Here is a 57,671-nt window from a genome sequence, read left to right on the forward strand (position 1 = left end):
GGGAATTGCTGGTCACGGCCGCCCGGCACCGACCAGCCCGGACACGAAGCGGTAGACCGAGGAGTTGAGCTGACCAGCGCCGAACGGGAGGACGTGCGGCGGCTGCGCAATGAGAACCGCGAACAGCAGCAGACCATCGAGATCCTAAAAAAGGTGTGCCACGAACGCAGGGGCCGCTTGCGGTAGTTGAGCAGCTGAACGCGGTGCTGCACGAGAGATGAAGGGCATCAGACAGGCGGAGCGCAGTCCCCCTACAGGGGATGGCTGTTGACGCGCCGTCATTTCGTGCGGAACGCGGGAAGACGCACTTCGATGCCTCAACTCTGTGTTTTCAACGCAGCGTTGTGAAAGGAAGCCTTCCGAGCGGACAACCCGATCCCGGACGGCGTCCAGGGCCGGTGTCCGCGACGCCAGGATGCCGGCCGGGCTCGGCCCCGCGGCGCCGGAGAGGAAGCGGTCGAGCGCGGCCGGATACAAATTCCTTCCTCCGTGCCATACGGGCACGCTTACCCTTTGAGATCGATCGGTCAATGACATGGTGGGCGCTGCCCGGGGGCAGCGCCCACCATCAGCGCCTCGCCCGGCGGGCGCTCCTCTGCCGGACCCGCGGGCGCATCGCCTTGCGGGCGTCGATGGCCACTACCTCGAAGTTGTCCACAGTACGGTTCACCCGGCCGAAGAGATTGTCCGGACCCGCGATGCAGACCTTGGTGATGCCTTGCTCCCGCATCGTTTCCACCATGTCCGGCCAGCGGATCGGGCGGTCGAAGGTGTCGAGCAGCATGGTGCGCACACCGTCCGCGCCGGTCAGCAGTTCGCCGTTCTGGTCGGCGACGACCGGCAGCTTGGGGTCGGCCACCTCGAAGGTGCCGAGGACCTCCTCCTCCGCCTTGCGGCGCAGGGCGCCGAACGCCGGGGCGTGCACGGGCGGCCACATGGTGTACATGTTGTATCCCCCGAGCTCGCCGATCCGCTTCTTGAACCGGTCAAGCACGGGCTCGCGCAGGGACACGAGGTAGAAGCCCTGGTCGATGTAGCCGGAGACGTCGTGCCACTCCCCCTCGGCGTCCAGTTCGGCCAGCGCCTCCTGAAGCCGCTCCTCGGGGGTGTGGATCACGCAGTGCGTGACCGCCTCACGGTGCTCCTGCCGGAAGTACTCCTCCTCGCAGCGCGCCAGTTCGGCGGTGAGCCGCACGGTCTCCTCGAACGGCAGGGACCCCGCGTAGGTCACCGCGGCCCGCTGGCCGAAGCTCGGTCCGGCGCACAGCTCGGGCCGCTCTCCCAGCGTCTCCTCCGCCCAGTCGGCGAGGGAGAGACAGACGGTCAGGAAGGCGATCTGGGTGTGCGCGGCGTACTGCGCCTCCTCGTCGGCGTCCGACTGGCGGTACCGGTCGAACACGGAGTACCCCACCACCTCGTCGGCGATCGCGAGCCGGCGCCGGGCATGGGGGTTGGTCAGCAGGAACTCGCCCACATCGGTGAAGCGGAAGGGCCCCATCCCGGGGAAGACCATCGCCGTACGGCTGGTCTCCGGATCGGATGTCTGCGGCTCTGTGGCCTGCGGCTCGGTGGTCTGCTGCTCCGTCATGCCTTCGCTCGCGTCGCCAGGTCGAGAGCCAGCTGCTCGAGCTGTCGTTTGTCGGGCTTGCCGTTTCGGTTCAGGGGAAATCGCTCCAGGACGTGAATGCGGTTGGGGTGCTCGACGTCGGGCAGCAGGGAGGTGATCGGCTCTCGCCAGTGCCGCGGCTCGCGCCGCTGCTCGTCCTCCACGAAGAAGAAGAGCTGGCAGCCGCGCTGTTCGTCGGGGACCGGGACGACCTTGACCAGGCAGCCGGCCGCGGCCAGCTTGTGCTCGATGATCTCGGGATAGAGCGTGTGGCCGTTGCGGTGCGCCGCGGCCTTCCTGCCGAGGACGAAGAGGTTGTCCGCGCCGTCCAGATAGCCGAAGTCGCCGGTGGGGTACCAGTCGGTCCTGGCGGGGTCGACGGGGGTGACCGTGCCGTCCTCCGCCAGATAGCCCTCCATCAGGTCGGGCGAGTGGATCTGGATCTCCCCGACCTCGCCGGAGGTGAGGACGGCGCCCTCGTCGTCGACGATTCGCAGCTTCAGGCCCTCGACGGCCCGCCCGCAGGCGACCGCGTTGTCCTCGGTCGCGAAGGCCACGTTCCCGGCCTCGGTGCTGCCGTAGCTGTCCAGCAGGGGCAGTCCGAATCGCTTGACGTAGTCGGCGACCAGGCCGGGGTCCAGCGGGGCCGCCCCGCTGCAGAACATCCGGACACCGGACAGCTCGTCCGCCAGGGCGGGCTTGCGGCCGATCATGTTGAGCATGCTGCGGTAGCTGGCCGGGGTGGCGTCGACCACCGTGGCCCCGCAGGTGCCCGCCATGGTCATCGCCCGGTCAAGGCGTCGGTAGGGCGCGATGACCAGCGAGCACTTGACCAGCCAGGCGATGAGCACCATGGACAGCCCGTACTGGTGGGAGAAGGGCAGCAGCGGCAGCAGGACGTCATCGGGGCGATGGCCCACCTGCTGGGCGTTGCGCTCCAGGTTCTTCAGGAACTTCGCCCCGGTCTTGACGATGCCCTTGGGCTCCCCGGTGGATCCGGAGGACCACATGATCAGGCCGTCGGGCAGCTCGCACCAGGCGTCGAGGGACAGCCGCGGCTCGGCGGCGGTCTGCTCCATGGACGCCGCGAGCAGCTGGTAGACGGTGACCTGGGCCGGGCTGTTCGCGGGCATCGGCGTGTCGTCGTCGACCACGCAGATCTTGACCCCGGCCAGGTCGCAGATGCGCTGGGTGGCCTCCGCCCGTTCCTGGTGGTCGACCATGACGATCGACGCGCCGGTGTGCATCAGGGCGAGGAGGACCCCGACAAAGCCGGCGGAGTTGCCGGCCTTCAGCATGACCCGGGTGCCGTCGCCGACCCCGCGCTCGCGGAGCGCTTCGGCGATGGTCAGGGCCCTCTGTTCGAACTCGGGAAGCGAATGCACCGCTTCCGTCGCAAAGACCTTTGCGGTCATCGGGTTTCACTGAGCCTTTCTTCTTCTTGAAGTCTCTTGGGGTGGGAGCCACCCACGACGCCGACGCTCCGCGAGCCGTGGGCCGGTACCGCGAGTCCCCCCGGAGGTCTCCGGGGGGACTCGCGGGGCGTCAGGTGTCGAGGTCGCCGAGCATCATGTCGATCAGGTCGTCGTCGTCCATCGCGTCGATGGAGTCCGTCTCCTTCTCCTCGGTGTCCTTCTCGGCCTGGTCCTTGCCGCTCGCCAGCTCGGTGAGCGTGTCGAGCAGACCCGCGCGGCGCAGCCGCTCCAGCGGGATCGACGTCAGAAGGGCACGGATCCTGGCCTCTTCCGGATCGACGTCCGGCTCGGCCGGGCCGTCCGTCGCCACCCGGCCGCGCAGATACTCGGCGAGCACCGCGGGCGTGGGGTTGTCGAAGATCAGCGTGGAGGGGAGGCGGAGCCCGGTGGCCGAGTTCAGCCGGTTACGGAACTCCACGCCCGCCAGCGAGTCGAAGCCGAGGTTCTGGAAGGAGCGGTCGGGCTCGATGGACTGGGCGCCGCTGTGCCCCAGCACCATCGCCGCGCTGCCGCGCACCAGATCGAGCAGCGCCCGCTCGAGTTCGGCTCCGGCCAGACCGGCCAGCCGTACCTTGGCCGATTCGGGAGCGGTCGCCTTCCCGCCGGCCGCCGCCTTGCTCCGCGCCCGGACCACACCGCGCAGCAGAGTGGGGATGTCGGTCTGGCCGCTGAGCGCGGAGGTCTCCAGCCGCATCGGCACGAGCAGGGCGTCCTCGCTCATGGCGCCGGCGTCCAGCAGACGCAGACCGCCCGCCATGGACAGGGGCGCCATGCCCTCGCGCGCCATGCGCACCATGTCCGCCTGGCTGAGGGTGCCGGTCATGCCGCCGGCCTGGTCCCACGGGCCCCAGGCCAGTGAGACCGCCGGGAGGCCGAGGCCGCGCCGGTGTGCGGCGAGCGCGTCCAGGAACGAGTTGGCGGCGGCGTAGTTGCCCTGTCCCGGGCTGCCGAACACACCGGCGACGGAGGAGAACATCACGAACTCCGCCAGGTCCGTCTCCCGGGTCAGCTCGTGCAGGTTCCACGCCGCGTCGACCTTCGGCTCGAAGACCGCGTCGATCCGCTTCGGCGACAGGGTGTCGATGACACCGTCGTCGAGTACGCCCGCCGCGTGCACGACCGCGGCCAGCGGGTGGTCGGCGGGTATGCCGGACAGCACCCGCTCCAGCGAGGCACGGTCGGCCACGTCACAGGCCGCCAGTGTCACCGACGCGCCCGCCTCGGTCAGTTCGGCCGCGAGGTCGGCGGCGCCCTCCGCGTCCGGCCCGCGCCGGGAGACCAGCACCAGGTTGCGCACCCCGCGCTCGGCCACCAGATGGCGTGCCACCTCGCGGCCCAGGCCGCCGGTGCCGCCGGTCACCAGTACCGAGCCCTCGGGGTCGAGGGTCCGGGGCATGGTGAACACGTTCTTGCCGATGTGCCGGGCCTGGCTGATGTACCGCACCGCGTCCGGGGCCCGCCGCACGTCCCACGCCGTCACCGGGATGGGGTGCAGCGCACCGCTGTCGAAGAGCTCGACCAGCTCGACCAGCATCCGCTGGACCCAGTCGTAGTCGGCCGCGACCAGGTCGTACGCCGTGTACGTCACCCCGGGGTGGTCCTGGGCGACGACCTCGGGGTCGCGCACGTCGATCTTGCCCATCTCCAGGAACCGCCCGCCCCTGGGCATCAGCCGCAGGGAGGCGTCGACGAACTCGCGGGCGAGCGAGTCCAGCACCATGTCCATGCCCCGGCCGCCGGTCGCCTCCATGAAGCGCGGCTCGAAGTCCAGGTCACGGGAGGAGGAGATGTGTTTCTCGTCGAATCCCATCGCCCGCAGGGTGTCCCACTTGCCGGGGCTGGCCGTGGCGTACACCTCGGCGCCGAGGTGGCGTGCGAGCTGCACGGCCGCCATGCCCACACCGCCGGTGGCGGTGTGCACCAGGATGGACTCGCCCGCCTGCAGCTTGCCGAGTTCCACCAGGCCGATGTAGGCGGTCAGGAAGACCACCGGCACGGAGGCACCCTGCGCAAACGTCCAGCCGCGCGGCATGTGGACGATCTGCCGCCGGTCGGCGATCGCGATGGGTCCGAACGAGGCGTTGATCATGCCCATGACCCGGTCTCCGGGGGCCAGGTCGGTCACGCCCGGGCCGACCTCCAGGACCACACCGGCGCCCTCGCCGCCCATGGTGGCGTCGTCCTCGGGGTACATGCCGATGGCGATCAGCGCGTCACGGAAGTTCAGACCGGCGGCACGCACCGCGATCCGGACGTATCCGGGGGCCAGCGGCGCCTCCGCCGCGGGGTCGGGCAGCAGCGAGAGGTTGTCCAGGGTGCCGCCGCCCGTGGTGCCGAGCTTCCACGCCGAGGTGCCGGCGGGGGCTTCGAGCACCCGCCCGGAGGCGTTCCTGGCGAGCCGGGGGACCAGCCCCTGGCCGGTGCGGACCGCCACCTCGCGCTCGCCCGCCGCCATCGCGGTCGTCACCACACCGGCGGCCGCGGTGGCCGATTCGGCGTGGCGGTCGAGGTCCACCAGCAGGAGCCGGCCCGGGTTCTCCGTGGCCGCCGAGCGCACCAGTCCCCACACGGCGGCGTTGGACAGTCCGGCGACGCCCTCGCCCGGTCCCGCGGCAACCGCGTCGCGGGTCACCACGACCAGCCGGGATCCGTCGAACCGGTCCTCGGCGAGCCAGGACTGCACCAGGGCCAGCGCCCGGTGGGTGGCCTTCCGGGCGGCGTCGGCGAGATTGTCGACGTCCGGCCCCGCGCCGCACCAGGCCCAGACCACGTCGGGCACCGCGGCACCCTCGTCGAGGGCGGTGACGAGCGCGTCCACTCCGGTGTACTCGGCGTGCTCGACACCGGAGGCGGCGAGCAGTTCGCTCACCCGCGCCCGGTCGGCGCCGACCACCGCCGTGGACACACCGACCGCGGTCCGGTCGCCGCCGCGGGCGGCGGCGAGCACATCCCAGTTGGCCCGGAAGAGCGTTCCGTCGCCGCCGGTGGAGCGCGGCCCGGACGCGAACCGCTCGGCCGCCACCTCCCGCACCACCAGCGACTCCACCGAGGCGACGGGCGCACCCGTGGCGTCGGTCACCAGCAGCGCGACCGTGTCCTTGCCCTGCGGGCGCAGCCGCACTCGCACCCGTCCGGCGCCCACCGCGTGCAGGGTCACCCCGGTGAAGGAGAACGGCAGGGTCACACGTCCGCTCTCGCCGCCGAAGTCGCCCATCTCCATGGCGTGCAGAGCGGCGTCGAGCAGGGCGGGGTGCAGACCGAACCGTCCGGCTTCCTGGGCGGCCGAGTCCGGCAGCGCCACCTCGGCGTAGACGTCGCCGTCCAGCCGCCAGACCGACTCCAGGCCCTGGAAGACCGGCCCGTATCCGTAACCGACCTGGGCCAGGCCCTCGTAGAAGCCCTCCATCGGCACCTGCTCGGCGCCCGGGACGGGCCACTGCAGCAGGCTGTCGGTGACCGCGGCGCCGCTGTCCGCCTCGAGGACGCCCTGGGCGTGCCGCACCCACTCCTCCCCCGGCTCGTCGCTGTCGGAGCGCGAGTACACGCCCAGCGGCCGTGAGCCGGACTCGTCGGCGGGGCCGACCACGAGCTGGACGCGGACGCCGCCCTGCTCCGGCAGGAGGAGCGGGGTCTCGAGGGTGAGTTCGCCGAGCCGTCCCGCCCCGGTCTCGGTGCCCGCGAGCAGGCCGAGCTCCACGAATCCGGTGCCGGGGAAGAGCACTCCGCCGGCCACGGCGTGGTCGGCGAGCCACGGGTGGGTCTGCAGCGACAGGCGTCCGGTCAGCACCGTACGGTCGCCCTCGGCCAGTTCGGTGAGGCCGCCGAGCAGCGGGTGGTCCACCCTACCGAGGCCGACGCTCCGGGCGTCGCCGGTCACGGCGCCGCCCGACTCGAGCCAGTACCGCTTGTGCTGGAAGGCGTAGGTCGGCAGGGCGACGCGGTGTGCGCCGCGCCCGGAGTACACCGCGTCCCAGTCCACGCCGACGCCGTTCGCGTACAGGGTGGCGACCGCCTCCGCCAGCGTCTGGGCCTCGGCGCGCCCGGAGCGGGCCAGGGGCACGAAGGCCGCGTCGGCGCCGACGGCGTCCAGGCAGTCCTGGCCCATCGCGGTCAGCACGGCGTCGGGGCCGAGCTCCACGCACGTCGTCACGCCCTGGTCGGCGAGGCGGCGCATACCGTCGTCGAAGCGGACCGCTTCCCGCACATGGCGGACCCAGTACTCCGGGGTGGCCAGTTCGGCGCCCGCGACATCGCCGGTGACGTTGGAGATGACCGGGATGGCCGGGGTCGAGTACGCCAGGCAGGCGGCGATCTGGCCGAACTCCTCCAGCATGGCGTCCATCCGGGGGGAGTGGAACGCGTGGCTGACCCGCAGCCGCTTGGTCTTGCGGCCCTGGGCCTCCCAGTGGCCGGCGAGTTCGAGCACCGCGTCCTCGTCGCCGGAGAGCACCACCGAGGTGGGGCCGTTGAGCGCCGCCAGCGACACCTGGTCCTCGCGGCCCTCCAGGCTCTCGGCCACCTCTTGCTCCGATGCCTGGACGGCCACCATGGCGCCGCCCTCGGGCAGTTCCTGCATCAGCCGTCCGCGGGCCGCCACCAGGGCGCACGCGTCCTCCAGGGACAGCACCCCGGCGACGTGGGCCGCGGCGATCTCGCCCACCGAGTGCCCCATCAGGAAGTCGGGGCGCACACCCCAGGACTCCAGCAGGCGGAACAGGGCCACCTCGAAGGCGAACAGCCCGGCCTGGGTGAACATCGTCTGGTTGAGCTCGTCACCGGTCGCGGCGTCATCGTCCTCGGGGCCGAAGACCACGTCGAGCACGGAGGTCCCGAGGCGCACCTCCAGGTAATCGCACGCCTCGTCGAACACGTCGGCGAAGAGCGGGTAGGTCTCGTAGAGTTCACGGCCCATGCCCAGCCGCTGGGCGCCCTGGCCGGTGAACAGGAACGCCACCCGCTGCGCCGTGGACCTGCCAAGCACCAGGCCCGGCGCGTCGGTCTCCTCGGCGAGCGCCGCGAGGCCGCGCAGCAGCCCCTCACGGTCGGACGCCACCACCACGCCACGGTGTTCGAGCGCGGCTCGTGTCACGGCGGACGACCATCCGACGTCGACCGGCCGCGCGTCGGGGTGGCGCACCACGTGCTCGCGCAGCCGCGCGGCCTGCGCCCGCAGCGCCTCCTCGCTCCTGGCGGACATCAGCCAGGACACGGGCTGGGAGGCCGTGTCTGCGTCGGCGTCCGTGGTGGGGGCCGGCTCCTGCGGCGGGGCCTGTTCGATGATGGCGTGCGCGTTGGTGCCGCTCATGCCGAACGAGGAGATACCGGCCCGGCGTGGCCGCCCGGTCTCCGGCCAGGCGCGCTGCTCGGCGAGCAGCGCCACACCGCCCGACGACCAGTCCACGTGCGGGGTCGGTACCTCCACGTGCAGCGTCTTGGGCAGGATGCCGTGGCGCATGGCCATCACCATCTTGATGACGGCGCCCACACCGGCCGCCGCCTGGGTGTGGCCGATGTTCGACTTGAGGGAGCCCAGCCATACCGGCTGCCCCTCCGGGCGGCTCTCGCCGTAGGTGGCGAGCAGCGCCTGCGCCTCGATGGGGTCGCCGAGCGAGGTTCCGGTGCCGTGCGCCTCGATCACGTCGATCTGGTCCGCGGTCAGCTCGGCGTTGGCCAGCGCCTGTCGGATGACGCGCTGCTGGGAGCGCCCGTTGGGGGCCGTCAGACCGTTGCTGGCGCCATCCTGGTTGACGGCGGAGCCGCGCACGATGGCCAGCACCTCGTGGCCGTTGCGCCGGGCGTCGGAGAGCCGCTCCACCAGGAGGACGCCGACGCCCTCGGCCCATGACGTGCCGTCGGCCTCGGCACCGAACGCCTTGCAGCGCCCGTTGGAGGAGAGCCCGCGCTGGCGGCTGAAGAGGATGAAGTCACCCGGGGTCGGCATGGTGGCGACGCCGGTGGCGAGCGCCAGATCGCACTCCCCCTGGCGCAGCGAGTGCGCCGCCTGGTGCAGGGAGACCAGCGACGAGGAGCACGCGGTGTCCACGGTCCACGCCGGGCCCTCGAAGCCGAAGGTGTAGGAGATGCGCCCGGAGGCGACGCTGCCCGCGATGCCGGTCAGCGCATAGCCCTCGAGGCCGCTCTTGGTGCTCTGGAGGTGGGGCCCGTAGTCGTGGTGCTCTGCGCCGGTGAAGACGGCGGTGCGGCTCCCCCGCAGCTTGGTCACGTCGATTCCGGCCCGCTCGAAGACCTCCCAGCTGGTCTCAAGCAGCAGCCGCTGCTGCGGGTCCATGGCGAGCGCCTCACGCGGCGATATGCCGAAGAACTCCGCGTCGAACTCGGGCGCGTCGTGGATGAACCCGCCCTCGGTCGCGTAGCTGGTGCCGGGGCGGTCCGGGTCCGGGCTGTAGAGCGCCTCCAGGTCCCAGCCGCGGTCGGTGGGGAACGGCGTGATGGCGTCCACGCCCTCGGAGACGACCTTCCACAGGTCCTCGGGGCTGTTGACGCCACCGGGGAAACGGCAGCTCATCCCGACGATCGCGATGGGGTCGTCCGAGCCCACGACGGCACGCGCGGGAGCGGTGTCGTCCGTGGCCACGGGGAAGATCTGCCGGTGGAGGTGGTCCACGAGCTGGCTGGGCGTCGGATACTCGAAGGCGAGTGACACTTCGAGAGTGAGCCCGGTGGCGGCGACCAGCCCTCGGTGCAGGTTGACCGCCGCGAGCGAGTCCAGTCCCAGGTCGAGAAACGAGCTCTCCGCGTCGAGCGTGCGCGGTGACTCGGACCGCAGCGCCGCGGCGACGTGTGCGCGTACCAGGTCGAACAGGGCCCTGCGCTGTTCGCGGTCCGGCAGTTCGTGGAAGTCCGGACCGAGTGAGGGCAGTTCAGGGCTCTCGTCCGGTCCAGCCTGCGCGATGGAATCTCCCGAGTCACTGGACCCGTTCAACATGGTGCTCACCTAACTCCTGCCTTGGGTAAAACCGTGCGTCAAAGCTGTGTGCCGCGCCGGCGTCGGCTGCGGCGTGGGGCGCCCGCCCGCGGGCCGTCGATGCGGGCGGGCGCGTGCTGCGCTAGAGGCTGGCCACCCAGTCCTCGATGGCCTGTGCGGTGGTACCCGCCTGCTTCTCCACCATCGTGAAGTGGGTTCCGGGTACGTCGATCACGGATTCGGCCGGCCAGTCCGACTGCCAGCCCGCCGCGTCCGGGTCCACCTCTCCCATCGGTTCCGCCGCACGGACGAGAAGGCTGGGAACCGCGCTCTCCGGCGGCTTCCACCCCTCGAACAGATGCAGATACCACCCCATGGCGGACATCCGGACACCCTCCATGGAGACGAGGGCGTCCCGCTCGTACATCTCGTCGAGCATGGTGTTCTCGAACTGGCCGATGCTCGCGCTGTCCGGAAGGTAGGTGTCCAGCAGGACGACTCCCGCGGGCGGTGTGCCCTGGCTCTCCAGAGCGGCGGCCACCGAGTGGGCAACCATTCCGCCGGCCGACGAACCGACCAGGACGACCGGGGCGCCGTCGGCATACTCCGAGACGATCCGCGCCTGGAGGCGGAACAGCGCCTCCGGGGTGGCCGGAAGGCTCTCGCCCTGGACGAACCCCACGGCGGGCAGGGCCGCGACGTCCCGGCTGCCCCGGAAGGAGGCGGCGAGCTGCGCGTACTGGTGGACGCCGCCCAGCGCCATGTAGGAGGAGCAGCACATCAGCCGGGGGTGCTCGGCACCCCGGGAGAGCCGCACGGGCCTGATGGTCCCCTCGAAGTCGGCCGGGTCCTCGAAGGTGGGACGCAGCCGCGCGGCGTTCACCAGCAGATCCATGCCGATCTTGGTCTTGCCCTGCGCCGCCGCCTCCCGGAACAGGGAGCCGAGGGTGTCGGGCGCGTCCGCCTGCGACGCCGGAGGCGCGGTCGCGGGCGTCGGCGTGGCGGCCTGGGCCGACGGCGGCTGGGTCTGGCGGCCGGCGGGAGCGGACGCGATCCCGGCCGCGAGCCGGGGCCGCAGATAGGACACCAGCTCCAGGGGGCGCGGATGGTCGAAGACCACCGTGGTGTCCAGCCGGAGGCCGGTGACCGCGGCGAGCTGGTTCCGGAACTCCACCGCCGTAAGGGAGTTGAAGCCCATCTCCATGAACTCGTGGCTGGTGTCGACCTCGTCGGGTGATGTGTACCCGAGCACCGCGGCGGCGAGCGTACGCACCAGTTCGAGCAGCGCCTCCTCGGTCTCGGTCTCCGACAGCCCGGCCAGTCGCCGGCGCAACTGGGCGGACTGGTCGCCGGCCTCGGACTCGACCGCCCGGGCCGTACGCCGGACCGCGGGCTCCGGGACGATGGCACGGAACACGGCGGGCATCGCGGCCCCCTGGGCGCGCAGCGCACCCAGGTCCAGCCGGGTGGGGATCACCACGGCCTGGCCGGAGGTGACGCCCTCGTCGAACAGCTCCAGGCCCTCCTTGGAGGAGAGCGGCACCAGACCCGAACGCGACACCCGGCGCAGGTCCCCCTGCCCGAGGTGCCCGGTCATGCCGCCGGCCTGTTCCCACAGGCCCCATGCCAGCGAGACGCCCGGCAGCCCCTGGGTGCGCCGCCATGACGCGAGGCCGTCCAGGAACACGTTGGCCGCGGCGTAGTTGCTCTGTCCGGCCGCGCCGAGCACACCGGCGGCCGAGGAGAAGAGGACGAACGCCGACAGGTCCATGTCCGCGGTCAGTTCATGCAGGTTCCAGGCCGCGTCCACCTTCGCCCGCAGCACCGCGCTCACCCGCTCGCGCGTCAGGGACGCGAACAGCCCGTCGTCGAGCACCCCGGCCGCGTGCACCACAGCGCTCGGCGCGAACCCTTCGGGCAGCCCCGACAGCACCGCGGCGAGCGCCTCGCGGTCCGCGGCGTCGCACGCCTCGATCACCGCTTCGGCGCCCGCGGCCTCCAGCTCGGTCCGCAACCCGGCGGCACCATCCGCCTCCGCCCCACGGCGGGACAACAGCACCAGCTTCCGGACGCCGTGCCGGGTGACCAGATGCCGGGCCACCAAGCCGCCCAGCAGCCCTGTGCCCCCCGTCACCAGCACCGAGCCGGAACCGAACACCTCCGGCTCCTGAGCCTCGCCCGAGAGCGGCGCCCGGCCCAGGCGTGGCACGCGGACCTCGCCGGAGCGCACCACCACCTGCTCCTCGCCGGAAGCCACCACGCCCGCGAGAAGCCCAGCCGACCGTTCGACGTCATCGATGTCGACCAGCACCACCTGGCCCGGGTTCTCCGACTGCGCCGAGCGCACCAGTCCCCACACGGCCGCGCCCGCCAGATCCGTCACACCGTCACCGGTGTCCACGGCGCCCCGGGTCACGAGCACCAGCCGGCTCCCCGCGAACCGCTCGTCCGCCACCCAGGACTGGACGGTCTCCAGTACCTCGGCGACCCGCGCATGCACCTCGCCCGCCACGGCCGAGCCGTCCGAAGCCACCGGCAGCACCACAGTGCCGGGCATGAGCGTGCCCGACGCCACGGCGTCACCGAGCGCCACCGGGTCCGTGTACACGTCGGTGGTGACGCCCGACGCCTCCAGAGCGGCGCCCACGCCGAGGCGGTCGTCGCCCAGCACCACCGACCAGCCCGACGCCACGCCCTCGGCGGGCTCGGCCGCGCCCGCCGTCCACTCCATGAGGAACAGCGCGTCACCGGTCTTCCGGCTCGCGTTCCTCAACGCGTCCGCCTGCATGGGCCGCAGAACGAGTGAGTCGACCGACGCCACCGGGCGGCCCGACGTGTCGGCTATCGCCAGGGACACCGCCTGGCGCCCGTCCGGGACCACCCGGACGCGCAGCGCTCCCGCGCCGACGGCGTCCAGGGAGAAGCCTCGCCACGAGAACGGCAGCAGAGTGCCCGCGCTCGGCGCGTCGTCGCCGCCGCGTACTTCCTTGCCCACGCCGATGGCGTGGAGGGCCGCGTCGAACAGCGCCGGGTGCAAGCCGAAGTACTTCGCGGTGCCGAGCTGGTCCTCGGGCAGTTCGACATCGGCGAACACCGCGTCGCCGCGCCGCCAGGCACGCCGCAGCCCTTGGAACGCGGGGCCGTAGCGCAGCCCGTGTTCGGCGGCGTGCTCGTATCCGCCCGCGATGTCGACGGGCTTGGACCCGGAGGGCGGCCACTTCACGAAGTCGAAGGAGGCGGCCGGGCCGGGCGGGGTGAGCACACCGTGTGCATGCCGTACCCACGGCTCCCCGAGGTCGGCCCGGTCATCGGCCGACTCCAGTCGTGAGTACACGCTCACCTCACGATGTCCCGCGGCATCGACCTCCCCCACCTCGACCTGGATCTGCACCCCGCCGCGCTCGGGCATCACCAGGGGCGCCTCGATCACCAGCTCATCGACCCGGGGGCACCCCACCTGGTCACCCGCTCGGGCGGCCATCTCCATGAAGGCCGTCCCGGGCACCAGCGCCATGCCCTGCACCGTGTGATCGGCGAGCCAGGCGTGCGTGGCCATCGACAACCGCCCGCTGATCAGCACCCCGCCGCCGCCCGCCAGGGAGAGCACGGCGCCCAGCAGCGGGTGCCATACCGGTCCGAGGCCCACCGAGCCGACGTCGCCGACGGCCGCCATGGAGTCGAGCCAGTAGCGCTGACGCTGGAAGGCGTACGTGGGAAGGGCCACCCGCCGCGCGCCGCGCCCGGAGAACACCCGCTCCCAGTCGACTGCGGCGCCGTGGACGTGGAGTTCGGCGACGGCGGCCGTCAGCGCCTGGACCTCCGTCCGGTCCTTGCGCAGCATCGGCACCGTCACCGGGCCGACCGCGGCCCGCTCGGACCGCTCGCTCAGACAGTTCTGGGCCATCGCCGACAGCACGGCGTCCGGGCCGACCTCCAGGAAGGTGTTCACCCCCTGCGCCTCAAGGCCGCGTACACCGTCGGCGAAGCGCACGGCCGCGCGCACATGCCGCACCCAGTACTCCGGCGAACACACCTCGGCGTCCGAAGCCGGTTCTCCGGTGACATTGGAGACGAAGGGGATGGCCGACGGGGCGAGCACGAGCCCCTCGACGACCTTGCGGAAGTCGTCCAGCATGGCGTCCATGCGCGGGGAGTGGAAGGCGTGGCTGACCCGCAGCCGACGGGTCTTACGGCCCTGCTCCACCCACTGTCCGGCGATCTCCAGTACGGCGGCCTCGTCACCCGCGATGACCACGGCCGTCGGGCCGTTGACGGCCGCGATGCTCACCTCGGCCTCACGACCAGCCAGCGATCCGGCGATCTCCTCCTCGGACGCCTGCACCGCCACCATCGCGCCGCCCTCGGGGAGCGCCTGCATCAGCCGGCCACGCGCCGCCACCAGCGTGCACGCGTCCTCCAGGGAAAACACCCCCGCCACATGCGCGGCAGCGATCTCACCCACCGAGTGGCCGATGAGCACGTCAGGGGTGACACCCCAGTGCTCCAGCAGCCGGAACAGCGCCACTTCGATGGCGAACAGCGCAGGCTGTGTGAACGCGGTCCGGTCCAGCAATTCGGCGTCGGCACCGCCCTCCACCGCGAACATCACGTCCTTCAGCGGACGGTCCAGTACGACGTCCAGGTGCGCGCACACCTCGTCCAGCGCCTGGGCGAACACCGGGAAGGCCTCGTACAACTCCCGCCCCATACCCAGGCGTTGCGCACCCTGACCGGTGAACAGGAACGCGGTCCTGCGACCCTTCACCGCCTGTGCCCTGACCACGCCCGGAGCGATCTCGCCCTGAGCCACGGCCCGAAGACCACGCAGAAGGCTTTCGCGGTCCTCGCCGATCACCACCGCGCGGTGCTCGAACGCCGACCGGGACACCGCCAGGGAGTAGCCGACGTCCGCCACCGGTGCCGCCGCGGGATCGTCGTCCCGCGAGGATCCCTGAGCCGTCAGACGCGTGTGCAGCCGCTCGGCCTGTGCCCGCAGCGCGGCCTCGCCCTTGCCGGAGACGAGCCACGGCACGACGGAGGCGGCGACCGTTCCGGGTGCCTCGGCTCCCGGGCCCTCCTGCGGATCGGCCGGCCCCGGCTCCTCGGCTTCGGGGGCCTGCTCGATGACGGTGTGCGCGTTGGTGCCGCTGATCGCGAAGGAGGAGATCGCCGCCCGGCGGGGCCGGCCCGTCTCCGGCCAGGGCCGTGCCTCGGTCAGCAGTTCCACGGCCCCCGCCGACCAGTCCACATGCGGGGTCGGCTCGTCGACGTGCAGCGTCTTCGGCAGGACGCCGTGCCGCATCGCCATCACCATCTTGATGATCCCCGCGACACCCGCCGCCGCCTGCGCGTGACCGATGTTCGACTTGATGGATCCCAGCCACAGCGGCCGGTCCGCCGGCCGGTCCTGGCCGTAGGACGCGATCAGCGCCTGCGCCTCGATCGGGTCACCCAGCGTGGTACCTGTACCGTGCGCCTCCACCACGTCGACGTCGTCCGGGGTGAGTCCCGCGTTGTCGAGCGCCTGCCGGATCACCCTGCGCTGCGACGGGCCGTTGGGGGCCGTCAGGCCGTTGCTGGCGCCGTCCTGGTTCACCGCGGAGCCGCGCATCACCGCCAGCACGGGGTGGCCGTGGCGGCGGGCGTCGGACAGCCGTTCCACGAGCAGCACGCCGACGCCCTCGGACCAGTTGGTGCCGTCCGCGGCAGCCGCGAAGGGCTTGCAGCGGCCGTCGGAGGCGAGTCCCCGCTGACGGCTGAACTCGGTGAACGTTCCGGGGCCGGCCATCACGGTGATGCCGCCGGCCAGGGCGAAGTCGCACTCGCCCTGGCGCAGCGCCTGCGCGGCCAGATGCAGCGTCACCAGGGACGACGAACACGCCGTGTCCACCGTCACCGCGGGGCCTTCGAGGCCGAGGACGTAGGAGATCCGGCCGGAGGTGACGGCGGGCGTCTGCCCCGTCATCAGATGGCCTTCGACCTCTTCGGCCTCGATCGGGCCGGCCGCGCCGTACCCCTGGAAGGCGGCGCCCATGAACACGCCGCCGGTGCTGCCCTTGACGGACAGCGGGTCGATGCCCGCCCGCTCCAGGACCTCCCAGGACACCTCCAGCAGCAGCCGCTGCTGGGGGTCCATCGCCAGCGCCTCACGCGGGGAGATGCCGAAGAACACGGGATCGAACTGCGCGGCGTCGTGCAGGAACCCGCCCTCGTTCACATAGCTCGTGCCCTGGCTGTCGGGGTCCGGGTTGTACACCTCCTCGTGCCAGCCGCGGTCCGTCGGGAACGGTGAGAGTCCGTCGGCGCCGTCCGCGACCATGTTCCACAGCTCCTCGGGAGAGCTGATCCCGCCGGGGAAGCGGCAGCTCATCGCGACGATCGCGATGGGCTCACGCTGCTTCGCCTCCACCTCCTGAAGGCGCTGCCGGGTGCGGTGCAGATCGGTCGTCACCCTGTTGAGGTAGTCGCGGAGCTTCGTCTCGCTCACTGTGTGCCGTCACTTTCTTTAAAGTCAGAGGGTCGGAGGGCGCTGGACACCGGTTCAGGACAGCCCGAGCTCGTTGTCGATGAAGGCGAACAGTTCGTCGTTGGACGACGATCCGATCCGTTCGACCACCTCGGCGGAGCCGGAGTCGTCGGAAGCCTCGACCAGCTTCTCCAGGAGCTCCCTCAGCCGTCCGGCCACCTTCGTGCGCGCCTCGCCGTCGTCCATCACGTGGGAGAGCAAGGGCTCCAGCCTGTCGAGCTCGGCGAAGACCAGGGGCTCGCCCGTGCCGCCGTCCGGCAGGAGTTCCTCCCGCAGGTGGTCCACCAGCGCCGTGGGGGTCGGGTGGTCGAAGACCAGCACCGCCGACAGCCGCAGCCCGGTCTCCGCGTTGAGCCGGTTGCGCAGTTCCACCGTGGTCAGCGAGTCGAAGCCCATCTCCTTGAAGGCCATGTCGGGCTCCACCGCCTCCGGCGAGCCATGGCCGAGGACGGTGGCCACCTGCACCCGCACCAGGTCCAGCAGCGCCCGGTGTTGGTCGGCCGCGGAGAGACCAGCCAGGCGGTCCCGCAGCGACCCGGTGCCGGTGTGCGTGGTCTCCGACGCCGCGGCCCGGCGCCGGGGAACCCGCACCAGGCCGCGCAGCAGCGCGGGGACGTCGCCGGTGTGGGCCTGGACGCGCAGGGCGGCGAGGTCCACGTGGGTCGGCACGAGCACGGTCTCGTCGGTCCTGAGCGCGTCGTCGAACAGCGCGAGGCCCTCTCGCGAGCTGAGCGCGTTCAGCCCGGCTCGCGCGATGCGCCGGAGGTCCGCCTCGCCGAGGTCCCCGGTCATCTCACTGCGCTGCTCCCACATGCCCCAGGCCAGGGAGACCGCGGGGAGGCCGAGCCCGCGCCGCTGGTGTGCCAGGGCGTCCAGGAAGGCGTTGGCCGCGGCGTAGTTGGCCTGGCCGCCGCCACCGAAGTTGGAGGAGGCCGAGGAGAACAGGATGAACGCGGAGAGGTCGAGGTCGCGGGTCAGCTCGTGCAGGTGCAGCGCCGCGTCCACCTTCGGACGCAGCACCCTGTCCACCCGCTCCGGCGTCAACGACTCCACCACACCGTCGTCCAGCACACCCGCCGCATGCACCACAGCCGACAACGGATACTCGGACCCGATCCCCGCCAGCAGACCCTCCACCGCGCCACGGTCAGCGACATCACACGCCACCGCCCGCACCTCGGCACCCAGCCCCGCCAGCTCCGCCACCAACTCCACCGCACCCGGCGCCTCCACACCACGACGACTCGTCAGCACCAGAGAACGCACACCGTGCTCCACGACAAGGTGACGGGCCAGCAACGCCCCCAGACCACCCGTACCACCCGTGATCAGCACCGTGCCACGGCCGTCGAACGGCGGGGTCCCCGGTTCGGGCAGGTCCTCGGCCGGGTCCACCCGGGCCAGACGCGCCGCGAGCACCCGTCCGTCCCGCACGGCCACCTGCGGCTCCTCGGCGGTCAGCGCCGCCCGTAGCGCCGAGGACACGTCGCCGTGGTCCTCCGGGTCCAGGTCCACCAGCAGGAACTTCCCGGGGTGCTCGGTCTGCGCGGAGCGCAGCAGGCCCCACACGGCGGCCTCGGCCGGGGTGCGCACCTCACCGGAGGACCGGGCACCCATCGCACCGCGGGTCACGAACACCAGGTAGGAGTCGCCGAACCGCTCGTCGGTGACCCACGACCGCACCAGTTCCAGCGCGCGGTACGTGGCACCACGTACCCGTCCCGCCAGATCCGCCCCTTCGTCGATGCCGGCCGCGTCCGCGGCGCCCGCCACCATGACGACGTCCGGCGGCGTGGCCCCGGAGTCGACCGCCTCGCGCAGCGCGGCCAGATCCGCGTACGACACCACGTCGGCACCCGCGCCCTCCAGACCGGAGCGCACCCCCAGGCCGTCCGTGCCCAGCACGGCCCACGTCCCCTCGGAGGCCGGAGCCGGCGCGCCGACGGGAACGGGGGTCCAGTCCAGCCGGAAGAGCGAGTCATGCCCGGCCACCGCGGAGCCGGCCGACTGGATCTGACCCTCCGCCACCAGCCGCAGCACCAGGGAGTCGACGGTAGCCACGGCCTGACCGCTGGTGTCGGCCACGGCGAGGCCGATCGAGTCGGGCCCGAGCGAGCTGAGGCGCACCCTCAGTTCCGAGGCGCCCGTGGCCCGCAGCGATACGCCGGTCCAGGAGAACGGAAGCCTGGCCAGCCCCGCCTCCTCCTGCGGCACGAACATGACGGCCTGGACCGCCGCGTCCAGCAGGGCCGGGTGCAGTCCGAACCGCTCCGCGTCCGACGTGTTCTCCTCCGGCAGACGCACCTCGGCGAAGACCTCGTCACCACGGATCCACACCGATCGCAGCCCCTGGAAGACCGGGCCGTAGGCGAAGCCGCCTGCGGCCATCCGGGCGTAGACGTCCTCGATGTCGATCCGTTCGGCGCCCTCCGGGGGCCATACGGCGAGGTCGGCCCGGCCGGTGTCGTCCTGCGCCCCGCTCCGCGCGAGCAGACCGGAGGCGTGCTGTGTCCACGGCTGCTCCATGGTGGAGTCCTCCGGCCGGGAGTACACGTTCAGCGAGCGCGTGCCGTTCTCGTCCGGTCCGCCCACCGCCAGCTGGAGATGGACCGCGCCCCGCTCGGGCAGCGCCAGCGGCGCCGTGAGGGTCAGCTCCTCGACCCGGTCGCATCCCACCTGGTCGGCGATGTGCAGGGCCAGTTCGAGGAAGGCGGTGCCGGGCAGCAGGATCGTGTCCTGCACCATGTGGTCGACGAGCCACGGGTCGGTCTGCGGCGAGAGGCGGCTGGTGAACAGGAAGCCGTCCGCGTCGGGCAGTTCGACGGCGGCGCCCAGCAGCGGATGCGTCGGCGGGACGAGCCCCACGGCGGTCACATCGCTGGCGAACGACGTCAGGGCCTCCAGCCAGTAGCGCTCCCGCTGGAAGGCGTAGGTGGGCAGCTCGACCCTGCGGGCGCCGCGCCCGGTGAAGATCCGCTCCCAGTCCACCGCGACGCCGCCCACGTGGAGCTCGGCCAGCGCCGTCGTCAGCGCCCGCGCCTCAGGGCGCTCCTTGCGCAGCACCGGCACCAGGACCGGCTCGACGGTGCCCTCGGGACGGTCCGCCACGCAGTCCCGCGCCATCGCGGTGAGCACACCGTCGGGGCCGACCTCGACAAACCGGGTCACGCCCAGCTTCTCCAGCGCCCGCACCCCGTCCGCGAACCGCACGGCCTCCCGCACATGCCGCACCCAGTACTCCGGCGAACACACCTCGTCCGCACCGGTCGGCCGACCCGTCACATTGGAGACCAGCGCGATGGCCGGCGAGGCGAAGGCCAGCTCTTCGACGACCTTGCGGAAGTCGCCGAGCATCGCGTCCATACGCGGCGAGTGGAAGGCGTGGCTGACCCGCAGGCGGCGGGTCTTACGGCCCTGCTCCGACCACTGGCCGGCGATCTCCAGTACGGCGGGCTCGTCGCCCGCGATGACCACGGCGCTCGGACCGTTCACGGCGGCGACACTCACCTCGGTCTCACGACCGGCAAGCGTTCCGGAGACCTCCTCCTCGGACGCCTCGATGGCGACCATGGCGCCGCCCTCCGGCAGCGCCTGCATCAGCCGGCCACGCGCAGCCACCAGGGCGCACGCGTCCTCCAGCGAGAACACCCCCGCCACATGCGCGGCGGCGATCTCACCGATGGAATGCCCGATCACCACATCCGGCCTGACACCCCAGTGCTCCAGCAACCGGAACAACGCCACCTCGACGGCGAACAACGCGGGCTGCGTGAACACCGTCCGGTCCAGCAGCCCAGCATCCGCGCTCCCCTCCACCGCGAACACCACATCCCGCAGCGGACGGTCCAGCAGCACATCCAGATGCGCGCACACCTCGTCCCACGCGTCGGCGAACACCGGGAACGCCTCGTACAACTCCCGCCCCATGCCGAGCCGTTGCGCGCCCTGACCCGAGAACAGGAACGCCGTCTTGCCGACCGCCCCCGCCATGCCCCGCACGACGCCGGGCGCGGTCTCGCCCTTCGCGAGGGCGTCGAGACCACGCAGCATGTCCGCGCGGTCCTCGCCCACCAGGGCGGCTCGCTGATCGAAGAGCGACCGGGTCGTCGCCAGGGAATAGCCGACGTCCACCGTGGGCGTGAACTCTTCGGTGAGCGTGGCGAGTTGGTCCCGCAGCCGCTCGGCCTGGCCCCGCAGGGCGGCGTCGGTCCTGCCGGAGAGGATCCACGGCACCGGGAGCCCGGTGGTGTCCGGGGCGGCCGTGGCCCGCGGCGCCTCCGGCTCGTCGGCGACCGGCGGGGCCTGCTCGATGATCGTGTGTGCGTTGGTGCCGCTCACACCGAAGGCGGACACCGCAGCCCGGCGCGGATGGTCCGTCTCCGGCCAGGGCACCGTCTCGGTCAGCAGCTCGACGTCGCCCGCCGACCAGTCCACATGCGGTGTCGCCTCGTCCACGTGCAAGGTCTTGGGCAGGACGCCCTCGCGCATGGCCATCACCATCTTGATGACACCCGCGACACCGGCGGCGGCCTGCGTATGACCGATGTTCGACTTGATGGCGCCCAGCAGCAACGGCCGGCCCTCGGGGCGGCCCTGGCCGTAGGTGGCCAGCAGTGCCTGCGCCTCGATCGGGTCGCCGAGGGGCGTGCCGGTGCCATGGGCCTCGACCACGTCCACATCGGCGGAGGCCAGTCGGGCACCGGCCAGCGTCTGCTCGATCAGCCGCTGCTGCGACGGGCCGTTCGGCGCCGTAAGACCGTTGGAAGCGCCGTCCTGGTTGATCGCCGAACCCCGGACGACGGCCAGCACCTTGTGGCCGTTGCGCTGGGCGTCCGACAGCCGCTCCACAAGGAGCATGCCCACGCCCTCGGACCAGCCGGTGCCGTCGGCCGATGCCGCGAACGCCTTGCAGCGGCCGTCGAACGACAGCACACGCTGGGCGCTGAACTCGATGAACGTGCCCGGTGTGGCCATGATCGTCACACCGCCGGCCAGCGCCACGGAGGACTCCCCCTGGCGCAGCGACTGGCAGGCCATGTGCAGGGCGACCAGCGACGACGAACACGCGGTGTCCACCGTGACGGCCGGGCCCTCGAAGCCGAAGGTGTAGGAGATACGGCCGGAGGAGACGCTGGGGGCGCTGCCGAGGCCGAGATACCCCTCCACTCCTTCGGCGTCCCTCAGGATGCGTGAACCGTAGTCGTGGTAGTTGGAGCCGACGAAGACGCCTGCCTGGCTTCCGCGCAGCACCGTGGGGTCGATGCCGGCGCGCTCGAACGCCTCCCAGGACGTCTCAAGGAGCAGCCGCTGCTGCGGGTCGATCGCCATCGCCTCGCGCGGCGAGATCCCGAAGAACGCCGGGTCGAAGTGGCCGACCTCGTCGAGGAAGCCGCCCGCCCGGACATAGCTGCTACCGGACTTCTCGGGATCCGGGTCGTAGAGGCTGTCGATGTCCCAGTCGCGGTCCTCGGGGAACCCGGAGATCACATCGCTCTCGGTCATCAGCAGGTCCCACAGCGCCTCGGGGGTGCGTACCCCGCCGGGGAACCGGCAGCTCATGCCGATGATGGCGATCGGCTCATCGGTGGCGACGGGCTTGTCGAGCGCCTCCGGCCGCTTGGGCGCGGCGGCGGTGGCGCCCCCGGTGACCGGCCGCTCGCCGAACATCTCGGTGTGTAGATACCGGGCCAGAACGGTGGCGGTCGGGTAGTCGAAGACACAGGTGACCGGCAGCCGGAGGCCGGTGACCACGCCGAGGCGGTTGCGCAGTTCGACGGCGGTCAGCGAGTCGAAGCCGAGGTCGCGGAAGGCGCGGTCGGCCTCCACCGCGTCGGCGCTGTCGTAGCCGAGGACGTCGGCGGCCTGGTTGCGCACCAGCTCCTGGAGGAGCTTGGGCTGCTCGGCGGGGGTCAACTCCGCCAACTCCCGGCGCAGCGCGGAAATCGCGTCGTCGCCGTCGCCCGCGTCCGCACCAGCGGTGGCAGCGGCAGCGGGGCGGTTCAGCTCGGGCACCTCGCGGAACAGCGCGTTCGGACGTGAGCCGACGAATTCCGGCTGGAAGCGATCCCAGTCGATCTCGGCGATGACCAGGAACGTCTCGTCCAGTTCAAGCGCCTGCTGCATTCCGGAGATCGCCAGCTCGGGCGCCATCCCGACCACGCCGGAACGGTCCATCCGCTCGCCGACCCGGCCGGAGCCGAGTCCACCACCGGCCCAAGCACCCCAGGCGATCGAGGTGGCTGGAAGCCCATCAGCGCGCCGCTGCAACGCCAACGCGTCGAGGTAGGAATTGCCTGCCGCATAACTGCCCTGCCCCGGGCCGCCCAGTGTGGCGGCGCCGGAGGAGAAGAGCACGAAGGCCGACAGGTCCATCCCGGCGGTCAGTTCGTGCAGATTCCGTGCCGCGTCCACCTTCGGACGCAACACCCCGGCCGCCCGCTCCACCGACAAGGCATCCACCACGCCGTCATCCAGCACACCGGCCGTATGCACCACGGCAGTCAGCGGCAACTCCCGCGGAATCCCCTCCAGCACCACCGCCAGCGCCTCACGGTCCGCCGCATCACACGCCGCCACCGTCACCCGGACACCCAGGCCCTCCAGCTCCGCCTTCAGCTCGACGGCGCCTTCGGCCTCCATCCCCCGACGGCTGGTCAGCACCAGATGCTCAGCACCCGTACGCGCCAGCCAACGAGCCACATGGCCACCCAGCGCACCCGTACCACCCGTCACCAACACCGAACCCCGGCTCTGCCAGGGCCCGCGGCCCTCCGCGTCCTCGGCCGCTGCGGCCCGCACCATGCGCTTGGCGAACACACCCGAGCCGCGCACCGCGACCTGGTCCTCGCCCTCCGCACCCGCCAGCACCCCGACCAGACGGGCCGTCGCACGGCTGTCCACGGTCTCGGGCAGATCGACCGCGCCACCCCAGCGCTGGGGATACTCCGCCCCCACGATCCGGCCCAGACCCCACGCCAGCGACTGCACCGGACTCACCAGCCGGTCGGAACGACCCACCGACACCGCCCCCCGGGTACCACACCACAGCGGAGCCGTCACACCCGCATCACCGAGCCCCTGGACCAGCCCCACCAACGCGGCAAACCCAGCAGGAACACCCCCGAAGGACTCAAGCCCCGCCTCGTCCAACGCCACCAGCGAGAACACACCCGCCACACCCGACGACTCCACCCCAGCCCCGTCGAGCGCCCCACGCAGCCGCTCCGCGACCACCTCGCGGTCGTTGCCCGATGCGTCCAGCACCACGCGGACGACAGCGGCCCCGTTCGCCTCCAGCCCGTTCACCGTGGCGGACACGAGGGCGTCATCGGCGTGCGACGCGGGAAGGACGACGAGCCAGGTGCCCGAGAGGGCCGCGTCGGTGGCGGACGCCAGGGGCTTCCAGACCACCTTGTAACGCCAGCTGTCCACCGTGTTCTGTTCACGCCGCTGACGACGCCACGACGACAACGCCGGAAGCAACGCCGTCAACGACGACTGCGCCTCCTCACCCTCCACCTCCAACGTGCGGACCAGCGACTCCAGATCCTCGCGCTCGACGGCCTCCCAGAAACGGGCGTCCACAGCGTCCGCGCCCAGGGCGTCGGCGGTGGCCGACATCTCCCAGGCCGACACATCCAGCCAGTACCGCTGACGCTGGAAGGCGTACGTCGGCAGGTCCACCCGGTGGGCGCTCCGGCCCCCGATCAGGGCGGTCCAATCGACCGTGACTCCACGCACGAACACCTCGGCGGCGGAGGTCAGGAACCGATCCAGGCCGCCCTCGTCGCGGCGCAAGGTCCCGACGACCACGGCCTGTGCCTGAGCGGCCTCGACGGTCTGCTGCACCGGCAGGGTCAGCACCGGGTGCGGGCTCGCCTCGATGAACACGGTGTGACCGTCATCCAGCAGCGTGCGGGTAGTGGCCTCCAGCTCGACCGTCTGGCGCAGGTTCCGGTACCAGTACTCCGCGTCCAGAGCGGCCGTGTCCACCAGCCCACCGAACACCGTCGAATAGAACGGCACCTCGGAGGCACGGGGCTTCAGGTCTGCCAGAACCCTCAGCAACTCCTCGCGAATCTCCTCCACGTGGGCGGAGTGCGAGGCGTAGTCCACCGGGACACGGCGGACCCGGATCTCCTCGCCCTCAAGTTCGGCGACCATCTCATCCAGCGCACCCGGATCACCGGACACCACAACCGAGCCGGGGCTGTTCACCGCGGCAACGGATATCGCACCGTCCCAGGCGGCGATACGCTCCCGCGCCCGGTCGACCGGCAGCCCGACCGACACCATGCCGCCACGACCCGCAAGACCGGCCGCAATGGCCTGCGAGCGCAAGGCCACCACCTTCGCGGCGTCCTCCAGCGACAGCGCACCCGCCACACACGCCGCGGCGATCTCACCCTGGCTGTGACCCATCACCGCATCCGGCTCCACACCCACCGAACGCCACAACCGCGCCAACGACACCATCACCGCGAACAACACCGGCTGCACCACATCCACCCGGTCAAAACCAGGCGCACCCTCGCCACCGCGCAGCACGTCCGTCAACGACCAGTCGACATACGCCGACAAAGCCGACTCACACTCACCGATCGCCTCGGCGAACACCGGCGAGGAATCCAGCAGCTCCACCGCCATACCCAGCCACTGCGCCCCCTGACCCGGGAACACAAACACCGAACGACCGGCGTCGCCGGTCCTCCCGCGTACCACTCCGTTCGACGTGACGGTGCCCTCGGCGATCGCCTCAAGGCCCTGGAGGAGCGCCTCACGGCCGGCTCCGGTCACCACGGCCCGGTGCTCGAAGGCGGACCGGGTCGTGGCCAGCGAGAGAGCCACCTCCGCCACATTCAACTCCGGGCGTTCCACGAGGAATTCACGCAGCCGCCCGGCCTGCGCCCGCAGCGCCTCCGCACCACGGCCCGACACCGGCCACGCCACCGGACCATCGGCGACCCCGGCCTCAGCGTCGTCGGCCTCCGCCGGATCGGCCTCGGGAGCCTGCTCCAGGATGGTGTGCACATTGGTGCCACTCATGCCGAACGAGGACACCGCGGCGCGCCGCGGGTGCTCCCGGTCCGGCCACGGGATCGAGTCGTTCAGCAGGGAGACGGCGCCGCCGGTCCAGTCGATGTGCGGCGAGGGCTCGTCCGCGTGGAGCGTCTTGGGCAGCACGCCCGCACGCATGGCCATCACCATCTTGATGACACCCGCGACACCGGCGGCGGCCTGTGTGTGTCCGATGTTGGACTTGATGCCTCCCAGCCACAGCGGCTGGTCCGCGGGCCGGTCCTGCCCGTACGTGGCCATCAGCGCCTGCGCCTCGATCGGGTCACCCAGCGACGTACCCGTACCGTGCGCCTCGACCGCGTCCACCTCGGCGGCCGACAGCCGGGCGCTGGTCAGCGCCTGCCGGATGACGCGCTGCTGCGAGATGCCGTTGGGCGCCGTCAGACCGTTGGACGCGCCGTCCTGGTTGATGGCCGAGCCCCGGACGACGGCCAGCACCTGGTGGCCGTTGCGCTGGGCGTCGGACAGCCTCTCCACGAGCAGCATGCCGACGCCCTCGCCCCAGCCCGTGCCGTCGGCCGCGGCGCCGAACGGCTTGCACCGGCCGTCCGCGGCAAGGCCGCGCTGCCGGCTGAACTGGACGAACGCCGACGGGGTGGACATCACCGTGACACCACCGGCCAGCGCGAGTGTGCACTCACGCTGGCGCAGCGCCTGAACGGCGAGGTGCAGGGCCACGAGGGACGACGAACAGGCCGTGTCCACGGAGAGCGCTGGGCCCTCCAGACCCATGGTGTAGGAGATCCGGCCGGAGACGATGCTCGCCGCGTTGCCGGTGCCCGAGTGGCCCTCGACATCCTCCAGGCTCTCGGCCGCGCCGAGCGTGAGCATGGAGTAGTCCTGGCCGTTGGTGCCGACGAACACACCGGTCCTGCTGCCCCGCAGGGACATCGGGTCGATGCCCGCGCGCTCGCACGCCTCCCAGGACGTCTCAAGCAGCAGCCGCTGCTGGGGGTCCATCGACAGCGCCTCACGCGGGGAGATCCCGAAGAACGCCGGGTCGAACCGGTCGGCGTTCTCCAGGAAACCGCCCTCGGTCGTATAGCTGGTGCCGGGACGGTCCGGGTCCTCGTCGTAGAGGGCCTCGATGTCCCAGCCCCGGTCCATGGGGAATTCCGCGATCGCGTCGGTACCGTCCGCCACCACGCGCCACAGGTCTTCGGGAGAGCTCACCCCGCCGGGGAACCGGCAGCTCATGGCGACGATCGCGATCGGTTCCTGGTCGGCCGACTCGGCCTCGAGCAGGCGCTGGCGGGTCTGCTGGAGATCCGCGGTCACCCGCTTGAGATAGTCGAGAAGCTTCTCTTCGTTCATTGTTATGTCACCCATGGAAGTAGTAAGGAACGACCCTCGGGAACCAACCGCGCCGGCTCAGGAGATCCCGAGCTCCTTGTCGATGAAGTCGAAGATCTCGTCCGACGTCGCCGACTGGATCTTGTCCGAAACCGCCTTCTTGCCGGAGTCGCGCGAATCCTGCTCCGCCTCTCCCCACTTCAGGAGGAGCGCCTGCAGACGCGTCGTGATCCTCGGCCGGTCCACGTCGTCGGCGGAGATCGTGGCCATCGCCGCTTCGATCCGGTCCAGCTCACCGAGGATCGGTGTGGCCGCCGAGACCCCGTCCTCGACGACATCGGTACGCAGTCGCCGGGCGAGCGCCACGGGCGTCGGGTGGTCGAAGACGATCGTCGCGGGCAGGCGCAGGCCCGTCGCCGCGTCGAGCCGGTTCCGCAGTTCGACGGCGGTCAGCGAGTCGAAGCCGAGTTCCCGGAAGGCCCGCTGGGACTCGACCGACTCCACCGACGGGAAGCCGAGTACGACGGCCACCTGGGTGGTGACCAGGTCGAGCAGCGCTCGTTCCTGCTCCGCCTCCGGCAGTCCGGCGAGCCGCTCACGCAGTTCCGAACCACCGGTCTCGAACCGCGCGGTGGTACCGCCCGCGGTCGCGGCCTCCAGGATCCGCCGCGCCTCGGGCATCTCGTCCAGCAGCCTGCTGGCCCGTACGGCGGTGTAGGACGGGACGAATCGCTCCCAGTCGAGGTCGGCGATGGCCAGGTGTGTCTCCTGGAGGTCAAGGGCCTGCTGGAGTGCCATGACCGCCAGCTCCGGCGTCATCGCGGCCATGCCGCCGCGCCGCAGCCGGTCCTCCAGCGCCCCGTCGACCGCCATGCCGCCCTCGGCCCACGGGCCCCAGGCCACCGAGGTGGCGGCGAGACCCTGGGCCCGGCGCTGCTGCGCCAGGGCGTCGAGGTAGGCGTTGGCCGCCGCGTAACTGCCCTGGCCGGCCCCGCCGATCGCCCCGGCGAGCGAGGAGAACAGCACGAACGCGGACAGGTCGAGACCCTTGGTGAGCTCGTGCAGATGGCGGGCCCCGTCCACCTTGGGACGCAGCACGCCCGCCACCCGCTCCACCGACATCGAGTCCAGGACGCCGTCGTCCAGGACGCCCGCCGCGTGCACGACGGCGTTCAGCGGATACCGCTCGGGGATGGCGGCCAGTACGGCGGCCAGGGCGTCGCGGTCGGCGGTGTCACAGGCCGCGATGGTCACCTCGGCGCCCAGGGCGGTGAGTTCGTCGCGCAGTTCGGCCGCGCCGTCGGCTTCCAGGCCACGGCGGCTGGTCAGCACCAGGTGCTCGGCGCCGGCGCCCGCCAGCCACCGGGCCACCTGGCTGCCCACTCCCCCGGTGCCGCCGGTCACCAGCACCGAGCCACGCGCGCTCCACGGCCGGGCCGTGGTCCGCGGCGCGGCGGCCCGCACCAGGCGCCGGGTGAACACGCCGGACGTGCGCACCGCCACCTGGTCCTCGAACTCGCCCGCACCGCCGCCCAGCACACCGGACAGCTGGTTCGCGGCCCGCTCGTCCAGCGTCTCCGGGAGGTCCACCAGACCGCCCCAGAGCTTGGGGTGCTCCAGTCCGGCGACCCGGCCGAGGCCCCAGATCTGCGCCTGGGCGGCGCTGCGCAGAGTGTCGGATCCGGTCACCGACACGGCGCCTCGGGTCGCCACCCACAGCGGAGCCTCGACACCGGCGTCCACGAGTGCCTGCAGCGCGACGAGGTTCAGCGCGAGCCCTCGCGGCACCACCGTGTGCCCGGCGCAGGGGTCCTCATCCAGGGCCAGCAGGGAGAGCACCCCGCTGACGGCCCCGTCGGACGCGCCTTCGACCGCGGTGCGCAGCTGCTCGGCGACCGCCGCGCGGTCGATGTCCGCCGCACCGTCGAGCACGATCCGCGCCACGTCCGCGCCCTGCCGCTCGAGCATGGTCACCGCGGAGGTGACCAGCGCGTCGTCGGCGTACGGCTGGGGAACCATGACCATCCAGGTGCCGGTCAGCGCCCGCTCCGAGAGCTCGGACACCGCGTTCCACGCGATCTGGTAGCGCCAGCCGTCCACCGTGGACCGCTCACGGTGGCCCTTGCGGTACGACGACAGGGCGGGGAGCACCTCGGTCAGCGAGGCGTTTCCGTCCACGTGCAGCGCGGTGGTCAGCGCCTCCAGGTCCTCGCGCTCGACCGCGTCCCAGAACCGGGCGTCGACCGAGTCCACGGAGGCGGAGGGGTCGGAGGCACCGCCCTCGGGGGCATCCAGCCAGTACCGCTGCCGCTGGAACGCGTACGTCGGTAGCTCGACCCGCCGGACGTCCTGGCCGGCGAACAGGGCCTCCCAGTCGACGGTGGCGCCGTGGACGTGGAGTTCGGCCAGCGCCGTCGTCAGCGCCTGGGCCTCGGCGCGGTCCTGGCGCAGCGCGGGCACCACGACGGGGGCCGAAGTCTCCTCCGCCGTCAGGCACTCCCGTGCCATCGCCGCGAGCACACCGTCGGGGCCGACCTCGAAGAACCTGGTCACGCCCGCGTTCTCCAGGGAGCGCAGCCCGTCCAGGAAGCGTACGGCCTCCCGGACATGGCGCACCCAGTACTCCGGCGAGCACACCTCGTCGGCGCCCGCCGACTTGCCCGTCACATTGGATACCAGGGCGATGACGGGCGGGGCGAACGACAGCCCCTCGACGACCTTGCGGAAGTCGTCCAGCATCGCGTCCATACGGGGCGAGTGGAAGGCGTGGCTGACCCGCAGGCGACGGGTCTTGCGGCCCTGCTCCGCCCACTGTCCGGCGATCTCCAGTACGACGGCCTCGTCACCCGCGATGACCACGGCCGTCGGGCCGTTGACCGCAGCGACACTCACCTCGGCCTCACGACCGGCAAGCGATCCGGAGACCTCTTCCTCGGACGCCTCGATGGCGACCATCGCCCCACCCTCGGGCAGGGCCTGCATCAACCGGCCACGGGCGGCGACCAGCGTGCACGCGTCCTGAAGCGAGAACACCCCCGCCACATGCGCGGCGGCGATCTCACCGATGGAGTGACCCATCACCACATCCGGTACCACACCCCACGCCGACAGCAGCCGGAACAACGCCACCTCGACCGCGAAGAGCGCGGGCTGCGTGAACGCCGTCCGGTCCAGCAGCTCGGCGTCCGCGCCGCCCTCCGCCGCGAACATCACATCCTTCAGCGGACGGTCCAGCAGCACATCCAGATGGGCGCACACCTCATCCAACGCACGGGCGAACACCGGGAAGGCCTCGTACAACTCCCGCCCCATACCCAGGCGTTGCGCACCCTGACCCGAGAACAGGAACGCCGTGATCCCCGTCGGAGTCGCGACCGAGCGCACGACGCCGGGGGCGTCCTCGGCGGTGGCGACGGCCTCAAGACCGCGCAGCAGCTCCGCACGGTCCGCGCCGGTCAATACGGCACGGTGCTCGAACACCGAACGGGTGGCGACCAGGGAGTAGCCAACGTCCTTCAGGCTCAGCTCCGGACGTGCGGTCAGCTGTGCCCGCAGCCGCCGTGCCTGGGCCCGCAGCCCGTCCGCGCTCCGGGCGGAGAGCGTCCAGGGCGCCGTGCCGCGGTCGTCGGGAGACGCCACCTCGGCCGGTCGTGTGTCCTCGGCGTCCGAGGGGGCCTGCTCGATGATGGTGTGGGCGTTGGTGCCGCTCACGCCGAAGGCGGAGACACCGGCCCGGCGCGGCTGCCCGGTCTCGGGCCACTCGGTGGCCTCCGTCAGCAGCCGCACCTCACCCGCCGACCAGTCCACCTGCCGTGAAGGCTCGTCCACATGCAGCGTCTTCGGCAGTACGCCGTGCCGCATCGCCATCACCATCTTGATGACACCGGCGAGTCCGGACGCGGCCTGGGTGTGGCCGATGTTCGACTTCAGCGCGCCCAGCAGCAGCGGGAGACCCTCCGGCCGCTCCTTGCCGTACGTGGCCAGCAGCGCCTGCGCCTCGATCGGGTCACCCAGCGACGTACCCGTACCGTGCGCCTCCACCACGTCCACATCGGCCGCCGACAGACGGGCACTCGCCAGCGCGTCCCGGATGACCCGCTGCTGCGAGGGGCCGTTGGGCGCCGTAAGACCATTGCTGGCGCCGTCCTGGTTGACCGCCGAACCACGCACGATGCCCAGCACCTGGTGGCCGTTGCGCCGCGCGTCCGACAGCCGCTCCACGAGCAGCACATCGGCGCCCTCGCTCCAGCCCGTACCGTCCGCCGCCGCCGCGAACGGCTTGCAGCGGCCGTCGGGCGCGAGCCCGCCCTGCCGGCTGAACTCGACGAACGCCATCGGAGTGGCCATCACCGCCACACCGCCGACCAGCGCCATGTCGCACTCGCCCTGACGCAGCGACTGGCAGGCCAGATGCAGGGCCACCAGCGACGAGGAGCAGGCGGTGTCCACCGTGATGGCGGGGCCTTCCAGGCCGTAGGTGTAGGCGAGACGGCCGGAGACGACGCTGCCGGCGTTACCGGTCAGCAGATGGCCCTCGACGTCCTCGGGAACCGTCTCCAGGTTGGTGCCGTATCCGGAGCCCGAGAAGCCGACGAACACACCGGTCTGGCTGCCCCGCACCGATGCGGGGTTGATGCCCGCCCGCTCGAACGCCTCCCAGGAGGTCTCCAGGAGCAGGCGCTGCTGCGGGTCGGTCGCCAGGGCCTCGCGGGGCGAGATCCCGAAGAAGCCGGGGTCGAACTCGCCCGCGTCGTAGAGGAATCCGCCTTCCCGGGCGTAGAACGTGCCCGGCCGGTCCGGGTCGGCGTCGTACATGCCTGACAGGTCCCAGCCGCGGTCCGACGGGAACGACGAGATGGCGTCACCGCCGCCGTCGATCAGCTGCCACAGGTCCTCCGGGCTCCGCACCCCACCGGGCAGGCGGCAGCTCATGGAGACGATCGCGATGGGCTCGTCGTCCGCGCCGGAGCCCGCGGGGCCGCCGGGGCCGGTGGCCGGCGCCGGGGACGTGGTGCCCAGTACCTCGGTGCGCAGATGCGCCGCGAGCACGCCGGCGCTGGGGTAGTCGAAGACCAGCGTGGCGGGGAGGCCGAGACCGGTCTCGGCGGCCAGCCGGTTGCGCAGGTCGACCGCGGTCAGCGAGTCGAAGCCCAGGTCGCGGAAGGCCCGGTTCGGCTCGACCGTCTCGGCGGAGGAGTAGCCGAGTACGGAGGCGGCGTGCCTGCGCACCAGGTCGAGCAGCGCCCGGTCCCGCTCGCCCTCGGTGAGCGGCTTCAGCCGTTCACGCAACTGGGCCCCGGCGGCGTCGGCGCTCTCGCCGTCGCCGCCCTTCGTCTCCAGCGCCAGGACCTCGTCGAGATCGCTCAGGAACGGGCTGGGCCGGACCGCGGTGAACGAGGGCGCGAACCGCTCCCAGTCCACGTCGACGACCGTGACCACACCGTCGTCACCGGCCACCGCGCGTTCCAGAGCGGCGATCGCCAACTGGGGCGCCATCGCGGGCAGTCCGCGCCGCGCCAGCTGCTCCCCCGCGTCGCCCCGGGTGGCCATGCCGTCCTCGGCCCAGGGGCCCCAGGAGACGGCGGTGCCCGCGAGACCCCGCGCACGGCGCCGCTCGACCAGCGCGTCCAGGAAGGCGTTTCCGGAGCCATAGACGCCCTGGCTGCCGCCGCCCCACACACCGGAGATGGAGGAGAAGACCACGAACGCGTCGAGCTCACGGTCGCCGAGCAGCTCATCCAGGTTGACGGCGCCCGCCACCTTGCCGGACACGACCGTCGCCGCGTCGGCAAGCTCCGTCTCCAGCAGGGAGGCCGCGAGCGTGACACCCGCCGCGTGCACCACCGCGGTGAGCGGCCGGTGCTCCGGTACGGCGTCCAGGACGGCGGCGAGCGCGTCGCGGTCGGCGGCGTCGCACGCGGCCACCGTCACCTCGGCGCCCATGCCCTCCAGCTCCGCCTTCAACTCGGCGGCGCCTTCGGCGTCGAGACCGCGGCGGCTGGTCAGCACCAGGTGCTCGGCGCCACTACGGACCAGCCAGCGGGCCACCTGCCCGCCGAGCCCGCCCGTGCCACCGGTCACCAGCACGGTGCCGCGCGCCCGCCACGAGGTCCCCTCGCCGACGGCCGCAGCCGAGCGCGCCAGACGGCGTACGAAGACACCGGAGCCGCGCACCGCGACCTGGTCCTCGCCGCCCTCGACGGACAGCACACCGGCCAGCCGTTCCGCACCGCGCCGGTCCAGCGTCTCGGGCAGATCGACCAGACCGCCCCACAGGGGCGGCAGTTCCAGACCGGCCACCCGGCCCAGCGCCCAGACCATCGCCTGCGCCGGGCTGGTGAGCCGGTCGGAACGGCCCACCGAGACGGCGCCGCGCGTACCGCACCACAGCCGGGCCGGAAGATCGGCCTCGACCATGGCCCGCACCAGCACCAAGGTCAGCGCATAGCCGCCGGTCAGCGCCGGATGGCCGGGGCAGGGCCGCTCGTCCAGGGCGAGCAGCGACAGCACACCGCCCAGCTCGGGCGCCTCGGCGGCCACCACGCGCAGCCGCTCCGCCAGCACATCCGCGTCGAGGTCCCGCTCGTCCACGACGACCGGGACGACTCTCGCGCCATGCCGTTCGAGCCCGGCGACAACGCCCGAGACCAGTTCGTCCTCGGCGCGGGACGCCGGAACCACCACGAGCCACGTCCCCGACAGCGAGCCCTCGGCGGCGTCGGAGAGCGGCTTCCACGAGACCCGATAGCGCCAGCCGTCGATCGTGGACCGGTCGCGGTTGTTGCGGTGATACGCGGACAGGGCAGGCAGCACGGCGCTCAGCGGCGCCTCGCTGTCGACCGCCAGCGTCCCCGCCAGCGACTCCAGGTCCTGGCGCTGCACCGCGTCCCAGAACCGCTCGTCGACGGAGCCGGTGCCATCGGCCACGCCTCCGCCGGGCGGCAGGCCGAATCCATCGAGCCAGTAGCGCTCGCGCTGGAAGGCGTACGTCGGCAGCTCGACCCGGCGGGCGCCACGGCCCTCCAAGGTGACGGCCCAGTCGACCTTGGTGCCACGCGCGAACACCTCGGCGGCGGAGGTCAGGAACCGATCCAGGCCGCCCTCGTCGCGGCGCAAGGTCCCGACGACCACGGCCTGGGCCTCGGCGGCCTCCACCGTCTGCTGTACGGGAAGCGTGAGCACCGGATGCGGGCTCACCTCGATGAACACGGTGTGACCGTCATCCAGCAGCGTGCGGGTAGTGGCCTCCAGCTCCACGGTCTGGCGCAGGTTGCGGTACCAGTACTCGGCGTCCAGATCGGCCGTGTCCACCAGCCCACCGAACACCGTCGAGTAGAACGGCACCTCGGAGGCACGGGGCTTCAGGTCTGCCAGAACCCTCAGCAACTCCTCGCGAATCTCCTCCACATGGGCGGAGTGCGAGGCATAGTCCACCGGGACACGGCGGACCCGGATCTCCTCGCCCTCAAGTTCGGCGACCATCTCATCCAGCGCACCCGGATCACCGGACACCACAACCGAGCCGGGGCTGTTCACCGCGGCGACGGATATCGCACCGTTCCAGGCGGCGATGCGCTCCCGCGCCCGGTCGACCGGCAGCCCGACCGACACCATGCCGCCACGACCCGCAAGACCGGCCGCAATGGCCTGCGAGCGCAAGGTCACCACCTTCGCGGCGTCCTCCAGCGACAGCGCACCCGCCACACACGCCGCGGCGATCTCACCCTGGCTGTGACCCATCACCGCGTCCGGCTCCACACCCACCGAACGCCACAACCGCGCCAGGGACACCATCACCGCGAACAACACCGGCTGCACCACATCCACCCGGTCAAAACCAGGCACACCGTCAGCCCCACGGAGAACGTCCGTCAACGACCAGTCCACATGAGCCGACAAAGCCGACTCACACTCACCGACCGCCTCGGCGAACACCGGCGAGGACTCCAGCAACCCCACCGCCATACCCACCCACTGCGCCCCCTGACCCGGGAACACAAACACCGAACGACCACGCACATCGGCCACACCACGAGTCACACCCGAGGCCACCTCGTCGCCGGCCAACGCACCCAACCGCGCCAGAAGCTCCTCACGGCCGGCACCCGTCACCACCCCACGGTGCTCGAACACCGAACGCGACGACGCCAACGAGAACGCCACATCGGCGGCGCTCAGCTCGGGGCGCTCAGCCACGAACTCCCGCAGCCGCCCTGCCTGCGCCCGCAGCCCGGCCGCGCTGCGGCCCGACACCACCCACGCCACCGGACCATCGGCGACCCCGGCCTCGGACTCCTCCGCCTCCTCGGCCTCCGGAGCCTCCTCCAGGATCGCGTGCGCGTTCGTCCCGCTGATGCCGAACGAGGACACACCCGCCCGCCGGGGCTGCTCGGTCTCGGGCCAGGCGGTGGCCTCGGTGAGCAGCCGGATGTCGCCCTCGGACCAGTCCACCTGGGTGGACGGCTCGTCCGCGTGGAGGGTCTTGGGCAGCACACCCTCGCGCATGGCCATCACCATCTTGATGACCCCACCGACACCGGCGGCGGCCTGGGAGTGGCCGATGTTGGACTTCAGCGAGCCCAGCCACAGCGGCCGGTCCTCCGCCCGCTCCTGGCCGTAGGTGGCCAGCAGCGCCTGCGCCTCGATCGGGTCACCCAGCGCGGTGCCCGTACCGTGCGCCTCGACCGCGTCCACGTCGGCCGGTGTCAAACCCGCGTTCTTCAGTGCCTGGCGGATCACCCGCCGCTGCGAGGGGCCGTTGGGAGCCGTAAGACCGTTGCTCGCGCCGTCCTGGTTCACCGCACTGCCCCGCACCACGGCCAGCACGGGGTGGCCGTTGCGCCGGGCGTCCGAGAGCCGCTCCAGGAGGAGCAGGCCCACGCCCTCGGCCCAGCCGGTGCCGTCGGCGCCCGCACCGAACGCCTTGCACCGGCCGTCGGGAGCGAGCCCGCCCTGCCGGCTGAACTCCACGAACATGCTGGGGGTGAACATGACCGCGACGCCGCCCGCCAGGGCCAGCGAGCACTCCTCCTGGCGGAGCGCCTGGCAGGCCAGGTGCAGGGCGACCAGCGACGACGAGCACGCGGTGTCCACCGTCACGGCGGGCCCTTCCAGGCCCAGGGTGTAGGCCACCCGGCCGGACACCACGGAGGTGGCGTTGCCCGCGAGCAGCAGCCCCTCGACGCCTTCGGGCATCTCGCTCACTCCGGCGCCGTAGCCAGAGGAGGAAGCGCCGACGAACACACCGCCTTGGCTGCCCCGCACCGACGCCGGGTCGATCCCGGCGCGCTCGAACGCCTCCCACGCGGTCTCCAGCAGCAGCCGCTGCTGCGGGTCGGTGGCGAGTGCCTCCCGCGGGCTCATGGAGAAGAAGCCGGGGTCGAAGTCGCCGGGGGTGTCCAGGAATCCGCCCTCGCGGACGGAGAAGGTCCCGGACCGCTCCGCGTCGGGGTCGAAGAAGCCGTCGACGTCCCAGCCCCGGTCGGGCGGGAACTCGGTGATGCCGTCGCCGCCCTCGGCGACGAGCCGCCACAGCTCCTCCGGAGTCTTCACGCCTCCGGGGTACCGGCAGCTCATCGCCACGATGGCGATGGGCTCCCGGTCCCGCTCCTCCACCTGTCGAAGTCGCCGACGAGCCTGACGCAGGTCAGCCGTCACCTTCTTGAGGTAGTCAAGGAGTTTTTCGTCTTCCGCCACTATCCCCAGCCCCTTGAAACACTCTGTGAGTTCCAGCTCGCCACGTCAGGACATTCCGAATTCGTCATCGATGAGTTTGAAGATCTCGTCGGCGGTGGCCGATTCGATCTCGCTGCCGTCGTCCAGGTCGTCGTCCGCCGCTGTCACGGCGCCGGACACCTGGCCGGTACCGCCGGCGGACCACTTCGCCACCAGCCCCTGGAGCCGCGCCATGACCTGGGCTTGCGTCTCGCTGTCGGATGCGAGCGCCGACAGGGTGGATTCCAGCCGGTCGAGTTCTCCGAAGACGGGCTCGGTCGCGGGCCCGTCGGCGGGAATGACCTCCTCGCGCAGGAACCGTGCGAGCGACGCCGGCGTCGGGTAGTCGAACACCAGGGTCGCCGGCAGCCGCGTTCCGGTGATCGCGTTGAGCCGGTTGCGCAGCTCGACGGCCGACAGGGAGTCGAAGCCCAGGTCCTTGAAGGCGTGTCCGGGTTCGATCGCCTGCCCCGACGCGTAGCCGAGGACGACGGCCACCTGGTCGCACACCAGGTCCACCAGGACGCGCTCGCGCTCCGTCTCGGACTTCCCGGCCAGGTGCTGCTTGAGCGCGGCGGCCGGATCGGCCGTGGTGCTCGTGGCCGCCGACTCCGCGGTCCGGCGCGCGGGTGCGCGCACCAGTCCGCGCAGGAGCGCGGGTACCGGCTCGCCCACCGAGGACATGTCCATCGTCATGGGCACCAGGACGGCACCGTCGAGATCGCGGGTCGCGTCGAACAGCGCGAGCCCGGCCTCGGGGGTGAGGGCGACCATGCCGGTCCTGGTCATCCGGGTGACGTCGGCGTCGGCCAGTTCGGTGGTCATACCGCCGTCCTGCGTCCACGGCCCCCATACGAGGGAGGCCGCCGCGAGGCCCGCGGCCCTGCGGTGCTGGGCGAGGGCGTCCATGAAGGCGTTGCCCGCCGCGTAGTTGGCCTGGCCCGCGCCGCCGAAGGTTCCGGAGACGGAGGAGAACAGGATGAACGCGGAGAGGTCGAGGTCGCGGGTCAGCTCGTGCAGGTGCAGCGCCGCGTCCACCTTCGGACGCAGCACCCTGTCCACCCGCTCCGGCGTCAACGACTCCACCACACCGTCGTCCAGCACACCCGCCGCATGCACCACTGCCGACAACGGATACTCGGACCCGATCCCCGCCAGCAGACCCTCCACCGCGCCACGGTCAGCGACATCACACGCCACCGCCCGCACCTCGGCACCCAGCCCCGCCAGCTCCGCCACCAACTCCACCGCACCCGGCGCCTCCACGCCACGACGACTCGTCAGCACCAGAGAACGCACACCGTGCTCCACGACAAGGTGACGGGCCAGCAACGCCCCCAGACCACCCGTACCACCCGTGATCAGCACCGTGCCACGGCCGTCCAGCGTCCTCGGCATCGTCAACGCCACCTTGCCGGTGTGGCGTGCCTGGCTGAGGAAGCGGAAGGCGTCGGGTGCCCTGCGGACATCCCAGGTGCGCACCGGCAGCGGTCGCAGTACCCCTTCCTCGAACAGCGAGATCAGGTCGTTCCACATCTCGTTGATGCGGTCGGGTCCCGCCTCGATCAGGTCGAACGCCTGGTAGGAGACACCGGTGTACTCGGCGGCCACCTCTTCCGGAATCCGGATGTCGGTCTTGCCCATCTCCAGGAACCGGCCGCCGCTCGGCAGCAGCCGCAGGCCCGCGTCCACGAACTCCCGCGCCAGCGAGTCGAGCACCACGTCCATGCCACGCCCGCCGGTCGCTTCGAGGAAGCGCTTCTCGAAGTCCAGCGTCCGGGACGACGCGATGTGCGCGTCGTCCAGACCCAGCGACCGCAGGGTGTCCCACTTGCCCTCGCTCGCGGTACCGAAGACCTCGGCCCCGAGGTGCCGTGCCAGCTGGAGCGTGGCCATGCCCACACCACCTGCGGCGGAGTGCACCAGCACCGACTGACCCGCCTTCAGACCGGCCAGGTCCACCATGGCGTAGTAGGCCGTCAGGAACACGATCGGGGTGGAGGCCGCCTGCTCGAACGTCCAGCTCTCCGGGACCCGGGCGACAACGCGCCGGTCGGTGATGGCGAACGGGCCGAACGACCCGCTGAAGATGCCCATCACCTTGTCACCGGGGACGAGGTCCTTCACCGCGGAGCCGACCTCGGTCACCACTCCGGCACCCTCACCACCGAGCGGCCCGGCCTCCCCGGGGTACATCCCCAGGGCGTTGAGCACATCGCGGAAGTTCAGGCCCGCGGCGCGCAGCGCCACCCTGATCTCGGTCGCGCCGAGTTCCTCCGTGGCGTCGGGGCTGGGCAGCAGCGCCAGGTTCTCCAGGGTCCCCTTGGCGTGCATGTCCAGCCGCCAGTCCCGCACCCCGGCGGGCGGCAGCAGCGCGGTGCCCGAGGAGACCCGGGCCATGCGCTGGCCGAGCACCGTGCCCTCGCGGACCACGGCCTGCGGCTCGTCGGTGGCGAGCACCGCGGGCAGTACCGCCTTGGACGCCTCGTCCTCGTCGAGGTCCACCAGGACGAAGCAGTTCGGATTCTCCGACTGCGCGGACCGCACCATGCCCCACAGCGGGGCGTGGATCAGGTCCGGGGTCTCGTCGCGGTCCTCGGGTGCCATGGCGCCCGAGGTCACGAAGACCAGCCGGGAGGAATCGAACCGGCGGTCGCCGAGCCAGCCCTGGATCATGCCGAGCGTGTGGTGCGTCACCGCGTGGATGGCGTCCACGGGCTCCAGGCCCCGCTTGGCCTTGCCTCTGCCCTTTGCCCTGCTCTTGGCCCTGCTCTTGGGCCTGCCCTGCGCCGCCTCGTCGTCGAGGCCCGGTGCGTAGGAGACCAGCACGGCCTCCGGGGCGGCGGCGCCGTCGTCGATCGCGGCACCCAGGGCGTCGAGATCGGCGTAGGCGGTCACCTGGGCTCCGGCGATCGCACCGGCGGCCAGTCCGTAGTGGTCGGTGCCCACTACGGCCCAGGTGGCCGTGGCCGCGTCCGCCGGGGAGATGGCCGGCACGGGGGTCCAGTCCAGCGTGAACAGCGAGTCGCGGAACGCCGATGTCCTGGCCGTGTCGATGTGGTCCACGGATACCGGGCGCAGCACGAGGGACTCGATCGATGCCACGGGGCGGCCGGTTCCGTCGGCCACCGCGAGGGAGATGGAGTCCGGCCCCAGCTGGGTGAGGCGCACCCGCAGCGTGGACGCGCCACCGGCGTGGAGCGACACCCCGCTCCAGGAGAACGGGAGCCGGGAGAGCCCGACGTCCTCCAGGGCGACGAAGGTCACCGCCTGCACGGCGGCGTCCAGCAGCGCCGGGTGGAGGCCGAAGTCGGCCGCCAGTGACGCGTGCTCCTCGCCGAGGCTGACCTCGACGTAGACGTCGTCGCCGGCGCGCCAGGCGGCCCGCAGGCCCTGGAACACCGGGCCGTAGGCGAAGCCGGAGGCGGCGAAGCGCTCGTAGAAGTCGCTGATGTCCAGCGCTTCCGCGTCCGCCGGGGGCCATACGCCCAGGTCGAACGACGGCTCGGGGCCGGCCGGGGCCAGCGCACCGGCCGCGTGCTGCGTCCACGGCTCGCCCGAGGACGCGTCGGCCGGGCGGGAGTAGAGGCCGATCGAGCGGTGGCCCGTCTCGTCCGCGTCATCCACCCACAGCTGCACCTGGACCTGTTCGTTCTCGGGCAGGACCATCGGGGTGGCCAGGGTGACCTCCTCGACCCGGCCGCAGCCGACTTGGTCGGCTGCGCGGATGGCCAGTTCGAGGAATCCGGTCCCCGGGAACAGGGCCGCGCCCGCGATCGCGTGGTCGGCCAGCCAGGGCTGGCTCTGCACCGACAGCCTGCTGGTGAACAGGAATCCGTCGCTGCCCGCGAGTTCGACCCCGGCACCCAGCAGCGGATGGTTGGGGGAGCTGAGTCCGACGGAGGCGACGTCCCCGGTCATGGGGCCGCCGGCCTTCGGCCAGTAGCGCTGCCGCTGGAACGCGTAGGTGGGCAGCTCCACCCGCCGGACGTCGTGTCCGGCGAACGCCGTCGACCAGTTCACGGTGGTGCCGCGGACATGGAGTTCGGCCAGCGCCGTGGTCAGCGACTGGGTCTCGGGGCGGTTCTTGCGCAGTGCGGGGACGAGGGTGCGCGCGCCTCCGGCCTCGTCGGCCGTCAGGCAGTCCTGCGCCATCGCGGTGAGCACACCGTCGGGACCCACCTCCAGGAACGAGGTCACCCCGAGCTTCTCCAGGGCCCGTACCCCGTCGGCGAACCGCACGGCCTCGCGGACGTGGCGCACCCAGTACTCCGGCGAGCACACCTGCTCCGCGCCCGCCGACGCACCCGTGAGGTTGGAGACCAGGGAGATCGACGGTGCCTGGAAGGTCAGCCCTTCGACGACCTTGCGGAAGTCGTCCAGCATCGCGTCCATACGGGGCGAGTGGAACGCGTGGCTGACCCGCAGGCGACGGGTCTTGCGGCCCTGTTCGGCCCAGTCCTCGGCGATCTCCAGCACCGCGGCCTCGTCACCCGCGATCACCACGGCCGTCGGGCCGTTGACCGCCGCGACGCTCACCTCGGCCTCACGGCCGATCAGCGACGGAGCGATCTCCTCCTCCGACGCCTGGACGGCCACCATCGCGCCACCCTCCGGCAGCGCCTGCATCAGCCGGCCACGCGCCGCGATCAGCGTGCACGCGTCCTGAAGCGAGAGCACCCCGGCCACATGGGCCGCGGCGACCTCTCCCACCGAGTGGCCGATGAGCACGTCCGGGGTGACACCCCAGTGCTCCAGCAGCCGGAACAACGCCACTTCGATGGCGAACAGCGCGGGCTGCGTGAACGCCGTCCGGTCCAGCAACCCTGCATCCGCGCCGCCCTCCGCCGCGAACATCACCTCCCGCAGCGGACGGTCCAGTACGACGTCCAGGTGGGCGCACACCTCGTCCAACGCACGGGCGAACACCGGGAAGGCGTCGTACAACTCCCGCCCCATACCCAGGCGTTGCGCACCCTGGCCCGAGAACAGGAACGCCGTCTTCCCGGCCGTGCCCACCGATCCCTGGACGACCCCGGGGGCTGTGGCGCCCGAGGCGATGGCGTCGAGACCGCTCAGCAGCGCGTCCCGGTCGCCGTTCAGGAGGACGGCGCGGTGGTCGAAGACGGACCGGGAGACCGCGAGCGAGTAGCCCACGTCGCCCAGGTCGAGCTCGGGATGGTCCGCCAGATGGTCGTGCAGGCTGCGCGCCTGGGCGCGCAGCGCCTCGGCACCCTTGCCGGTGACCGTCCAGGGGAGCGTTCGCGAACCGATCGGGAGGCCGTCCGTGACGACCCGCGACACCGCCTCCGGCTCCTCGGGTTCCGGGGCCTGCTCGATGATGGTGTGGGCGTTGGTACCGCTGATGCCGAACGAGGAGATACCCGCCCGCCGCGGTTCGCCGTTCTCCGGCCACGCGGTCGGCGCGGTCAGCAGCCGGACCTCGCCGGCCGTCCAGTCCACGTGTGGTGTGGGCTCGTCCGCGTGGAGCGTCTTCGGCAGCACGCCCGCACGCATGGCCATCACCATCTTGATGATTCCCGCGACACCGGCCGCGGCCTGCGTATGACCGATGTTCGACTTGATCGAGCCCAGCCACAGCGGCTGGCCCTCGGGCCGTCCCTGGCCGTACGTGGCCAGCAGCGCCTGCGCCTCGATCGGGTCACCCAGCCGGGTGCCGGTGCCGTGTGCCTCGACCGCGTGCACCTGGTGGGCGGCGAGGTCGGCGCCGGCCAGCGCCTGCCGGATCACCCGCTGCTGCGACGGCCCGTTGGGCGCCGTCAGGCCATTGCTGGCGCCGTCCTGGTTGACGGCGGAGCCGCGCACGATCGCCATGACCGGGTGGCCGTTGCGCCGTGCGTCCGACAGCCGCTCCAGCAGCAGCACGCCGACACCCTCGCCCCAGCCCGTACCGTCGGCCGATGCCGCGAACGCCTTGCAGCGCCCGTCCGACGACAGCCCCTTCTGGCGGCTGAAGTCCACGAACGAGCCCGGGGTGGACATGATCGTGACACCGCCGGCCAGCGCCATGGAGCACTCCCCCTGGCGCAGCGACTGCACGGCCATGTGCAGTGCCACCAGGGACGAGGAGCATGCCGTGTCCACCGTGACGGCCGGTCCTTCGAGGCCGAAGGTGTAGGAGACACGGCCCGATACGACGCTGCCCGCGTTACCGGTTCCGAGGTAGCCGTCAGGGCCGCCCGGGGCGGTCAGCAGCAGGCCGATGTAGTCCTGGCCGTTGCTTCCCGCGAAGACACCGGTCCGGCTTCCCTTGAGCGACATGGGGTCGATGCCCGCCCGCTCGATCGCCTCCCAGGACGTCTCAAGCAGCAGCCGCTGCTGCGGGTCGATGGTCAGCGCCTCGCGGGGGGCGATCCCGAAGAACGCCGGGTCGAATTCATCGGCGTCGTAGACGAAACCGCCGCCGCTGGCGTAGCTGGTGCCCGTGTTCTCCGGGTCCGGGTCGTACAGGTCGTCCAGGTCCCAGCCACGGTTGGTCGGGTAGGCGCTGATCACGTCGCTGCCCTCGGAGACCAGTCGCCACAGGTCCTCCGGAGTGCGCACCCCGCCGGGGAAGCGGCAGCTCATCGACACGATCGCGATCGGGTCGTCGTCCACGACCGTGCCCGTCACCACCGGCGGCTCATCGGCCGGCGCGGGCGCGGTGCCCAGCACCTCGCCGAGGATGAACCGGGCGAGCGCCGTGGGCGTCGGGTAGTCGAAGGCCATGGTGACCGGAAGGTTCACACCGGCCGCCGCGCCGAGCCCGTTGCGCAGCTCCACGGCGGTCAGCGAGTCGAACCCGATGTCCCTGAAGGCCCGCTCCGGCTCCACCGCGTCGGCGTTCGGGTAACCGATCACCTCGGCGGCGTGGGTCCTGACGAGGTCGAGGACCTCCACCTCGCGTTCGGCGGCCGACAGCCCTTCGAGGCGTACGGCCAGCCCGGAGAGGGCCGCGCCCAGCTCGGCCTCCGCCTCCTCCAGGGCCCGCCGTACCTCCGGCAGCTCGTTGAGCAGCGGACGCGGCCGGGCCGAGGCGAACCCGGGGGCGTAGCGCTCCCAGTCCACATCGGCGACGGTGATGTCCACCTCGTCGTGGTCGAGCGCCTGCTGAAGCGCCTCGACGGCCAGTTCGGGCACCAGCGGCGGCATACCGCGCCGCTTCAGCTGGGCCGCGGTGGCGTCATCGACCAGACCGCCGCCGCCCCAGGCGCCCCACGCCACCGAGGTCGCGGCCAGCCCCTGGGCCCGGCGCTGCTGCGCCAGGGCGTCGAGGAAGGCGTTCGCGGCGGCGTAGCTGCCCTGACCGGCACCACCGACGGTTCCGGCGTAGGAGGAGAAGAGGATGAACGCGGACAGGTCCAGGTCCTGGGTCAGCTCGTGGAGGTTCACCACGGCGTCCACCTTGGGCCGGAAGACCCCCTGCGTCCTGGGGACGGTGAGGGTGTCGACGAGGCCGTCGTCCAGCACACCGGCCGCGTGCACCACCCCGGTCAGCGGGTACTCCGCGGGCAGCCCGTCGAGGAGCTCCCGCAGCGCGTCACGGTCGGCGGCGTCACAGGCGGCGACGGTGACCCGCGCGCCCAGGGCGGTCAGTTCGTCCCTCAACTCGGCCGCGCCGGGGGCGTCCGGGCCACGGCGGCTGGTGAGCACCAGGTGCTCGGCGCCGCCACGGGCCAGCCAGCGGGCGAGACGGCCACCGAGGGCACCCGTACCACCGGTGATCAGAACGCTGCCACGAGGCTGCCAGGCGCGGGCCGGCCGGGCGTCGCCCAAGGGCGCCCGGACCAGCCTCCGCGCGAAGACCCCGGAGGCGCGCACCGCCACCTGGTCCTCGTCGCCGGACCGCCCGATCAGGCCGACCAGACGGTTCAGGGCCCGCTCGTCGAGCGCGTCCGGCGACTCGGGGAGGTCGACGAGACCGCCCCAGCGCTGTGCGTACTCCAGGCCGACCACCCGGCCCAGACCCCACACCAGGGACTGCTTGACGCTGCCGACCCGGTCGGAGCGGCCCACGGACACGGCACCGGTGGTGGCGAGCCACAGCGGCACATCGATGTCGATGTCGGCGAGCGCCTGGACCAGGGCCACCGTGCCGGCGAAGCCGCGCGGAACGCCCGGGTGTCCGGCGAGCGCCTCCTCGTCGAGCGCGAGCAGGGAGAGCACTCCGTCGATCGCGAGCGTCCCGTCCTGCTCGGAGCCGTCCGTGGCGGACGTGCCGGGGGCCGCGGCCCGCAGGAGTCCGGTCAGCGAGGACCGCTCCGGCTCCGTCGCGTCCAGGTCGACCCGCACCATGCGGGCACCGTGGCGCTCCACGTCCCGTGCGATGCGCTCCGCCAGTTCACGGGCGGCGTCGACCGGCGGGACGACGACCATCCAGGTACCGGTGATCGGGGCGCCCTGCTCCTGCCCGGAGCCGGACGACGGCTGGTCGATGAGGGGCTTCCAGTTGATCCGGTAGCGCCAGTTGTCGACCGTGGAGCGGTCACGCCTGCCTCGCCGGTACGACGACAGGGCGGGCAGCACCGCGCTCAGCGGGGCCTCCCCGTCGAGCTCCAGCGTCTGCGCGAGCCCTTCGAGGTCCTCACGCTCGACGGCCTCCCAGAACCGGGCGTCCACCGGGTCGGCCTCGGAGACGGGGCCGTTGCCGAACCCGCCGTCCTCGCCCGGCTGCGGCCAGTACCGCTGCCGCTGGAAGGCGTACGTCGGCAGGTCGACCTGCCGGCCACCGTGTCCGGCGAACACCTTCCGCCAGTCGACGTCGGCGCCGTTGACATGAAGCTCGGCGATCGAGGTCAGGAACCGCTCCGGACCGCCCTCGTCGCGGCGCAGGGTGCCGATGACCACGGCTTGCGCCTCGGCGGCCTCCACCGTCTGCTGAACAGGAAGGGTGAGTACGGGATGCGGGCTCACCTCGATGAACACACCATGCCCGGTATCGATCAGGAGGCGGGTAGTGGCCTCCAGCTCGACCGTCTGGCGCAGGTTCCGGTACCAGTACTCCGCGTCCAGAGCGGCCGTGTCCACCAGCCCACCGAACACCGTCGAGTAGAACGGCACTTCGGAGGTACGGGGCTTCAGGTCCGCCAGGACCTTCAGCAGTTCCTCGCGAATTTCCTCCACATGTGCGGAGTGCGAGGCGTAGTCCACCGGGACCCGGCGGACCCGGATCTCCTCGCCCTCAAGTTCGGTGACCATCTCGTCCAGCGCACCCGCGTCACCGGACACCACGACCGACCCCGGGCTGTTCACCGCGGCAACCGATATCGCACCGTCCCAGGCGGCGATACGCTCCCGCGCCTGATCGACCGGCAGCCCGACCGACACCATGCCGCCACGACCGGCGAGACCGGCAGCGATCGCCTGGGACCGCAGGGTCACCACCTTCGCGGCGTCCTCCAGCGACAGCGCACCCGCCACACACGCCGCGGCAATCTCACCCTGACTGTGACCCATCACCGCATCCGGCTCCACACCCACCGAACGCCACAACCGCGCCAGGGACACCATCACCGCGAACAACACCGGCTGCACCACATCCACCCGGTCAAAACCAGGAGCACCCTCGACACCGCGCAGCACGTCCGTCAACGACCAGTCCACATAAGCCGACAAGGCCGACTCACACTCGCCGATCGCCTCGGCGAACACCGGCGAGGACTCCAGCAGCTCCACCGCCATACCCAGCCACTGCGCCCCCTGACCCGGGAACACAAACACCGAACGGCCAGGTGTTTCGATGGCGTTCGCGCGGACCGCACCCGGCGTCCTCGCGCCCTCGGCCATCGCCTCCAGGCGTTCGAGGAGCTCCTCACGGCTGGCCCCGGTCACGGCGCCCCGGTACTGGAACGCGGACCTGGTCGTCGCCAGGGAGAGCGCCACATCGGCGGCGCTCAGCTCGGGGCGCTCGGCCACGAACTCCCGCAGACGCCCGGCCTGGTCCCGCAGCGCGTCGCTGCTCTTGCCGGACACGGCCCACGCCACCGGACCATCGGCGACCTCGGCCTCAGCGACCGTCTCGGCCTCGGCCTCGGGAGCCTGCTCCAGGATGGTGTGCACATTGGTACCGCTCATACCGAACGCCGACACACCCGCGCGACGCGGATGCCCCGTCTCCGGCCACGGCCTGCCCTCGGCCAGCAGCTCGACATCGCCGGCCGTCCAGTCCACCATCGGCGAAGGCTCGTCGATGTGCAGCGACTTCGGCAGTACGCCGTGGCGCATCGCCATCACCATCTTGATGACGCCACCGACACCGGCGGCGGCCTGCGAATGACCGATGTTGGACTTGATGGCGCCCAGCCACAGCGGCTGGCCCTCGGGGCGCTCCTGGCCGTACGTGGCCAGCAGCGCCTGCGCCTCGATCGGGTCACCCAACGACGTACCCGTACCGTGCGCCTCCACCGCGTCGATCTCGGCGGCCGACAGCCGGGCGTTCGCCAGTGCCTGCCGGATGACCCGCTGCTGCGAGGGGCCGTTGGGAGCCGTAAGACCGTTGCTCGCGCCGTCCTGGTTCACCGCACTGCCCCGCACCACGGCGAGGATGGGATGTCCATTGCGGCGGGCGTCCGAGAGCCGTTCGAGGACGAGCATGCCGACGCCCTCGGCCCAGCTGGCGCCGTCCGCGGCGGCCGAGAACGGCTTACTGCGGCCGTCGGAGGCGAGCGCGCGCTGGCGGCTGAACTCGATCAGCGACATCGGTGTGGACATCACCGTCACACCACCGGCGAGCGCCAGGTCGCACTCGCCCTGGCGCAGCGCCTGCCATGCGAGGTGCAGGGCGACCAGCGACGACGAACACGCCGTGTCCACCGTCACCGCCGGCCCTTCGAGGCCCAGGGTGTAGGAGATACGGCCGGAGAGCACGCTGGGCGAGACGCCGGTGCCGATGTAGCCCTCGACGTTGTCCTGGGATCCGGCGAGGACACCGCCGTAGTCCTGGTAGGTCACGCCCGCGTAGACACCGGTCTGGCTGCCCTTCGCGGAGACCGGGTCGATACCGGCCCGCTCCAGCGCCTCCCACGAGGTCTCAAGCAGCAGCCGGTGCTGCGGGTCCATCGAGAGCGCCTCACGCGGCGAGATCCCGAAGAACGCCGGGTCGAACTGGCTGGCGCCGTGCAGGAAGCCGCCTTCCCGCGTGTAGCACTTGCCCGGCTCGTCCGGGTCCGGGTCGTAGAGGTTCTCCACGTCCCAGCCACGGTCGGTCGGGAAGGGAGAGATGCCGTCCCGGCCTTCGGCGACCAGGTTCCACAGGTCCTCCGGGGTGGTCACCTCTCCGGGATAGCGGCAGCTCATTCCCACGATCACGATCGGATCGTCGTTGCCCGCCACCGCGACCGGCACCGGCCGCACCGTTCCGGTCAGCGCGCCGAGAACCTCGGCACGGGTGAACTTGGCGAGTTCGGCGGGGGTCGGGTAGTCGAACACGGCCGTCGCCGGGAGCCGCAGACCGATGGCCTTGCTCACCCGGTTGCGGAACTCGACGGCGGTCAGCGAGCTGAAGCCGAGGTCCTTGAACGCCTGCGAGCCCTGGACGGCGCCGGCCGAGGCGTGTCCGAGCACCGCCGCGACATGCGTACGGATCACTTCGAGCAGCATCCGGTCCTGCTCGGGCTCGGAGAGCCCGGCCAACCGCTCCCGCAGCGCGGCGAGCGGCCCGGAGTCCGGTCCGCCCCGCTTGGCGGAGCGCCGTGCTTTCCTGCGGCGGCGTGACGGCTTGGCGGAGGCGGTCTCCTCCACAGGGGTTTCGGCGACCGCCTCGGGCGAGGCGGCGGGCTCGGGCAGAGTCTCGGCCGCGTCGACCGCCGGGGTGGTCTCCGGCTGCCCCGGGGCGACCTGGCGCAGGGTCAGCGTGTCGGCGGAGACCACGGTTTCCCCGGCTCCGTCGACCGCGGTCAGGGAGAGGGTCTCCGGACCCGTACGGGCGAGCCTGACGCGCAGCGCGGAGGCACCGGACGCGTACAGCGATATCCCGGTGAGGCTGAACAGCATGCGTCCGCGCCCCACCCCGTCCAGCACGCCGAGGCCGAGCGGCTGCAACGCCGCGTCCAGAAGGGCGGGGTGCAGCCCGAACCGCTGGGCGTCCACGACGGACTCCTCAGCGAGGCTGACCTCGGCGAACACCTCGTCGTCGCGCTGCCACACCGCGCGGAGGCCACGGAACGAGGGGCCGTAGACGAGGCCGTCGCCGGCGAGCAACTCGTACAGGCCGTCCACCTCGACGCGCTCGGCGCCGGGCGGGGGCCATGCGGCGAAGCCCGCCGCCGCCTCGGCGGTCGTGGCGTCGTCCGGCTCCGGGGCGAGCACACCGCTGGCATGGCAGATCCAGTCGTCCGCGTCCTCGTCCGCGTCCTCGCCCACGGGCTCGGCCACTCGTGAGTACACCTCCAGCGAACGGGTGCCGGTCTCGTCCTCCTCGCCGAGGACGAGCTGAATCTGGACGCCGCCCCCTCGGGGGAGAGCCAGCGGCGCCTGGATGACGAGCTCTTCCACATGGCCGAGGCCGACCTCGTCACCGGCGCGAATGGCCAGTTCGACGAGGGCCGTGGTCGCCAGGACCGCCTCGCCGCGCAGGACGTGGTCCGCCAGCCAGGGCTGGGTGTGCAGCGAGAGAGTTCCGGTGAACAACAGGCCGTCGGCGCCCGCGAGGGGGACGGCTCCGCCGAGCAGCGGGTGGTCGGCGGGGTCGAGGCCGAAGGCCGCGGCGTCGCCCGCCGAGGTACCAGCCTCCAGCCAGTAGCGCTGGTGCTGGAACGCGTAGGTGGGAAGGTCCACGCGGCGGGCGCCGCGTCCGGCGAAGAAGGCCCGCCAGTCGACGGTTTCGCCGTGGACGTGGATCTCGGCGAGGGCCGCGACGAGTGCTTGTGTCTCGGGACGGTCCTTGCGCAGCACCGGCACCAACAGGGGGGCCGGTGTGTCCTCGGCCGCGATGTCGTCGGCCGGTTGGGTCAGGCAGTCCTGGGCCATAGCCGACAGCACGCCGTCGGGGCCCACCTCGATGTACGCGGTGACGCCCTGCGCTTCGAGGGCCCGCACCCCGTTGAGGAAGCGGACGGTCTCCCGCACATGCCGCACCCAGTACTCCGGCGAGCACACCTCGTCGGCACCGGTCTGTTCACCCGTGACATTCGAGATGAACGCGACGGACGGGCTGTTGTAGGCAAGCGTCCGCGCGACCGCGCGGAAGTCGTCCAGCATGGCGTCCATACGGGGCGAGTGGAAGGCGTGGCTGACGCGCAGCCGACGGGTCTTGCGGCCCTGCTCCGCCCACTGTCCGGCGATCTCCAGTACGGCGGCCTCGTCACCGGCGATGACCACGGCCGTCGGACCGTTGACCGCCGCGATACTCACCTCGGCCTCACGACCGGCAAGCGATCCGGCGATCTCCTCCTCGGACGCCTGCACCGCCACCATCGCGCCGCCCTCGGGGAGCGCCTGCATCAGCCGGCCACGGGCGGCGACCAGCGTGCACGCGTCCTGAAGCGAGAAGACCCCCGCCACATGCGCGGCAGCGATCTCACCGATGGAGTGGCCGATCAGCACATCCGGGGTGACACCCCAGTGCTCCAGCAGCCGGAACAACGCCACTTCGATGGCGAAGAGCGCGGGCTGCGTGAACGCCGTCCGGTCCAGCAGTTCGGCGTCCGCGCCGCCCTCGGCCGCGAACATCACGTCCTTCAGCGGACGGTCCAGCAGCACATCCAGATGGGCGCACACCTCGTCCAGAGCCTGGGCGAACACCGGGAACGCCTCGTACAACTCCCTCCCCATACCCAGGCGTTGCGCACCCTGACCGGTGAACAGGAACGCGGTCTTGCCGCCGTTGGCCGCCTGCCCCTGGACGATACCGGGGGCGTCGTCGCCCGCGGCGAGGGTCTCCAGGCCACGCAGCAACGTCTCGCGTTCGGTGCCCAACAGCACCGCGCGGTGCTCGAACACCGATCGTGTGGCGACCAGCGATTCGGCGATGTCCAGAACGCCGTGCTCGGCCCCGTCGATCAGGTGGGCCCGCAGCCGCTCGGCCTGGGCGCGCAGGGCTTCCGGGCTCCGGGCGGAGAGCGTCCAGGGGGCCAGGCCGTGGTCGTCGGCGGGGGCCGGGGCGGGCTGCGCCTCGTCCTCGACCGGCGGGGCCTGCTCGATGATGGTGTGGGCGTTGGTGCCGCTCACGCCGAAGGCGGAGACACCGGCCCTGCGCGGCTGCCCGGTCTCGGGCCACTCCACTGTCTCGGCCAGCAGCCGCACCTCACCCGCCGACCAATCCACCTGGCTCGACGGCTCATCCACATGCAGCGTCCGCGGCAGCACACCGTGCCGCATCGCCATCACCATCTTGATGACACCGGCGACACCGGCGGCCGCCTGCGTGTGACCGAGGTTCGACTTGAGCGATCCCAGCCACAGCGGCAGGTTCTCCGGGCGCTCCTGGCCGTACGTGGCCAGCAGCGCCTGCGCCTCGATCGGGTCACCCAGCGTCGTACCCGTACCGTGCGCCTCCACCACCTGGATGTCGGCGGCCGACACCCCGGAGTTGGCGAGGGCCTGCCGGATCACCCGCTGCTGGGACGGCCCGTTGGGCGCCGTAAGGCCGTTGGACGCACCGTCCTGGTTGACGGCGGAGCCGCGCACGATCGCCAGCACCTCGTGGCCGTTGCGCCGGGCGTCGGACAGCCGCTCCACGAGCAGCATGCCGACTCCCTCGGACCAGCCCGTACCGTCCGCGGCGTCCGCGAAGGGCTTGCAGCGGCCGTCGGGGGCCAGGCCACGCTGGCGGCTGAACTCCACGAAGGCGGCCGGGTTGGTCATCACGGTGACACCACCGGCGAGCGCCATGTCGCACTCGCCCTGGCGCAGCGCCTGCGCGGCCTGGTGCAGGGCGACCAGCGACGACGAGCACGCCGTGTCCACCGTCAGCGCGGGCCCCTCAAGACCCAGCGTGTAGGAGATACGACCTGACACGACTGAGGTGGCACTGCCGGTCAGCAACTGCCCTTCGAGCCCCTCGGGGATCTCGTGCAGTCCCGTTCCGTAGCCGGAGGTCGCGGCGCCGACGTAGACGCCGATCTGGTTGCCGCGTACGGACGCCGGGTCGATACCGGCGCGCTCGAACGTCTCCCAGGACGTCTCAAGGAGCAGCCGCTGCTGCGGATCCATGGCAAGGGCCTCACGCGGCGAGATCCCGAAGAAGGCGGCATCGAACTCGCCCGCCCCGTCGAGGAACCCGCCCTCGCGGGCGTAGAACGTGCCCAGGCGCTCCGGGTCGGGGTCGTACATCCCGTCGACATCCCAGCCCCGGTCGGAGGGGAAGTCCGTGATGGCGTCCGTGCCGGCCGCGACGAGGTTCCACAGGTCCTCGGGGCTTCCGACGCCGCCCGGGAAGCGGCAGCTCATCCCGACGATCGCGATCGGGTCGTCATCGACCGGGACCACCACCGCCGAAGGCACAGCCACCGCCCCCCGCGTACCCAGCACCTCGGCACGCAGATGACCGGCCAGCACCACAGAACTCGGGTAGTCGAAGACCAACGTGGCCGGCAACACCAACCCCGTCTCCGCGTTCAACCGGTTACGGAACTCCACCGCCGTAAGCGAGTCGAAACCCAGCTCCTTGAACGCCCGCCCGGGCTCAACCACCTCGGCACCGGCGAAGCCGAGCACCGCGGCGGCGTGAGCGCGTACGAGGTCGAGCAGGGTCCGGTCGATCTCGGCCTCGGTGAGCCCGGTCAGGCGCTCCCGCAGTGCCGATCCGCCCTCGGCGTGGCTCTTCTCGGCGGCACGGGCCTGCTCCAGGGCCGATATGACCTCGGGCAGTTCACCGAGGAGCGGACTGGGCCGCCCGATCGTGAACGCGGGCGCGAACCGCTCCCAGTCCACATCGGCGACCGTCACCACACCGTCATCACCCGCAACCGCTCCCTGCAACGCCGCAAGCGCCAGATCGGGCGCCATCGGGGGCAGACCACGACGGGCCAACTGACCGCCACCGTCGCCGGCCGCCATACCGCTTTCCGCCCACGGCCCCCAGGCCACAGCCGTACCGGCAAGACCCCGACCCCGACGGTCCTCCACCAACGCGTCCAGATAAGCGTTGGCCGCTCCATAGGCAGCCTGACCACCACTGCCCCACACACCCGCGATCGAAGAGAACACCACAAAGGCGTCCAGCTCACGATCGCCCAGCAACGCGTCCAAGTTGACGGCACCGGCCACCTTGCCGGAGATCACAGCGGCAGCGTCGGCCACCGTCGTCTCGGCCAGCGGCCCCGCCGCATTGGCACCCGCCGCATGGACCACCGCCGCAAGCGGATACTCCTCAGGCACGGCATCCAGCACCGCGGCCAACTGGTCCCGGTCAGCCACATCACAGGCCGCCACGGTCACCCGGGCACCCAGGGCCTCAAGTTCCTCACGCAGCTCGGGCGCACCCGGCGCCTCAAGACCACGACGGCTGGTCAACACCAGATGCTCGGCACCGTTGCCCACCAGCCAGCGGGCCACCCGGCCGCCGAGTGCACCCGTACCACCGGTCACCAACACCGTGCCACGCACCCGCCACGGCGTCGCGTCGGCAACAGGCGCCGCCGACCGGGCCAGACGACGTACGAACACACCGGAGCCACGCACCGCGACCTGGTCCTCGCCGCCCTCACCGGCCCCGCCGGACAGCACACCCGTCAGCCGCGCGACCGCACGCTCATCCAGCGCCTCGGGCAGATCAACCAGACCACCCCACAGCCCCGGCAGCTCCAACGCGGCCACCCGGCCCAACGCCCACACCATCGCCTGCGCCGGACGGCTGAGCCGCTCGGAACGGCCCACCGACACGGCACCCCGCGTACCGCACCACAGCGAGGCCTCGATGCCCGTGTCCGCCATGGCCCGCACCAGGGTCAGCGTCAGGGCGAGACCGCTGGGCAGCTCAGGGTGCCCGGAGCAAGGCTCCTCGTCCAGGGCGAGCAGCGACAACACGCCACCCACAGCGGGTGCGTCGGCGACCGCCGCGCGCAGCCGCTTCCCCAGCGCCCCGGCGTCGAGGTCACGCTCGTCCGCCACCAGCGGCACCACATCGGCGCCATGGCGCCGGAGCCCGGCGACGGCCTCCGTCACCAACTCGTCCTCGGCACGCGACGCCGGAACCACCACTAGCCACGTCCCCGACAGCGACCCACCGGCCACGTCCGAGACGGGCTTCCACGCCACGCGGTAGCGCCAGTTGTCGATCGTGGACCGGTCACGCCTGTTGCGGTGGTACGTGGACAGCGCGGGCAGCACCGCGCTCAGCGGCGTCTCGCCGTCGACGTCGAGCGCCTCGGCGAGCGCTTCGAGATCCTCGCGCTCGACCGCTTCCCAGAACCGCGCGTCCACCGAGTCGGCGGCGCCCTGTGCGTCCAAGCCGCTCAGGGAGAGGGACACCTCGGGCCAGTACCGCTCACGCTGGAAGGCGTACGTCGGCAGCTCGACCATCCGCGCACCGCGCCCGGCGAAGACGGACTCCCACTCCACCGAGGCTCCGTGGACGTGGAGTTCGGCCAGCGCCGTCGTCAGCGCCTGGGCCTCGGGGCGGTCCTTGCGCAGCACCGGCACCACGGCCGAGGCCGCTGCCTCGTCCCGCGTCAGGCAGTCCCGCGCCATCGCGGACAGCACACCGTCGGGGCCGACCTCCAGGAACCTGGTGACGCCCTGGGCGCTGAGCGCCCGCATGCCGTCCGCGAACCGCACGGCCTCCCGGACATGGCGCACCCAGTAGTCCGGCGAGCACACCTCTTCGGGGCCCGCCGCCTCGCCTGTCACATTCGAGACCAGGGCGATGGCCGGTGCCTGGAAGGACAGACCGGTGACGACGTCACGGAAGTCGTCCAGCATCGCGGCCATACGCGGCGAGTGGAAGGCGTGGCTGACCCGCAGGCGGCGGGTCTTACGGCCTCGCTCCGACCACTGTGCGGCAATCTCCAGTACGACGGCCTCGTCACCCGCGATGACCACGGCCGTCGGGCCGTTGACCGCCGCGACACTCACCTCGGCCTCACGACCGGCAAGCGATCCGGAGACCTCCTCCTCGGACGCCTCGATGGCGACCATCGCCCCGCCCTCGGGCAGGGCCTGCATCAACCGGCCACGGGCGGCGACCAGCGTGCACGCGTCCTGAAGCGAGAACACCCCCGCCACATGCGCGGCAGCGATCTCACCGATGGAGTGGCCGATCACCACATCCGGGACGACACCCCAGTGCTCCAGCAGCCGGTAGAGCGCCACCTCGACCGCGAAGAGCGCGGGCTGCGTGAACGCCGTCCGGTCCAGCAGCTCGGCGTCCGCGCCGCCCTCCGCCGCGAACATCACATCCTTCAGCGGACGGTCCAGCAGCACATCCAGATGGGCGCACACCTCGTCCAGGGCGCGGGCGAACACCGGGAAGGCGTCGTACAACTCCCGCCCCATACCCAGGCGTTGCGCACCCTGCCCCGAGAACAGGAACGCCGTCCTGCCACCCGTTACGGCCTGCCCCTGGACGACTCCCGAGGCGATGCCGCCCTCCGCGACGGCCCGCAGGCCACGCAGCAGGGTCTCCCGGTCCTCGCCGACCAGCACGGCACGGTGCTCGAACACCGACCTGGCCGCCAGCGTGTGGCCGACGTCCAGCGCCTCGATGTCCTCGCGAGCCGCCACGTCCCCGTACAGCCGCTCGGCCTGCGCCCGCAGCGCCTCCCGGCTCTTCCCGGAGACCAGCCACGGCACCACGTCCGTCGACACCGGTGTCCCGGGCCCGGCCGCCTCCGAGGCCACGGCCTCTTCCAGCTCGGGGGCCTGCTCGATGATGGTGTGGGCGTTGGTCCCGCTGAGCCCGAACGAGGAGATGCCCGCCCGGCGCGGCTGCCCGGTCTCGGGCCACTCGGTGGCCTCCGTCAGCAGCCGCACCTCACCCGCCGACCAATCCACCTGGCTCGACGGCTCATCCACGTGAAGGGTCTGCGGCAGTACGCCGTGCCGCATCGCCATCACCATCTTGATGACCCCGGCCACGCCCGCGGCGGCCTGCGTATGACCGATGTTGGACTTGATGGCGCCCAGCAGCAGCGGGCGGCCCTCCGGGCGTTCCTGGCCGTACGTGGCCAGCAGCGCCTGTGCCTCGATCGGGTCACCCAGCGTCGTACCGGTGCCGTGCGCCTCGACCGCGTCGACCTCGGCGGCGGACAGTCCGGCGCCGGCCAGCGCCTGCCGGATCACCCGCTGCTGCGACGGCCCGTTGGGCGCCGTAAGACCATTGCTGGCGCCGTCCTGGTTGATGGCGCTGCCGCGGACCACCGCCAGCACCGGGTGGCCGTTCCTGCGCGCGTCCGACAGCCGCTCCACCAGCAGCATGCCGACACCCTCGGACCAGCCCGTACCATCCGCGCCCTCCGCGAACGGCTTGCAGCGGCCGTCGGGGGCCAGGCCACGCTGGCGGCTGAACTCCACAAAGGCGCCGGGTGTCGACATGACCGACACACCACCGGCGAGCGCCATGTCGCACTCGCCCTGACGCAGCGCCTGCACCGCGAGATGCAGCGCGACGAGCGACGACGAACACGCCGTGTCCACCGTCACCGCGGGCCCTTCGAGGCCGAAGGTGTAGGAGATACGGCCCGACACCACGCTGGCCGCACTGCCCGTACCCACATGGCCACCGAAGTCCTCGACGGCGTCGAGCATGATCGTGGAGTAGTCCTGGCCGTTGGTGCCGACGAACACACCGGTACGGCTGCCACGCAGCGCGGCCGGTTTGACGCCCCCGTATTCGAACGCCTCCCAGGACGTCTCAAGGAGCAGCCGCTGCTGCGGGTCCATGGCGAGCGCCTCGCGCGGCGAGATCCCGAAGAAGGTGGGGTCGAACTGGGGCGCCCCGTAGAGGAATCCGCCCTCGCGGGCGTAGAACGTGCCCGGGTGCTCGGGGTCCGGGTGGTACATGCCCTCGACGTCCCAGCCCCGGTCGCCGGGGAACCCGGCGATGCCGTCGCCGCCCTCGGCCAGGAGTCGCCACAGGTCCTGCGGGTTCTCCACGCCTCCAGGGAAGCGGCAGCTCATCGCCACGATCGCGATGGGGTCGTCGTCATCCGGCCGCACGCGGTGCGAGACCGCCGAAGTGGCGGCCCCGGCGTGGGCTCCGCCCAGCTCCTGCCGCAGCTGGTCGGCGAGCACCTCGGCGGTCGGGTAGTCGAAGATGAGGGTGGCGGGCAGGCTCAGACCGGTGGCCAGGTCGAGCCGGTTACGCAGCTCGATGGCCGTGAGGGAGTCGAACCCGAGGTCCCGGAAGGCGCGGCCCGGCTCGACGGAGTCCGCCGAGAAGTGGCCGAGTGCCGAGGCCGCGTGGGTGCGGATGAGGTCCAGCAGGAGGAGGCGCTGTTCCTCGTCCGACTGTCCGGCCAGTTGTCCGCGCAGGTCATGGCCCGGTCCCGCCTGGCCGATGGTCCCGGCCGCGGCGGTCAGGAGCTCACGTGCCTCGGGGATGTCGCTGACGAGGGCGCTGGGGCCGGCGCTCAGCATGGAGGCCATGCCGGTCCAGTCGATGTCGGCCACGACCAGCGCGGCCTCGTCATGGCCGGCGGCCCAGCCCAGCGCGTCCAGGGCCAGCGAGGGAGTCATGGGGGGCAGTGGCCCGCCGCGCGTCCGCTCCCCGGCTCGGCCGCTCGCGGCCATTCCGCTCTCGGCCCACGGGCCCCAGGCGACCGCGGTGGCGGCCAGGCCCTGGTCCCGGCGCCGCTGTGCCAGCGCGTCGAGGTAGGCGTTGGCCGCCGCGTAGGCGGCCTGGCCGGCGCCGCCGATGGCACCGGCGAACGAGGAGAACAGCACGAACGCGTCGAGCGGGAGCTCTGCGGTCAGTTCGTGCAGATGGCGCGCGCCCTCGGCCTTCGCGGCCAGGGTCCCGGCGAGTTGGCCGACGGTCAGGCCGTCGAGCACACCGTCGTCCAGGATGCCCGCCGCGTGCACGACGGCGGTCAGCGGATACCGCTCCGGTACGGCGGCGAGCACCTCGGCCAGGGCATCCCGGTCGGCGGCGTCGCAGGCCACCACGGTCACTTCGGC

At 71.9% G+C, this 57,671-nt stretch carries 6 protein-coding genes and 1 pseudogene (1 of these 7 running past the window's edge); all 7 read right to left on the bottom strand.

The window, feature by feature from the left end; all coding sequences use genetic code 11:
- Positions 1 to 568 precede the first annotated feature (568 nt).
- Positions 569 to 1,588: an ACP S-malonyltransferase gene (locus tag AC0KTA_RS02335; protein WP_481053388.1), complete on the bottom strand. Its 1,020-nt coding sequence runs from the start codon at positions 1,586 to 1,588 to the stop codon at positions 569 to 571.
- Complete coding sequence (locus AC0KTA_RS02340; protein ID WP_481053389.1) at positions 1,585 to 3,021, bottom strand: class I adenylate-forming enzyme family protein; 1,437 nt, start codon at positions 3,019 to 3,021, stop codon at positions 1,585 to 1,587. The genes AC0KTA_RS02335 and AC0KTA_RS02340 overlap by 4 nt, the downstream gene beginning before the upstream one ends.
- Positions 3,022 to 3,151: 130 nt before the next feature.
- Positions 3,152 to 10,036, bottom strand: coding sequence for an SDR family NAD(P)-dependent oxidoreductase (locus tag AC0KTA_RS02345; protein WP_481053390.1), 6,885 nt, complete (start codon positions 10,034 to 10,036; stop codon positions 3,152 to 3,154).
- Positions 10,037 to 10,148: 112 nt separating this feature from the next.
- Positions 10,149 to 16,478, bottom strand: a pseudogene (locus AC0KTA_RS02350) (type I polyketide synthase); the annotation flags it as partial.
- 69 nt (positions 16,479 to 16,547) lie between these two features.
- Positions 16,548 to 26,924, bottom strand: a complete 10,377-nt coding sequence (locus AC0KTA_RS02355; RefSeq protein WP_481056284.1) for a type I polyketide synthase — start codon at positions 26,922 to 26,924, stop codon at positions 16,548 to 16,550.
- 57 nt (positions 26,925 to 26,981) lie between these two features.
- Complete coding sequence (locus AC0KTA_RS02360; protein ID WP_481053391.1) at positions 26,982 to 36,599, bottom strand: type I polyketide synthase; 9,618 nt, start codon at positions 36,597 to 36,599, stop codon at positions 26,982 to 26,984.
- 45 nt (positions 36,600 to 36,644) lie between these two features.
- On the bottom strand, positions 36,645 to 57,671 hold the 3' portion of the coding sequence (locus AC0KTA_RS02365) for a type I polyketide synthase (RefSeq protein ID WP_481053392.1). It continues 3,783 nt past the right edge of the window; only the last 21,027 of its 24,810 coding nucleotides appear in the window; its start codon lies off the right edge, out of view — the gene reads right to left on this strand; the stop codon is at positions 36,645 to 36,647.

The organism is Streptomyces sp. Y309, from assembly GCF_056712025.1.

Excerpts from the sequence above, each read along its gene's own strand:
- AC0KTA_RS02335 (WP_481053388.1), bottom strand. The coding sequence starts at position 1,588 with ATGACGGAGCAGCAGACCACCGAGCCGCAGGCCACAGAGCCGCAGACA.
- AC0KTA_RS02340 (WP_481053389.1), bottom strand. The coding sequence starts at position 3,021 with ATGACCGCAAAGGTCTTTGCGACGGAAGCGGTGCATTCGCTTCCCGAG.
- AC0KTA_RS02355 (WP_481056284.1), bottom strand. The coding sequence starts at position 26,924 with ATGAACGAAGAGAAGCTTCTCGACTATCTCAAGCGGGTGACCGCGGAT.